This window comes from Streptomyces montanisoli (assembly GCF_017813245.1).
Taxonomy (GTDB): domain Bacteria; phylum Actinomycetota; class Actinomycetes; order Streptomycetales; family Streptomycetaceae; genus Streptomyces; species Streptomyces montanisoli.
Window position 1 is genome coordinate 1 of the sequence record NZ_JAGIQL010000010.1, and the last position, 55,504, is coordinate 55,504.

The following is a 55,504-nucleotide window of genomic DNA, read 5'->3' on the forward strand; positions in this document are numbered from 1 at the left end:
CCCCTCCCCCCGCTGCCCCCGCCCTCCCCGTCCGCCCCCACCCGCCCCGCCCCCCTCCCCTGCTATCACAGGCAGAAGAAAGCTCACGAGGTACATCGGAGACAAGAGTACAGACGTGTGCTGTTCGGACGCGGCGGCGTGCGCGGCGAGTGCCGCGCGCCCGATGGCGCGGGCGATCAGCCGCCGGTCGCCCGTGGCCCGCGCCGCGGTCTCGTCGGCGGCGCGCTCGACGGCGAGCGAGATGTCGCCGCGCAGGGGACGCAGCCCGGGGTGGCAGTGCGCGGACAGCTCGGCCGCCGCGAGGAAGAGGTGGTGGCGGCCGGCGAGGTGCGCGCGTTCGTGGGCCACGAGCGCGGCGCGCTCGTCGGCGTCCAGGCACCTGAGCATGCCCTCGGTGACCACGACACGGCCGCGGCCGCCTTGCCCCGGGAGGGCGTACGCGTCGATCCGCTCGTCGGCCACGACGGTCATGCCGTCCGCCGTCCTCGCGCCGTCGGCCTCGGCGTGCGCGGCCCGCACCGAGCGGCCCTGCCGCACGGCCGAGCGCAGGGCCGTGCGGGCACACAGCGCGAGCCCGGCCGCGGCGGCCGCGGCGAGCGGGAGGAGGACCTCGGCCGGTCCTGTGGCCATCGGCCGGATCAGCTCGCCGAGGCGGGCCACGACCGGCAGCCGCAGCGCGCCGGCGATGACGAGCCCGGCGAGCGAGGCGACGGTGCTCGCCGCGAGGCCGACGGTCGCCGCCGTCAGCGCCCACAGTGCCGCGCCCGGCTCGACGCGCGCGGCGAGCCCGCGGGCGAGCGGCGGCGCCGCGAAGGGCAGCAGGAGCGGGACGAGGAGGAGCAGGAGGATCACTCGGGGTCCTTCCCGCCGGGCAGGTCCGACTCGAGCAGTTCCCTCAGCACCTTCTCGTCCTCGGGCTCCAGCTGGGAGACGAACCGGGCGAGGACGGCCTCGCGGTCGGCGTCCTTGTCCAGCTCGCGGTGCATGCGGCGGGCGGCGAGGCCCTGCCGGTCCTGGGCGGCGGAGTAGGCGTACCCGCGGCCGGCGCGCTCCCTGACGACCGCGCCCTTCTCGTGCAGGCGGGCGAGCAGGGTGGCGACCGTGGTCCGCGCGAGCGGCATCGGCAGGCCGGCCTGCACCTGCCGGGCGACGAGCGGCGTGCCCGCGGCCCAGAGCACGGTGAGGACAGCCGTCTCCAGCTCGCCCGTCGGCCGCCGCTCCGCACTCGTTCCTGACAAGGGGTCCCCCTTCGCTCTGCTGTCTACATTGCTGTAGTCGGCAGGTGTGCCGCAACTCCCGGGGACCCCGTGACGCGCCCCCGCCACGGCCATTATTCGCCCGAACGGGCCAAGGGGCGCCGCGGGGCCGGGGACCGCGGCCCGGCGGCCCCGCGGCAGGGGGCGGTGGCCGCCGGCTGGGTCACATCGTCGTGTCCTCGGCCCGGGTGTGCGCCACGAGCGCGTTCGCGTGCCCGTGCCCGAGGCCGTGCTCGGTCTTGAGCCACGCGACGAGCTCCATGTGCCGCGTCAGCGGCGAGGCGCGGATGAGCTCCTTCCACTCGGCCACCGGGCGGCCGTACGCGCGCTCGATGGAGGGGAAGTAGCTCGCGGGTCCCTTGGCGCTCTCAGCCGTGTTCGGCATGTTCGGTGCTCCTGTCCGTCCTGCGGTCATGTCGGGAGAGGAGACCCGCGCCGCGCGGGAAACTAATCGTGGCGTGCGGCGACTATCTGGTCCACGCCCATCCTGTGGTCCTCGAACGCCAGGCCGCTGCCGACGAGGTAGAGCCGCCACACACGCGCCATCTCCTCGCCCACCAGGCCGGCCACCTGGCCCCAGCGCTCCTCCAGCGTCCTGTGCCACGCGGCGATGGTGCGCACGTAGTGCTCGCGGAGCGACTCGACGCCCGTGACCTCGAGCCCCGCGCCCTCCAGCAGCGTCACGGTCTCGCCCAGCGGCCGCATGTGCATGTCGGGGGCGATGAACGACTCGATGAACGCGCCGCCGCCGGGGGCGATGCGGCCGCGCGACATCTGCTGGACCATGACCCGGCCGCCCGGGCGCACCTTCCCGTGCAGGATGCCCGCGAAGGCCGGGTACGCGTCGTCGCCGACATGCTCGCCCATCTCGACGGTGGCGACGGCGTCGTAGTGCCCGTCCGCGATGTCGCGGTAGTCGGACAGCCGCACCTCGACGCGGTCGTCGAGGCCGCGCTCCGCGACGCGCGCGCGTACGAACTCGGCCTGGCGGGCGGCGAGCGTGACGGCGGTCACCCGCGCGCCGTGGTGCTCGGCGGCGTGCAGCGTGAGCGAACCCCAGCCGCAGCCGATGTCGAGCAGCCGGTCGCCGGGGCGCAGGCCCAGTTTGCGGCAGATCAGATCGAGCTTGTCGCGCTGGGCGTCGGCGGCGCCGTAGCCGGGACGGTCGTCGAGCCAGTAGCCGCTCGAGTACGCCATGGTCTCGTCGAGCACCAGCTCGTAGAAGGCGTTGGAGAGGTCGTAGTGGTGGCTGATCGCGGCGCGGTCGCGTGCCTTGCTGTGCAGGGCGCCGCGCAGCACCGCCTGGCTCCTCGGCGCCTTGGGCCGCGGGCCGAGCGCCCCGAGCCCCGCCACCGTCGCCAGGGCGCGCGCGAGGTCGCCGGCGCCCGGGCGTATGCCGCCCGCCCGTGCGGCGTCCCGCCGTACGGCCCGCAGCGCCTCCCCGAGATCGCCCTCCACGTCGAGTTCCCCCGTGACGTAGGCCTGGGCGAGGCCTAGTTCGCCGGGGCTCCACAGCAGCCGCCGCAGCGCGCGGCGCGAACGGAGCACGACCACGGGCGCTCCCGCGGGCCCCGCCGTACTGCCGTCCCAGGCGCGCAGCCGCACCGGCAGCACTCCTCCGCACGCCTGCTCCACCACGGGCAGGAGCCGAGCGGCCGCCCCGGTGGGCCGTGCCGCCCGTGTCACTCGTGTGCGGGGGTTCCCCAGCCGTTCTTCCACCATCGCGGGTCGCTGCCTCCTTCGTCGGTGCCGGCCGTCGTGCGCGCCGGTCTTCCCGTCCTTCGGAGCGGTGACCACCGAGGATTGCCCGGAGAGCGTGCACAGGGCAGGCATCCGAACGGGCGAATCCCAACTCGCCCGCCCCGCAGGGGTGTACGTGTCCCTGCCAACTCTGATAGGAAAGCTTCCTAACAGATGCCCCCACCCCCCACGGAGGCCCCAGTGCACCCCCACAAGAGCACGCTCCGCCTCGTCCCGGCCGCGCTCCTCGGCCTGGCGCTCGCCGCCGTGCCGACGGCCGCGGGCGCGCAGACCGTGCCGCCCGCCGCGCACGCGGCCGGTACGGCCACGAGCGCCAGGCCCGCCGCGGCGACGGGACTCGACGATCCGGCGAAGAAGGAGATCGCGATGGAGCTCGTCTCCAGCGCGGAGAACTCCTCGCTGGACTGGAAGGCCCAGTACAAGTACATCGAGGACATCGGCGACGGCCGCGGCTACACGGCCGGAATCATCGGCTTCTGCTCGGGCACCGGCGACATGCTGCAGGTCGTGCGCCTGTACACCGACCGGGAGCCGGGCAACCCGCTCGCCCGCTTCCTCCCCGCACTGGAGGCCGTCGACGGCACCGACTCGCACGACGGCCTCGGCACGGCGTTCACCTCCGCCTGGCAGCAGGCCGCGTCCGACCCGGTGTTCCGGTCCGCGCAGAACGACGAGCGCGACCGGGTGTACTTCGACCCCGCGGTCGCCCAGGCGAAGCAGGACGGCCTCGGCACGCTCGGCCAGTTCATCTACTACGACGCGATCGTGATGCACGGCCCGGGCGACGACGGCACCAGCTTCGGCGGCATCCGCGCGCGTGCGCTGTCGCACGCCGAGCCGCCGTCCAGGGGCGGCGACGAGACCGCGTACCTGAACGCGTTCCTGGACGCGCGGGTCTGGGCCATGAAGCAGGAGGCGGCCCACGAGGACACCAGCCGGGTGGACACCGAGCAGCGCGTCTTCCTCCAGCAGGGCAACCTCGACCTCGATCCGCCGCTCGACTGGAAGGTCTACGGCGACAGTTACCACATCGGCGGCTGACCGGTGCCCGGGGTGCGGCAGCCACTCGGCGGCCTCACCCCGGGCCCGCGGCCTCACGCCGCGGCCTCACGCCGCGGCGGCGAAGGCTGTGCGCGCGTGCCTGCCGTTGACGAGGAGCACCACCCCGAGCAGCAGCACCCCGCAGACGCCCTGATCGATCTTCATCCACAGCGGGAAGGTCCCCGGAAGGGCGATGATCACGGCGATCGCCACGACCATGACCGCCGAGACGGCCCGCAGCCTGCGGTAGGCGCCGCGGTCGCCGCGCGCCGCACGCACGGCGCACAGCAAGGTCACCACGGCGCTGGCCACCACGACGCAGCCCCTGACCCACACGGCGTCGTTCACCGCGGCGCTGTCGTCGCGCAGCAGCGCGATGGCCGCCAGCGTGGCGACGCTCACCGCGAGGTAGCACCCCGTCAGCAGTTTCGCGCGGCGGAACGCGGCCGCGGCGCGCGACGCGGATACGCCGCCGGCGGTCGTGCGGGTGTCCGGACTCCCGGTGTCCATGACGGTCCTTCCCTCTGGAGACTCGGCTCCGTCCCATCGTCCCGGCGGCGTCGCGCCACAACCTCGGCCCCGTGGACGAGAACGGCCGCTCGCGCCGTGCGGGGCGTCTTGGGGCCTTCCCGTAAGGGCGCACGCGCGCGAACCCTGAGGACAGGGCGGGGGCCCGGGTGTTTGCGTGCGGGAAGGGGCGGTTAGGCGACTTGGTGCAAGGCAGCACATGCACCACTGCCGGGAGGTAGACATGAGCAAGCTGGGTGACATGGCGAACAAGGCCAAGGCGATGGCGAAGGGCCACCCCGACCAGGCCGACAAGGGCGTGGACCGCGCCGAGAAACTCGTCGACGAGCGCACGGACAACCGCTACGACTCCCAGACGGACAAGGCGGCGGAAGCGGTGCGCCGCTCGTACGAGGACGGTCAGCACTGACCCCGTGACCACGCACCCCGCAGGGCAGGGGGCCGGCACCCCGTTCCCGGGTCCGGCCCCCGTGCCGTGCGTCGCGCACGGCGGGGCGCCGCCCGTTCGTACGATCCCGGGTGGGTCCCGCCGCCCCCGTCCCGCTCCCCGGGTACGGGCCACGACGGCGGGGCCGGGAACACGAGACAAGGAGAAGACCGTGTCGAATCCACCGCTTCCCGAGGACGCAGTCGCCATGCTGCGCAAGGCGAACCCGGCCGTCGTCACCACGCTGAGGTCCGACGGCCAGCCCGTGTCGACCGCCACCTGGTACCTGTGGGAGGACGACGGCCGCGTCCTGCTCAACATGGACGAGGGCCGCGTGCGCCTGCGCCACCTGCGCGACGATCCGCGGGTCACCCTCACCGTGCTGGACGAGGGGAACTGGTACACGCACGTCAGCGTCATCGGGCGCGTCGGCGAGATGCGCGACGACGCCGGCCTGACCGACATCGACCGGCTGTCGCGCCACTACGGGGGCAACGACTACCCGAACCGGGAACGCGCCAGGGTCAGCGCCTGGATCGACGTCGAACGCTGGCACGGCTGGGGCGCCCTCAAGGACAGCGGCCAGTCCGGCTGACGCGAGGAAAGACAGCCGGACGGCCGGACGAAGGGCTCCCGCGGGCGCGATGCCCGCGGGAGCCCTTCCCGCGCTCCGGCGCGCGGGTGACCTGGTCAGTGCGGCCCCGAGGTGTCGGCACGCCCACCGCCTCCCGCTGCGGGAGGATCCGGCCATGCCTGCTTCGTCCCGTACCTCCCGTTCCGCCACCCTCACTCTCGCCGTCGCCATCGCGCTCGCCGGCGCCATGTTCGCTCTCTTCACCGCCTTCGGCGGAGGCGACGGCACCACCGACTCGAAACCGCCCCGTCCGCACGTCTCTCCCGCGGCGGTCACCTCTCCTCCCCCCGCTGCCCCCACGCCCACGCCTTCGGCCACGGCCGGCTGCGACATCTTCGACGCCGAATGCCAGGCGGAGGAGCACCCGTCGGCAGGCACGCACGACAGGCGGCTGCCCGACCCGCCGCGCGGAACCGCCGCGACCGGTGGCGGCGGCGTGTTCGACGGGACGGAGTGACCGGCGCCCTCCGCGTAAAATCTCCGGCCGGGCCCGGGCCTCTCGTGAAGCCGGCGGTTATCCACCGTCGACAGCGCGCCGCGTGCTACATCAGGCGCAAGCTCCCATCTCGGGCCGCGTTCTTTCCGGTTGGCGAACGTCAACGCCTCCGAAACACCTCGTGCGGGAATTTGGAAGTGACACGGGCCACTTGACTGCCTTGACGCCCCGTCATTCACTTTTGCGACGGTCGGCGGCCTGGCGCCAGGCCGCCGGCCGGAGCCCAGCACATCCCGTCACTTGGAGGTCGTCATGAAGTTCGTTCGCCTCATGAAGAAGGTCAGGAGCGAGAAGAGCCTCAAGGCCTACGCGTGGTACGGCTGGATCTGATCGGCCCGTTCACGCAGAGGGAGGGTGACGGGGCGCCGGGCGCGTCCCGTCACCCGCCGTTCGCCCCCGGAGGTTGCTCCATGCCCGAACGACCGGCCACCGCACGCGCGGGGCGGCCCGTGCGCTTCGCACCGCGGATCGACGCGCTGCTCGCACGCCACACCGGCGCCGACCTCTTCAGGCTGGAACCCGACACGGTCGGTGTCGCCGGCGCGGACCTGATGGACGCGCTGCTGCGCAGCAGGCCGGCGAACGCCGAGGAGCGGCCGACGTTCAAGCCCGTTCGGTCGAGGTCCGTCAGCCGCACCGACGCCTCCACCTACATGCAGGCCGTGTCCTCGGACGTGCGCAGGGCGCTGCAGCGCCCCCTCGAGGACGCCGTCGACCTGACCGGCCCGTGGCCCCAGGTACCGCACGCCTACCTGCGCGACCTGGTCTTCGGCCGGGAGCGCCTGCGCTTTCGCGTACTGGTCGACCGCAGGCTGGAACTCACCCCGAAGCTCACCTGGTCGGCCGTCACCTCGGGCGCCGCGCTGCTGCGGGCGCCCGGGCGCGAGGCGCCGCTGTCGAAGCTCGCGTCGCTCGTACTCGACTCCGCGACGTACCAGGACCGCCGTTACGCGATGTACCTGTACCGGCGGGTCGCGGCGCCCGTGTGCTTCACGGTCGCGGCCCTCGTCACCAACGCGCTGTGGCTCGGCGCGCCGTTCGGCGACTCCACGCCGAACCGGCACATCGTCCACGAGGCCCTGCGCCTGCTGCCCGTGTCGTGGAACATCCTGCGGATGGCGTCGCCCGGGTTCACCGCGGTGGACCGGCGGATCGGCCCGTGCGACGACGTGCTGCTGCTCCCGTTGCTGAGCCACCGCGACCCGAAGCTGTGGGACGAGCCCGACGCGTTCCTGCCCGAGCGGTGGGACGGGCTCGACCCGGACACCCACCCCGGCTACCTGCCGTTCGGCCACACCAACGAGCGGTGCTGGGGCCGCCACATGGTGATGCCCCTGGCGGAGCGGCTGCTCGACCTGGTGCGGCGCGACGGCCTGACGGTGAGCCAGGGTCAGACGGTGGGCCGGGTCGAGCTCGACGGCCTGATGGAGGTGGCCGAGGTCCGCGTGGTGCGCGGCTGACCCCACAAGGCGCCGGGGACGGTGCAGGATGGCATGCATGAGCGAAACGCGCAGCGTGCCCCTGGCGGACATCCTCGGCGTCACGGCGCCCGGCCGGCTCCCCCGGGGCCGCGAGGGCGGCCGTACCGCTCTGCTCCACTGGATGACCGGCACCCGTCTCGAGCCCTGGCAGCGCCAGCGCGCCGTCGACCAGTGCGCTCCCGAGCTGCTGCGCCAGCACCCGGCCCTGTGCGACCTGGCCCCGCCGCCCGCGGCGAGCGACGCCCGGCTGTCCGCGTGGCTCGGCGCGGCGGAACGGGAGATCGGCTCCACGCTTCCCGTGGCGCCGCTCGCGCACTGGGCGGGCCACGATCCGGCGCTCGCCCACGCCGGGCGCGCGGCCGCCGGCCCCACCGGCTGAGGCCGTGGGCTGCCCCCACACATAGCTGTGGAATATTCAACTACCTGCTCAGGTTGTCACGGCTGTCAGTCAGCAGCCGGCCCGTGAGGAGGGTCCTGTGGGAGAGCACAACGTTTCGGCGTACTACGAGTACGGCACGCCGGCCGAGCGGTGGGACCGCGCGCGGATGTTCTTCGACGCCAAGGAGTACGTGAGCGCCGCGCGGATCCTCGGCGGCCTCGTCGCCGAGGAGCCGGGGCAGGTCGCCCCGCGCCTGCTGCTGGCCCGCGCCTACTACCACTCGGCGCGCCTGCGCAAGGCCGAGGACGAGCTGCGCGCCGTGCTGGAGCTCGACCCCGTCGAGGCCTACGCCCGCCTGATGCTCGGCAGGACGCTCGAGCGCCAGGGCAAGGCCGAGGAGGCGGCCACCCAGCTGCGGATCGCCGCCGCGTTCAGCGGCGAGCCGTACGCGGAGAGCGGCCCTGGCGGCCGTGTGACCGTCTCATCGCAGTGACCTGAGACGGCGCCTCGCGGGGCCGAGCCCCCTGCCCCTGGCCGGCATGTCCGACCAGGGGTCCGTCCTTGCCTGGTCGAGGACCGTGCCGACGCTCCAGCGCCTGGCGTGCAGGCCGGGGTCGTCGAGCTGGTCCCAGCTGATGGGCGTCGCGACGGGTGCGCCGTCCTTGGCGCGCACCGAGTAGGGCGCGACCGACGTCTGGGCGTACGCGTTGCGCTGGATGTCCAGGTAGAGGCGCCCGCCACGCGCCTGCGTGCGCACCTCGGTCGTGAGGTGGCCGGGATCGCGGGCGGCCAGCGCCGCGGCCACCTCGCCCGCGAACTCACGCACCTCGTCGAATCCCGCCCTGCGGTCCAGGGGGACGATCACGTGCAGGCCGCGCGATCCCGTGGTCATCAGCGCGCCGGGCAGTTCGATCTCGCCCAGCAGCTCGCCGAGCAGCCGGGCGGCCGACCGCACCTGCTCGAAGTCGTCGCCCGCCGGGTCGAGGTCGAAGACGAGGCGGTCCGGGTTGTCCGGCCGGTCCGCGCGCGCCTGCCAGCGGTGGAAGGTCAGGCAGGCCTGGTCGGCCAGGTAGAGCAGGGTGGCCGTGTCGTCGCACACGGCATGGATGACCGTGCCGCCCTGCTTCTCCAGCTCGGCTCGGCGGATCCAATCGGGGTACGACTCCGGCGTGTTCTTCTGCATGAAGCGCGGCCCCGCGAGGCCGTCGGGGTGGCGCTCCAGCATGAGCGGCCTGCCCCTCAGCTCGGGCACGATGTACGGGGCCAGGTCGTGGTAGTGCGCGACCAGGCCGGCCTTGGTCAGCTCGCGGTCCGGGAAGAGGACCTTGTCCGGCCGGTGCACCTCGATCGTCCTGCGCCCCGCCCGCACCGTCCGTGTGCCGCCGTTCGCGCTGCCGCTCATCGCCGCGCGCACCTCCCTGCCGATGTCATCGTCCGCGTCCTGTCCTGACCCGTGCCGTCCTGCCGTGCGCCGGCGCCGGCCGTCAGCCCTGCCACGTCCACTCCGCGACCTCGGGCAGGTCCGTGCCGTGCTCGCGGATCCACGCGTGGTGGCGTGCGCGCGCGTCGTCCATGGCCTGACGCACCGCGACCGCACGCACGCCGAGTCCTGGCACCCGGTCGATCACGTCCATGACGAGCCGGTACCTGTCCAGATCGTTCTTGACCACCATGTCGAAGGGCGTGGTGGTGGTGCCCTCCTCCTTGTACCCGCGCACGTGCAGGTTCGTGTGGCCCGCGCGCCGGTACGCGAGCCGGTGGATCAGCCACGGGTAGCCGTGGTAGGCGAAGATCACCGGCTTGTCCCGGGTGAACAGCGCGTCGTACTCGGACTCCCGCATGCCGTGCGGGTGTTCCTCGTGCGGGAGCAGACGTGCCATGTCGACGACGTTGACCACGCGCAGGGCGAGCTCTGGGAGGTGGCGCCGCAGCAGGTCGGCCGCCGCGAGCGTCTCCTGCGTCGGCACGTCGCCGGCGCAGGCGAGTACGACGTCGGGCTCCCGCGTGCCGTCCTCCGTGCCGGCCCAGCCCCACACGCCGAGGCCCCTGGTGCAGTGCGCGATCGCCTCGTCCATCGTGAGCCAGTCGAACGTGGGCTGCTTGCCCGCGACGATCACGTTGACGTAGTCGCGGCTGCGCAGCGCGTGGTCGGCCACCGAGAGCAGCGTGTTGGTGTCGGGCGGCAGGTAGACGCGCACCACCTCGGGGCTCTTGTTGAGCACGTGGTCGACGAAGCCCGGGTCCTGGTGCGAGAAGCCGTTGTGGTCCTGGCGCCACACGTGCGAGGTGAGCAGGTAGTTGAGGGAGGCGATGGGGCGGCGCCATGGCAGCCTGCGCGAGGTGCGCAGCCACTTGATGTGCTGGTTGACCATCGAGTCCACGATGTGCGCGAACGCCTCGTAGCTGGAGAACAGGCCGTGGCGGCCCGTCAGGAGGTAGCCCTCCAGCCAGCCCTGGCAGACGTGCTCGGAGAGGATCTCCATCACGCGGCCGCCGCGTGCCAGGTGCTCGTCGGTGGGGAGCGTGAGCGCGTCCCAGGCCTTGTCCGTGGCCTCGTAGAGCGCGCCGAGGCGGTTGGACGCGGTCTCGTCGGGCCCGACGACGCGGAAGTCGCGGCGCTCGGCGGTCGCCGCCATCACGTCCTCGAGCAGCGCGCCGAGGATCTTGGTGGGCTCGTGCAGCACGGTGCCCGGGCGTTCGACGGGGACGGCGTGTTCCGTCAGCGGCGGAAGCGGCAGTTCGCGCAGCATGAGCCCGCCGTTCGCGTACGGTGTGGCGCCCAGCCTGCGGGTTCCCTCCGGCACGAAGCGCAGCAGTTCGGGCCGCGGTGCGCCGCTCTCGTCGAACAGCTCGTCGGGACGGTACGAGCGGAGCCAGGCCTCCAGCTGGCGCAGGTGTCCTGGGTTGGTGCGCACACCGCTCAGCGGGACCTGGTGGGCGCGCCAGGTCCCCTCGACGGGCTGCCCGTCGACCTCGCGCGGTCCCGTCCAGCCCTTCGGTGTGCGCAGCACGATGACGGGCCACCGCGGGCGCTGGGTGGCGCCGTCCTCGCGGGCGGCGCGCTGGACGGCGCCAATGGTGTCGAGCGCCTCGTCCATCGCCGCCGCCATGGCGCGGTGCACGGCGAGCGGCTCGTCGCCGGTGACGTGGATGGGCTCGTGGCCGTATCCGCGCAGCAGTGCGTCGAGTTCGTCCTCGGGCAGCCGGGCGAGGACCGCGGGGTTGGCGATCTTGTACCCGTTGAGGTGCAGGATCGGCAGGACGGCGCCGTCGTGGGCCGGGTCGAGGAACTTGTTCGCGTGCCAGGAGGCGGCCAGGGGGCCCGTCTCCGCCTCGCCGTCCCCGATCACGCACGCGACCAGGAGTTCCGGGTTGTCGAGCGCCGCGCCGTAGGCGTGGGCGAGCGAGTAGCCGAGCTCGCCGCCCTCGTGGATGGAGCCGGGTGTCTCGGGCGCGACGTGGCTGGGCACCCCGCCGGGGAAGGAGAACTGCTTGAACAGCCGTTCCATGCCGGCGCGGTCGCGGCCGACGTCCGGGTAGGTCTCCCCGTACGTGCCCTCGATCCAGGAGTTGGCGAGGACGGCGGGCCCGCCGTGTCCCGGCCCCCACACGCACAGCGCGTCGAGGTCGCGGTCCTTGATCACCCGGTTCAGGTGGGTGTGGACGAGGTTGAGCCCCGGGGAGGTCCCCCAGTGCCCGAGCAGCCTCGGCTTGATGTGCTCGGCGGCGAGCGGTTCGCGCAGCAGGGGGTTGGCCATCAGGTAGATCTGGCCCACCGCGAGGTAGTTGGCGGCGCGCCAGTGCGCGTCGAGCGCCGCCAGGTCGGCGTCGGTGAGCCGCTCCGCGGGGGTCTTCGCCTGGTGCATGTGGTTCTCCCTGCTCGTTTCCCTGGGCGGTGGCACCCGGTGCCGGGGCGGCGGGCGGCGCGGCGGTCAGTCCTGGGCGCCGTGCCACACGGTGGTGATGTTGCAGAACTCCCTGATGCCGTGACCCGCGAGCTCGCGCCCGTAGCCGGAGCGCTTGACGCCGCCGAACGGGAACGCGGGGTGCGACGCGGTCATGCCGTTGATGTACACGCCGCCCGCCTCCAGGTCGCGGACGAACCGCTCGATGTCGTCCTCGTCGCGCGTCCACACGTTGGAGCTGAGGCCGAACGGTGTGTCGTTGGCGACGGCCACGGCCTCGTCGAGGCTCGCGACCCGGTAGAGCGTGGCGACGGGCCCGAACGTCTCCTCCCGGTGGACGCGCATCTCCGGGGTGATGCCGGCGAGCACCGTCGGCTCGTAGAACCAGCCCGCGCCCGCGCCGTCGGGCCGCCCGCCTCCGCACAGGACCTGCGCGCCGCGGCTGACGGCGTCGTCTACGAGCTCCTCCAGGTCGCTGCGGCCCTGCTCGCTGGAGAGCGGGCCTACGTCGGTGTCCTCGTCCATCGGGTCGCCGACGGTCAACGCGCGCATGGCGGAGGTGAACCGCTCGGTGAAGGCGTCGTACACGTCGGTGTGCACGATGAACCGCTTGGCCGCGATGCACGACTGCCCGGTGTTCTGCACCCGGGCGGTGACGGCGGTCTTCGCGGCGTTCACGATGTCGGCGGAGTCCATCACGACGAACGGGTCGCTGCCGCCGAGTTCCAGCACCGTCTTCTTGACCTCGTCGCCGGCGATCGACGCGACGGAGCGGCCGGCCGGCTCGCTGCCGGTGAGGGTCGCGGCGGCGACGCGCGGGTCGCGCAGGACGGACTCGATGGCGCCGGAACCGATCAGCAGGGTCTGGAAGCAGCCCTCGGGGAAGCCCGCCCTGCGGAAGAGGTCCTCCAGGTAGAGGGCCGTCTGCGGGACGTTGGACGAGTGCTTGAGCAGCCCGACGTTCCCGGCCATCAGGGCCGGGGCGGCGAACCGCACCACCTGCCAGAGGGGGAAGTTCCACGGCATCACGGCGAGCACCACGCCGAGCGGACGGAACACGACGCGCGCGGAGGAGGCGCCGGAGTCCTTCACGTCCGCCTCCGAGGGGTGCTCGTCGGCGAGCAGCTCCCCGGCGTGCTCGGCGTACCAGCGCATCGCCTTGGCGCACTTGGCCGCCTCGGCGCGCGCCTGCGCGACCGGCTTGCCCATCTCGGTGGTGATGGTGCGGCCGATGTCCGGGGCGTCCTGATCGAGGAGGTCGGCGGCGCGGCCGAGGAGGCGGGCGCGCTCCTCGAACGACGTGGTGCGGTAGGCCCTGGACGTGTCGTACGCCGTGGCGAGCCTGCGCTCGATCTCCTCCGGTCCCAGCGGGTCGAACGTCTTGAGCGTCTCCCCCGTGGCGGGGTTCACCGTCGCGATCGGCATGACCGGTTCCTCCTGGAGTGGTTTGGTTACGAGCCTGGTGCGGTGCTTGGGGCGGCGCAACACGGACTCCGCCGCCCACCGGTGGTGCCGGGGGCGGCGGAGCGGGGGCTCACTGCCGAACCCTCCCGGGAGGGGCTCGCCGACGCACCCGCAGGGGACGGGTAACCAATCGGGAGGGTTCATGCACGGTTCCACGGCGCGCGGCGCCGCCGCGGTCAGCGGATGATCTTCTCGGTGAGCAGCCGCACGCCGGCCGCGATCGACTCGGCGTCGATGCCGGCGGCGCGGCGCTGCTCCTCGCCGGTTCCTGAGCCGGGCATGTTGGTGACGGCCAGCCTGACCAGGCGGCGCGGCGCGGGCCTGGCGTCGCCGAACGCCTCGGCCACCGCGTCGCCGAGGCCGCCCTGCGGGTGGTGGTCCTCGACCGTGATCAGGCACTCCGTGTCCTCGGCGGCGGCCATCAGCGCCTGCTCGTCGACGGGCTTGAGGCTGTACATGTCGATGACGCGCACGGGGATGCCGTCCCTCGCCAGGGCGTCGGCCGCGGTCAGGCACTCGTGCACGGTGACGCCGGTGCCGAGCAGGGTGACGTGGTCGGCGTCCGACCGGCGCAGCACCTTGCTGCCCCCTACGGGGAACTCCTCTGCGGGCCCGTAGATCACCGGGGTGCCGCTGCGCATCGTGCGCAGGTAGCGCACGCCCTCCAGTTCGTGCATGGCGGCGACCAGGCGGGCGGCCTGGTTCGCGTCGCACGGCTGGAGCACGGTCGAGCCGTGGATCGCGCGGAACATCGCGATGTCCTCGACGCCCATCTGGGAGGGGCCGTCCTCGCCGATGGACACGCCCGCGTGGGAGCCGACGATGTTCAGCGAGGCGCGGCTGACGGCGGCCATGCGCAGGAAGTCGTGGGCGCGCGTGAGGAACGCCGCGAAGGAGGCCGCGTACGGGACCCGCCCGACGGCCTGCATGCCGACCGCGGCCGCCACCATCTGCTGCTCCGCGATGTAGCACTCGAAGTACCTGTCGGGGTGCTCCTTGGCGAAGTACTCCGCGCGCGTGGAGTCGCCGACCTCGCCGTCGAGCACGACGACGTCCTCGTAGGCGTGGCCGAGCGCGGTCAGCGCCTCGCCGAACGCGTCGCGGGTGGGCACGGTGTCGCCGAGCTCGTACCGCGGCAGCCGCAGCTCGCGTTGGCGGGGCGCGGCCTCCCCCGCCGGCTCGGCGGGCCGCTGCACGTCCACCCGGATCGAGCGCCTGCCGCCGAGTTCCTCCACGGCGGCCTCGGCGTCCTTGACGGGCTTGCCGTGCATGCCCTCGCGGTCCTCGACGGCGCGCACACCGCGGCCCTTGCGGGTGCCGGCGATGATCGCGGTGGGGCGCCCCGCGGTCGACTCGGCCTCGCTCATGGCCCGCTCGACGGCGTCGATGTCGTGGCCGTCGATCTCGATGGTGTGCCAGTCGAAGGCGCGCAGCCGCCTGCCGTAGGCGGCCAGGTCGCGCTGGTGTCGCGTGGGACCGCGCTGCCCGAGCCGGTTGACGTCGATGATCAGGGTGAGCGCGTCGAGGTGCTGGTCGCCGGCGTGCTCGGCGGCCTCCCACACCGATCCCTCGGCCATCTCGCTGTCGCCCGACAGCACCCACACCCGGTGCGGCGTGTGTTCGAGGCGCTGGTTGGCGAGCGCCATGCCGACGCCGACCGGCAGCCCCTGGCCGAGGGAGCCGGTGGCCACGTCCACCCACGGCAGGCGGGGCGTGGGGTGGCCCTCGAGACGGCTGCCGAGGGTGCGGTAGGTGAGGAACTCCTCCTCGTCGACGGCGCCCGCGGCCAGGTACATCGAGTACAGCAGGGGCGACGCGTGCCCCTTGGAGAAGATCAGCCGGTCGTTTCCGGGGTGGCCGGGGTCGCCGAAGTCGTAGCGGAGGTGGCCCGCGAGCAGCACGGCCATCAGGTCGGCCGCCGACATGGAGGATGTCGGGTGGCCGGAGCCCGCGCGGTCGGCCACGCGTACCGAGTCGACCCTCAGCTGCTGTGCGAGTTCTGCCATTTCACGGGTGTCCATGTCACTCCTTCGCTTTCGCTGCGATGGCCCTGCCGATTTCGGGTGCCGCCGACTCGAGCGGCACCGCGCCCGAACGCACCAGGCCGAGCTGCACGGTCTGACGCGGCATCGCGGCGTCGAGGAGCCAGTCCGCGGCCACGCGTACGCGGTTGGCGGGCATCGCGGCCAGGTGGTAGGCGCGGGTGACGGCCCCCGCGAGTGGCCCGGCGAGCGGTACGCCGAACGGGTTGGCGGCGGCCTGGGCGCCGCCGAGGTCCACCACGAACCCGAGGTCGTCGTGGCGGTAGTGCCTGCGCTCCCCGTACCCGAGGGACGCGGCGACATTGCGGGCCGCCGCCTTGCCCTGGCGCGAGGCGTGCTGGGCGGTCATCGGGGTGTACTCGCCCGGCTTCGTCAGGTCGGGCACGGCCGCGGCGTCGCCGCACGCGAACACCTCGGGCCTGCCCGGTACGTTGAGCATCGCGTCGACCACGAGCCTGCCGCGTTCCACGGGCAGGCCGACGGCGGAGACGAGCGGGTCGGGCCGCACGCCCACGCACCACACGAGGGTGTGCGTGTCGACGCGCTCGCCGTTGTCGAGCGTGACGCCGCGCGCCGTCGCCTCGCTGACGGACGTGCCGGGCATGACCTCGACGCCCCGCTGCCTCAGCACCCGGTCGGCGGTGTCCGACAGGCGCCGGTCCAGCTCGGGCAGCACCCGGGGGGCCACGTCGAGCAGCAGCCAGCGCGAGGGCCCGCAGCGCCGCCAGTGGCGCTGCCGGCGCACGATCCCGTCGGCGAACACCTTGCCCTGCGCGGCGACCTCGGTGCCGGTGTACCCGGCGCCGACGACCACGAAGGTGGACCTGGCGGCGCACTCGGCAGGGTCGTCGGCCGCCGCGGCGAGCTCGATCTGCCGGGTCACGTGATCGCGCAGGTAGAGCGCCTCGGGCAGGCCACGGAACCCGTGGGCGTGCTCGGCGACTCCCGGCACGGGCAGCAGCTTGTTGACGCTGCCCACGCTGAGGACGAGCCGGTCGTAGGCGATCCGGCCCCGGTTGCCCTCCGGGTCGGTGTAACCGACCCGTCCGGCGTCCAGGTCGACCTCGTCGGCCTCCCCGAGCACGAGCCGCACGTGCGGCAGGGTGTCCGGCAGGGACACGGCGACCCGTCTGGCCTCCAGGACGCCCACCGCCACCTGCGGCAGCAGGGGCAGGTAGAGGAAGTAGTCGGTCGGGTTCAGCAGGACGATCTCCGCCCGGCCCCGCAAACGCTGGGACAGGGCGCGGGCGGTCTGGTATCCGGCGAATCCCGCTCCGACGATGACGATGCGCTTCTGGCTCACGCTCGACTCCGGTCGATGGCTTCGATGGCTTCTCGCGTCGATGGCTTTTCTCGTCCGCGGACGAGAACACCGCGTGCCCCTGGTGGGCCGTGGCAAACACGCCGCGCCCGCCACCTGGGGTTTGAGCGGCGCGGAGTTTGGTGGCAGCGTTGTATGTGGGCCGTCCGAGGCCGGCGTGGATAGCGCGGGCCGCGCCGGGTAGCCGGGGTCGAACGCAATCGGACTCGACGAGGTGATCCACGTGACCGGAGAGAACACCGATCCCATGGCCGACGACGTCTACCAGCCCGACGCGGACGCCGAGGTGCGGGAGGACGAGGGCATCCTCGACCCGGAGGACAGCCTCAGCGACCGCGCGGCCGACCCGTACGACGAGGGCTGGTCCCCGCCGGAGCGCCCGCTGGGCGTCGAGGGCGAGGGCACCACGGCCGAGGAGCAGAACGAGGGCGAGACCCTGGACGAGCGGCTGGCCGAGGAGATCCCCGACCCGCCCGTCCCGGCGGGCGACGGCATCGGTGACCTGCCGCAGGGCGACGGTGAGGTCCGCGACGACGAGGTCGGGGACATGCGGTCGGGGCGGCTGGTGGCGCCCGACGAGGGCGCGCACGCGGACGCGGAGAAGGACATGGTCGCGGAGGACGTGGGCATCGACGGCGCGGCCGCGTCGGCCGAGGAGGCCGCGGTGCACACCGTCGACGAGGACGAGTACACGCCCTGAGGGGCGCCGATCACGGGCAGCCGACTGCCCCGCGTCCCGTGTGGCGGGTGCGGGGCAGTCGTCGTGCGGTGCGGGCGCCGTGCGGGGCGCCGGCGGCTCAGGCGGGTGCGGGAACCCGCAACCGTGATGCCGCGTCCGCCGTGGCCGTGTCGGCGACGGCCACGGGGACCGGGCCGGCAGGATCCGGGTGGCGCAGCGCGGCGTCGACGAGCGTGAGGGGGACGAACGGCACGCGCGGCACGGACAGCGGGGCCTCGACGCTGCGCGTGAACCAGACGACTTTGCCGCCGGTCGTGGCGCAGGTGCCCCAGCTGTCGCTGAGCGCGGCGATACGGGCGAGTCCACCGCCCGCGATCAGCATGCGCGGCATGCGCGGCCCGTCGTCCTCGACGGAAGCCGTCAGGCGCCGCCCGGACCAGCGGATCTCGAGCAGGCAGCGGCTCTCGTCGCCGACGTGGCGGTGGACGTTGGTCAGCAGTTCGTCGATACCCCTGCAGACGGCCCGCACGTGCAGGTCGAGTTTCCAGTGCCGGAGGTGGGCGCCGACAATGCGCCGGATCTGCGGTACGCGCTCCTCGGAGGCGTGCAATTCCAGCTCGTAGTGACGGTCGAGTGGAACTGTCATGATTCAGGCTCCTCACAGAGAGGCCCACATGCTTCACATCGCGTGAACGACCCCCGAGCACGAAGCGTGAGCAACAGCCACTTCTGGGTCACCCAAAGCCTCACCCGACTGGGCCGAACGCGCAACACGATCATCCGCGCACCGTGCGTGAGCAGGGATCACGTCACCTGCTCGCGAGCCGCAGCTGCACTTCCTGCTCCTGGTCGCCCGACGAGGTGCCCACGACGTTCACCGCGAACGCCGACGACAGCGTCACGCGCAGCCCGTCGACGGCCTGGTAGCCGCCCTGCAGCACCGCCGTGACGGGCGCGCCGAGCGCCACGGGGCCGGGCTGCTCGCGTACGTCGGTGGTGTCGAAGGCCGCCGTCCACACCGTCGTCCCGCCTCCACCGTCCGGTTCCCGCGGCACGTCGTCGGGGGAACGGTCGGACGCGTAGGCGGTGTGCAGGACACCGAAGACGGCGTGGGCGTCCGCCGGCGCGGAGCCGCTCAGCTCCACCACCACCGTCGCCGCCGCGTGCGCGGACTGCTCCGCACTGGTCATGGCTGTCTCCTCATCGTCTGGTGCACGGGGTGCCTCCCCGGCTGCGGGGCGGGTACCCGTGGCCCCCGGCGGCAACCGTGTGCGGGGCGGCCGTGCGGGTACAAGCGCCGCATGACCGTCGTGAAGACCACCGTGCTCGTACTGGACGCCGCGGAGCCCGCGGAACTGGCCGACTTCTACGCCGCTCTCCTCGACGCCGAGACGCGGCAGGGCGACGATCCCGACTTCCTGGAGATCGTCGGTGACGCGGGTGTGCGCCTGGCGATACGCCGGGACCGCGGCTACGCGCCGCCGAGCTGGCCGAGGCCGGAGACCTCGCAACAGGCCCATCTGCGCATCCTGGTGGAGCGCGGCGAGATGGACGCGGCGGAGCGCGAGCTGATCGAGCTGGGCGCGCGGCCTCTGGACACGAAGGACAACGGGGGCCCGCGGGACACCCGTATCTACTCGGACCCCGCGGGCCATTCCTTCACGCTGGCCGTCCGCATGTGATGCGCGGCCCGGCGGCGTGAGGGCCCCTCAGCCGCCGAACTGCGTGATGAAGGCCTCGCAGAACGCCTTGAGGTCGTCCGGTTTGCGGCTCGTGATCAGCGGGCTCGGGGCGCTCGTGCAGACCTTGACCTGCTCGTCCACCCAGGTGCCGCCCGCGTTGCGGATGTCCGTCCGCAGGCTGGGCCAGGAGGTGAGCGTCCTGCCGCGCACCTGGTCGGCCTCGATCAGCGTCCACGGCGCGTGGCAGATCGCCGCGACCGGCTTGCCCGCGTCGAAGAAGGCGCTGACGAACGCGACGGCATCCTTGTCGGTGCGCAGCTGGTCCGGGTTGGCGACGCCGCCGGGCAGTACGAGCCCGTCGTAGTCGCCGACGGACGCCTCGCCGACCGTGCGGTCCACGGGGAAGGTGTCCGCCTTGTCCAGGTGGTCGAACGCCTGGATCCGGCCGGACGCGGTCGAGATCAGGTGGCGCTCACCGCCCGCGTCACCGACGGCCTTCCACGGTTCGGTCAGCTCTACCTGTTCCACGCCTTCGGGAGCCACGAGAAAAGCGACTCGCATGTGATTCACGTCCTTTCCGCTCGCACGGGGTGTGGTCGTGCAGCCCCGACCCTCCCGTGTGCCCAGCGGCGCTCCGCTCACACGGGAGCGGCGGATCGCACGGGAGCGGCGGACCGGCTCACAGCGAGCGGCGGGGCCCGACCAGCTGGATTCTCCCGGCTGCGCGGCACTCGCGCGCGCCGAGCGGCGCGGGCACGGGGACGTCGGCGGGCGCGGGGCCACGAGCTGCGGGTCGACGGTCAGGGTGGTGACGCCCAGCGGCACGGTGAGCGCCCGCAGAGCGGGCTCGGCGAGCCTGAGGTAGGGCTGGCCCGCGCCGAGTGTGGCGGCGAGCAGCCGCACGGAGGTGAACGCGACCGCGGTGCGTGCGCCGAGCGGCGTGCGGAAGAGGCGCACGCGGTGGCCTTCGCCCTCCGGCCTGACCGGGACGAACACGGTCCCGGCCGGGACGCGGGCGCGCGGCCCCGCGTCGCGTGCGCTGGGGAGCTCCGGCATGGTGTCACTCCTGAGGACGGACGGCGGCGGCCCGCGGGCGCGGGCGGAAGGCGCTACGACAACGATAGGCCCCCCGCGCGGCACTCGATGCCACCCCCGCCCGCCGCTCAGGTCCGCCGGGCGCCCGGACGCGTTGCGGAGTCGTGGAGCAGCACGCCCAGTTCGGTGCGGGAGCGCACGCCGGCCTTGCGGTAGACGCGGGTGAGGTGCGCCTCCACGGTCTTGACCGCGAGGAACAGGCTCGTGGCGATCTCCCGGTTGGTCGCACCCGCCGCGGCCATGGTGGCCACCTGGTGCTCCGTGCCGCTGAGCGCGTGCACCAGCGAGCCGTCCGTGCCCGCTCCGTCGTCGCCGGGTTCCAGCCGGGCGAGCTCGGCCGTCGCCTGATCCAGCCAGGTACGCGCCCCGCACTCCCGGAACACCGCGGCGGCTCGCTGCCATGCGGCACCCGCCGCGCCCGGCCGGCGGCGGCGCCACTCGACGCCGCCCAGGGCGAGCAGATCGCGGCCGTGCTCCAGGCGCAGGCCGTGCCCCTGGTGGCAGTCGGCGGCCCGGTGCAGCGCGGCGACCGCCTGACTGATGCCGTCCCTGTCCGTGCAGGCGGCCGCGCGAAGCGCCTGGGCGCGGCGCAGGGAGGCGGCGACCCCGGCGCGGTCGAGGCGTTCTGCCGTGCCGAGCGCGGCGGCCGTGAGGGCCTCGGCCCTGGTGTGCTCGCCGGCGGCGACCAGCGCCTCGGCCAGGTCGACGGCCCACGGGACCGCAAGCGGGTCGACGATGCCGCGCCGTTCGGCGATGCCGCGTGCACGCTCCAGGCTCGCCACGGCGGCCGCCGTGTCCCGCGAGCGGAGCTGGACGTGGCCCAGGGTGCACAGGGCGAGCGGCAGGAAGATCTGGTCGTGCCGCGACAGGGAGGTCTGCACCCCTTCGCGCGCCAGCGCGGCCGCCCGTGCCAGGTCGCCGCCGGCCGCCTCGGCGAGTGCGACGCTGTGCAGCACCGGGCCGTGGCACACGCCGATCTCCCGGCTGAGCCGGGTGACCTCGTCCGCCGATGCCAGGGCCCGCGCTCCGCGTCCTGCCCGCACGTCCACGTCGATCGACGCGCAGAGCAGGAAGATCACGTCCTCCACCGTCCCGCTGTCCCTGGCCCGCCGGAGAAGGGACGCGAGCTCCGCCGCGGCCTCCTCGTGCCGGTCGGCGAACAGGTCGAGCCTGGCCTTGATGGCGCGCGGGCCGTTGTGCCCGCCGGCCGGCCCGCTGTCCTGCGGCCTCGACAGCGCCCGCGCCAGCGGCTGCCCGGCGTCGGCCCGGCCGAGTACGGCCGCGGTGAACGCCTGCAGCGACAGCGCCATCAACTCGGTCGTACGGTCGCGTGCCCGGCCCGCGAGCTCCGCCGCGCGCGCCGCTTCCAGGCGGGCCAGCGCGGTCCTGCCGTCGGTGATGTGGGCGCGCAGCGCGCGTGCGTAGTGGAGTTGCGCGTGCAGCCCCAGGTCGTCGCCGACGCTCACGAGCATCTCGGCGAAGACCTCCGACGTGTCGCCCAGGGCCTGGTTGGAGGCGTGGATCACGAGGACGCACGCCTGGACGCGCTGGGTGGGTGTCGCGCAGCCGGAGATCACACGGTGCGCCAGCTCCCGGGTCAGTTCGTAGTCGGCCGCGTCGTAGGCCAGTTGCGCACCGGTCAGGGCGCGCTCGGCGACCAGTGCCCCACGGTCGGCGGGGGTGCGTTCGAGAGCCAGCCTGCCAAGACGCGCGGCCGTTTCGGTCGCGCCGCGGCGGCGCGCCTGCTCCGCGCCGGCCGCGAGCGCCGCCGCGAGCGGCTCGTGCGGCCCTGTGGCGGCCAGCGCCAGATGGCGGATGCGCTCCACCGGGTCGTTGGCCGCCCGGGCCAGCAGGGTGTGGGCCTCGCGGCGGTCGGCGGCGGGGCAGTCCATGAGGGCGGCCGCGAGCATCGGGTGGGTCAGGCTCAGCGAGTCGCCCGTGACGGAGAGCAGTCCAGCCCGGCAGGCCGAGGCGACGGCGCCGTCGATGTCCGTCTCGTCCAGGCCGCCGTGTCCCCGCCCGTCGGGGCACCCGGCGCCGGCGGCCAGGCGCGGGCGCCGTGGCGTGGGCCGGGAGGCGAGGGCGATCAGCAGCAGCACCCGCCGCACGGCCGGGTCGAGGCCGTCGAGCGGCCCGGCCACGAGGGCGCGCAGCCGTCCGGTAAGCGGCAGCGGTTCGTCCCTGGCCGGGGGCTCGGGAAGCGTCGCCACCGCGCGGGTCAGTTCCAGGGCGAACAGCGGGTTGCCCGCGCTGGTCTCGTACACCTTGCGCAGCAGCCAGTGCGGCAGTTCCGAGTGGCCCGGCAGCGCCGACACCTCGGGGAACGAGAGGGGCGGCAGGACGACTTCGCGTGCGGCCGGCGGGCAGAGGGCGGGGCCGGCGGACGGTGCGGCGCCCGGGGTGGTCGTCTCGGTCACGAGTGTCCGCACGCGCGCCGTGTCGAGTCGCCGGGCGGCGAACGCCAGGAGCTGGGCGCTCGCCGGGTCCACGTGGTGCGCCGCGTCGATGACCAGCAGCACGGGGCGGTCGCGGCCGAGCGCGGCCAGCAGGGACAGCAAGGCGAGGCGGAGGGCCACGGGTTCCGGGCCGCCCGGCGGTGCCGGTTCCCGGCGCAGCGCCTGGCGCAGGGCCGAGCGCTGGGGTCCTGGCAGGGCGTGCAGCCGGTCGTCGGTGACCGTGCGGAAGAGGTCGGCGAGTGCGGAATGCTCCAGCTCCAGCTCGGCTTCCCCGGGTTCGGCGGACAGCACCGTATCGCCGCGGTCGCCGCGCCGGGCGGCCAGCGCGCGGGCGACGAAGGTCTTGCCGATGCCGGCGGGGCCGTGCAGCAGGACGCCGCCGTGTTCCACGAGTGCGGCGTCGAGCCGCTCCAGCGTCTCGCGGCGCTCTCCCCGCACGGCGTTGAGCATGCGCGACCCCCGGCCCCGGCGGGGGCGGTCCCTGCCGGGCGTGGTGCATCGTGGCCCGCTCCTCACCGGCAGTCAAGGGGTGCGGCGCGGCGGGGCGGCCGCCGCGCCCCGGTCAGCGGGTAACCCCTTGTTCTCCGCCGTGAGGGGTCCGGTGCGGGGTGCGGCGCTCCTATGGTCCTGGCGTCTCGCTCACCTCCCACCTCCACCCCCACAAAGGAGTGACGATGGCTCTGCGTAAACGCGGCAACCCGCCCGGCCCGGCCGCCGCGGCCCCGGTCTCCGCGCCGCCGGTCTCCGCGGCCCCCGTCTCCGCCCGCCGCGGCGGGAAGCTGCTGCTCGCGGCCGCCGCGGCCGTCGGGCTGGTCATACCGTGCGCCGCGTCCGCCACGGCGGCCGGGCACGGCTCGTCCTACGCCGCGCCCGCCGGTCAGCTGAACTTCACCGAACAGGTCCAGACGCAGGACGAGTGGTGCTGGGACGCCACGGCCCTGTCCATCGCCCAGTTCCTCGGCTACGGCGGCAACGTCAACCAGAACACGTTCTGCGACTACGCCCGCGGACTGCCGGCCGGCTACCCGTGCCCCGATCGGCCCGGCCAGCTCAGCGACGCCCAGCGGGGCTGGCAGGGCACCGGCATGCGCGATGTCGGGCAGGTCACGGGCCCGGTGTCGTTCAGCACCGTCGCGCGCTCGATCGACGCGGGCTCCCCCGTCGAGGTCGGCATCTACTGGACCTCGGGCGGCGGGCACGCCAACGTGTTGTACGGGTACGACGCGAACAGCCAGACGCTGATGTACGCGGACCCGTGGCCGAGCAACCCGCGCTACGGCGAGATGAACTACAACTCCTATGTCAGTAACTACCAGTTCCGGTGGGGCCAGTCCCTCTACGGGGAGAGCTGAGGCGCGCGATGAACCGCAACGAAACCCGCACCCGCGTGCGCACCCGCTCGCTGCTCGCCGCCTCGTTCACGACGGCGGCCCTGGCCCTGTGCTCGTCCACCGCCTTCGCTGCCGGTCCCGCCGCCGTCCAGGGGCCGTCGAAGGCCGACCTGGCACGTGCCGCGCAGGCAGCCTCCACCGGGCAGTCGGTCAGCGGCCTGTCCGCGTTCTTCTCCCACCTCGACGCGCGTGCCGCCGGGCACACCGGCCTGGTGGCGCACGCGGAGAAGGCACCGGCGGCGGCCGCGGAACACCCCCGTGTCGACGGGTCGGCCCAGGCCGTCTACGTGCTCAACCCGGCCTTCGTGAAGGGGGATTCGGCGTCCGCTCCGGTGGCGCGGTTCGCCTTCGCGGCCGTCGGGGCGACCTCGGCCGAGGGCAGGACCGCGAGCGTCTGGCTGGGCAAGGACCAGCACACCGGGCGCTGGTCGGTGATCAACAGGATCTCCGGCTCCGACGAGGTCTCCTACCCGCGGCAGGGCAGGGGTGACCTGGTGTTCTCCGAACCGCAGACCGACGCGTGGTACCGCGTGCACGGGGGCAGGGTCCTGCCGCTGAACGGCTCGGCACGCCAGGAGGTGGGTGCGCGGGGCGTCTCGCAGGCCGCGTACCAGAAGCTCGTGCACGGCCGCTACGCCGACAAGATGGCGGGCTCCGCCTACCAGAAGGCGGGCGAGCTGGGCGGCTTCCCGACGGGGACGCGGGCCGCCGCCTCCGGTCACCGCACCGCGAGCGGCACGCCGGCCGAACTCGCCGCCGGTGGGGGCCTCGCGGCTGCCCTCGCCTGCGGCGGCGTGTGGCTGCTGCGCCGCAGGCGCGGCGCGGCGGCCTGACACGCGCACGTCCGCCCGGGTTCGGCCGGCGCCCAAGGGCGCCGGCCGAACCCGGGCGGGTTCTTGCCGCCTACTTCACGAACTCGTCGGTGTACGTCTTCTTCAGGTCGACGTCGTAGTTCTGCAGGTTCGGGTCGAAGGTGGACAGGACGCGCTTGACGGTGGCGGGACCGTCGGACGGCATGACGCCGTCCTTGGTGAACATCGGCAGCGTGTTCTTGATGGCCTGCGCGTACAGGGCGGAACCGCCGCCCTGCTGGTAGTCGGAGGGCATCTTCGCGGCGATCTGCTCGGGGGTGTGCGTCGCCATCCAGTGCAGTGTCTTGACGAACGCCTTGGACAGCTTGCGCACGGTGTCCTTGTGCGCGTCGACCCAGGAGGTCTGCATGTAGAGGCTGGAGGACGGGTAGAGGCCGCCGAGCGCGGCACGCGAGCCGTCCGGGGTGCGCATGTCGACGAGGACGGAACCCGCCTTCTTGGCCAGCATGGTGGAGACCGTCGGCTCGGTGGTCATCCCGCCCTGGATGGAGCCCTGCTGGAGGGCGGAGATGAAGGTCTGCCCGGCGCCCACCGCCACGGGGGTGAACTGGCTCGTCTTCACGCCGTTGTGGACCGCGAGGTACTTGGTGAGGAAGTCGGTGGACGACCCGAGGCCCGTCACGCCCAGCTTCTTGCCCTTGAAGTCCTTGGGCCCCTTGAGGGACGCGGTGGCCTTCGTCGAGACGACCTCCACCTCGCCGGGCGCCTGGGCGAACTGGACGACGGACTCGACCTGCTTGCCCTTCGCCTGGAGGTCGAGGGTGTGGTCGTAGAAGCCGACCGTGCCCTGGACGTCGCCGGAGACGAGGGCCGTCTCGGCCTGGACGCCCGCCGACTCCGTCAGCAACTGGACGTTGACACCCTCGTCCTTGAAGTAGCCGAGCTGCTGGGTGAGCATCGCGGGCAGGTAGATGACCTTGTCGAGGCCGCCGACCATGATCTTGACCTTGCCGTCCTTCGAGCCGCCGGCACCGCCCGAGGAGCCGTGCGAGTTGCCGCAGGCGGTGAGGGCGGAGAGGGCGAGCACACCGGTGAGGGCGACGGCGGCCTTCGCCACGCGGTGGGTGGGGCGGAGGGAACTGCGCATGGAAGTCACGTCCTTGTGAAATGGGGCGCGGAAAACGGGGACGGGCAGAGAAGATGCGGCCGGGCGAGGGGTCAACGCCCGTCGCCGGATTCGGTGGGCTTCCACCGGAACAGGCGCCGTTCGAGGAAGGTCAGTACCCCTTCAGCCAGCAGGGCGACGACCGCGAGGATCACCATGGCCGCGTACACGCCGGCGGCGTTGAAACTGCCCTGTGACGCCGAGACCAGCAGGCCGAGGCCCTTGGTGGCGCCGATGTACTCGCCGACGATCGCGCCGATCAGCGCGAAGCCGAAGCTGACGTGCAGGCTGGTGAAGATCCACGACGTCGCGGACGGGATGACGACCTGGTAGGTGATCTGGCGGTTGCTCGCGCCGAGGATCCTCGCCCCGTCGACGAGCCGCCGGTCCACCTCGCGCGCCCCCTGGAACGCGTTGAAGAAGACGGGGAAGAACACCAGGACGACCGCGGAGGCCACCTTGGACGCGGGGCCGAGACCGAACCAGATCAGGAAGATCGGCGCGAGCACGATGCGCGGCAGCGCGTTCAGCACCTTGATGTACGGGCCGAGCACGTCGGCGAGGAAGCGGACCCGGCCGAGCGCGATACCGAGGATCACACCGGCGAACACACCGAGGACCCACCCGAGCAGCGCCTCGTACAGCGTGGCCCATACCTGGACCCACAGGGGCCCCTGGGCGGTACCGTTCGATGCCCAGGTCCAGATCTGGTGCCAGATCCTGGACGGCATGGAGAAGTTGAAGGGATCGATGATCCCGGCGCGTGAGAACCACTCCCACAGGCCGAGCACCCCGACGAGCACCAGCACCCTGGCGCCCTGTACCAGGTAGTTGCGGCGGCGCGCGGCGCGCTGCCTGCTGAGCGTGCGCTCCTGGCCGGCCGCGGCCGGGGCCTTGTCGAGGACGGCTCCCGCCCCCGCCGTGTCAGGCCGCATGTCCCGCTCCCCTCTCCCTCGTGATGCGGACCTCTTCGCCGAGCGACGACCAGATCTCCCGGTAGATGTCGGTGAACTCCGTCTGGAGCCGCACCTGTTCGACCTTGCGGGGCCGCGGCAGGTCGATCTCGAAGACCTCCTTGACGGTGGCGGGCCCCGCCGTCATGACGACGACCTTGTCGGCGAGTGCGATGGACTCCTCCAGGTCGTGGGTGACGAACACGACGGACGCGCCGGTGCCCGACCACAGGTCGAGGAGCTCGTCCGACATCAGCGCCCTGGTCTGCACATCGAGCGCGGAGAACGGCTCGTCCATCAAAAGGATCTTCGGGTCGTTGACGAAGGTCGCGGCGAGCGAGACGCGCTTGCGCTGCCCGCCGGAGAGCTGGTGCGGGTAGCGGTCCTCGAAGGCTTCGAGGCCTACCCTGGTGAGCCACTGCCTGGCGCGCTCCCTCGCCTCCTGCTTGGGGACGCCGCGAAAGCGCGGCCCGGCCATCACGTTCGACAGGACCGTGCGCCACGGGAAGACGGCGTCCTGCTGGAAGACGAACCCGACGTCGTCCGCGATGCCGCTGACCGGCTCCCCGCCCACCAGGACGTCGCCCTCCGTGGGTTCCTCGAGGCCGCTGACGAGGGTCAGCGTGGTCGACTTCCCGCACCCCGTCGGGCCGACGACGGCGACGAACTCGCCTCGTTCGACGGTCAGGTCCAGGTCTCGTACGGCGGTGTGCGGTGCCCCGGAGGGCGTCCTGAACACCTTGCTCGCCCCCCGCAGCTCGATGGCGGGGCTCGTCCGACTGTTCATGACCGGTGAAGCTAGGCGCGCCGGGGGCGGCCCGGGAGTCTTGTTCCCACAACCGGCGTTCTGCGCGCAACGCGGCGTTCTGCTCGTTCTGCTCACCGCCCGCGGGGGAAAAACACCGCCGGGGCTGGGCAGCACGCCCGTCCACGGTCTACGGTGCGGCGACGCGGGTGGCGGGAGGGCCGCCGCGGCGGCGACAGCGCCGATGAGCAGCAAGAACGGAGGGGATCGCATGCGGATCCGCTGGCCCCGCCGTGTCTTCGCGCAGGTGCTCCTCGTGCAGGTGGCCACCACCGCGGGGGTGCTGATGCTGGTGACGGGCCTGTTCATGGCGCCGCTCAGCTCGCAGCTCGACCACGAGTCCATGCGGCAGGCGCTGGCCATCGCGCAGACCACGGCGGAGGAGCCCGGGCTCCCGCGCGAGCTGGCGTCCACGAAGCCGAGCCCGTCCGGGCCCATCCAGGCGGAGGCCGACCGGATCAGGCAGTCCACCGGCGCGCTGTACATCGTCGTGATGAACCGGCGCGGGGTGCGCTGGTCGCACACCGACACCGCGCGCATCGGCGAGCACGTGTCGACGGACCCGAGCCGCGCGCTGTCGGGCAAGGACGTGATGGACATCGATCGCGGCACGCTCGGCCTGTCGGCCCGGGGCAAGGTGCCCGTGCGGGACTCGGCGGGGCACGTCGTCGGCGCGGTGTCCGTCGGCATCGCGTACGACAGCGTGCGGGCGCGGCTGATGTCCACCATGCGCGGCCTGCTGCTGTACGCGGGGGCGGCGCTCGCCGCCGGTTCGCTCGTCGCGTACGGGATGTCCCGCCGACTCCAGCGGCGCACGCACGGTCTGGCGTTCGCGGACATCTCCGCGCTCCTCGACGAGCGCGAGGCCATGCTGCACGGCATACGGGAGGGGGTCGTGGCGCTGGACGGCTGCGGCCGCGTCCGGCTCGTCAACGACGAGGCGCAGCGCCTGCTGGGCCTCGGCCCAGACGCGGCGGGGCAGTCCCTCGACGCGGTGCTGCCACCGGGGCGCACGACGGACGTGCTGACGGGCCGGGTCGCCGGCGCCGACCTGCTGACGGTGAGCGGCGGCCGGGTGCTGGTCGCCAACCGGATGCCGACGGACGACGGCGGCGCGGTGGCGACCCTGCGCGACCGCACCGAGCTCGAGCTGCTGGGACGCGAGCTGGACAGCACGCACGGTCTGCTCGACGCCCTGCGTGCGCAGGACCACGAGCACGCGAACCGGCTGCACACGCTGCTCGGGCTGCTTGAGCTCGGTCTTTACGAGGAGGCGGCGCAGTTCGTCGCCGAGGTGTCGCAGGAGCACCGGGCGTCGGCCGAGCAGGTCGCGGAGCGTGTGCACGATCCGCTGCTCGCGGCGCTCCTGGTCGGCAAGTCGGCGATCGCTGCCGAGCGCGGCGCCGCGCTGCGCATCTCCCCCGCCACACTGCTCCAGGAGCGGGTGGTGGACCCGCGTGACCTGGTGACGGTGCTGGGCAACCTGATCGACAACGCGCTCGACGTGTCGAGGACGGTCGGGGTGGAGCTGCGCGCCGAGGGCAGTACGGCGGTGGTGCGGGTGAGCGACGACGGTCCCGGCGTGCCCCCTGAGCAGCGCGAGCAGATCTTCGCGGAGGGCTGGACCACGAAGCGCTCCCCCGCTCACCGTGGCCGCGGGCTCGGCCTCGCGCTGGTGCGCAGGCTCGCCGAGCGGTACGGCGGCAAGGCCAGGGTGACGGCGCGGGCGGGCGGGGGCGCCGTGTTCACCGTCGTCCTGCCCGAGGCGCTCGCACCGGCGGCGGACAGCGAGCGGCACGAGGCCGGCGGCGGGATACGGCAGGGGGCCGCGCGGTGATCGAGGTACTGGTCGTGGACGACGACTTCAGAGTGGCGGAGATCAACGCCGCCTATGTGGGACGGGTGCCGGGCTTCCGGGTCGCCGCCCGCGCGCACACGGCCGCGCAGGCACTGGCCACCCTGGAGCAGCACCGCATCGACCTTGTCCTGCTCGACCACTACCTGCCCGACGAGCCGGGCCTGGCTCTGATCCGCCGGATGCGCCAGGCGGGCCACCACGCCGACGTGATCATGGTGACGGCGGCGCGCGACGTGGCGACGGTGCGTTCCGCGATGCGGCACGGCGCCCTGCAGTACCTGGTCAAGCCGTTCAGCTTCGCCGGGCTGCGCGCGAAGCTGGAGGGCTATGCGGCGCTGCGCCGTACGGTCAACGCGGTGGGCGGGCGCGGGGAGGCCGGCCAGGAGCAGGTGGACCGCATCTTCGGCGCGCTTCGCCCCGCGGGGGAGCCGGCGCGGACGCTGCCCAAGGGCCACTCCGCGCCCACCGCCGACCTGGTGCGCCGGGTGCTCGGCGAGGCGTCGGCGCCGCTGTCCGCCCACGAGGTCGCGGAGCGTGCGGGTGTCAGCCGCTCGACGGCTCAGCGCTACCTGAAGGTGCTGGAGCGGGCCGGCCGGGTCGCGCTGACCCTCAAGTACGGCGACACGGGGCGCCCCGAGCACCGCTACAGCTGGGCGGCACGCGGCTGAGCGCGCGGGCCCTGGCCGCGCGCCGGGTCCGTCCGTCCCGCCACCCGGACGACGGCCGCCGGCGCCGGCGCCGGCGCCGGCGGCGCATGCTGGTCCTCCGCGCGGCGCGGGTCACGCGCCGCGGGTGACAGGGGAAGGCGGGCAGAGCGCAGATGGCACAGTCGTACGGCTCCTACCAGGAGGAGATCTACCTGCGGGCGCTCGGCGGGGTGCTGCCGGAGTTCCCGATGGAGCACGGAGAGCTTGAGGAGCGGGCGCGCGCGGCGCTGCCCCCGTCCGTGTGGTCGTACGTGGCGGGAGGCGCGGGCGACGAGCAGACGCAGCGCGCCAACGTGGACGCCTTCGGCCGGTGGGGGCTCATGCCCCGCATGTTCGTCGGGGCGAAGGAGCGTGACCTGCCGGTCGAGCTGTTCGGCATGCGGCTGCCCTCGCCGCTGCTCATGGCGCCGATCGGGGTGATCGGCCTCTGCGCGCAGGACGGGCACGGCGATCTGGCGACCGCACGGGCCGCCGCCCGCACCGGCGTGCCGATGATCGCCTCGACGCTGTCCGCCGACCCGATGGAGGACGTGGCGGCCGCCCTCGGGGACACGCCGGGGTTCTTCCAGCTCTACACGCCGACCGACCGGGACCTCGCGGCGCACTTCGTGCAGCGGGCGAAGCGCGCGGGTTTCCGCGGGATCGTCGTCACCCTGGACACCTGGGTGACGGGGTGGCGCCCGCGCGATCTGTCCACCGGGAACTTCCCGCAGCTGCGCGGGCACTGCCTGGCCAACTACTTCGGCGACCCGGTCTTCCGCGCCGGGCTCGAACGGGCGCCCGAGGAGGATCTCGGCGCCGCGGTCCTGCGCTGGACGCAGGTCTTCGGCGCCCCGCTGACCTGGGACGACCTGCCGTGGCTGCGCTCGCTCACGGACCTGCCGCTGATCGTGAAGGGGCTGTGCCACCCGGAGGACGTGCGGCGCGCGCGGGACGGCGGGGTGGACGGCGTGTACTGCTCCAACCACGGCGGCCGGCAGGCGAACGGCGGCCTGCCCGCGCTCGACGTCCTGCCGGGTGTGGTGGAGGCGGCCGGCGGGCTGCCGGTCCTGTTCGACTCCGGGGTGCGCAGTGGGGCCGACGCCGTGAAGGCGCTCGCGCTCGGCGCGAGCGCCGTCGGGATCGGCAGGCCGTACGCGTACGGCCTGGCGCTCGGCGGCACGGACGGCGCGGTGCACGTCCTGCGCACGCTCCTCGCGGAGGCCGACCTGATCATGGCCGTCGACGGCTACCCGACCCTGGCGGACCTGGTCCCCGAGGCCCTGCGCCGAGTGGGCTGAGCCCTGCGGCGGCGCGGCCCGGGCGCGGCGGGCCCCGGTCCACCGCCCCGGCGGCTCTGAGCTGCCGGCGTCACGGCGGCGCCCCGCCGCGGGCAGCGCGCGAAGGCCGCGAACGCCGGTACGGCCGCGCACGACGGCCCGTCGCGGCAACCGGCCTCAAGCGGCCGTCGCACACACCCGGCAACGGTCCGGGGTCAGCCGGCTGAGCCCGGGCCGTTGCCGGGCTGGAAGGGGCCGACGTGCGCCGCTGCGGCGCTGTTCGGCTTCTTGGTGACGGGGCCGCCCTTCCACGCCACCTTCAGGTACGCCTTCTCGTCGGGCGGGGTGATCTCGACGGCCTTCGGGGTGGCCGTCGCGCCGCCCACCATGCCCGGGTTGGGGAAGCTGAGCGCGGCCCAGGCGCTGTGCCCGGGGGCGAGGTGGACGACCGTCTTCGTGCCGCCCCCGCGCTGCGGGTCGGCCGCGACGGAGTTGCCCGATCCGTCGACGAACGCGAACCCCGGGTAGCCGTAGACCGTGCAGGCGCTGCCCGACGTGTTGGTCAGCACCAGCGCGTAGTTCTCCTGGCCCGCGCCCGGGTCGTTCGAACCCACCGACGCCTTGAGCTCCGAGGTGTGGCAGCGGGTGCTGCCCGCGCTGGTGGTGTCACCGCCGCTCGACTTGCCGCCCGACGTCTTCGTCTTCTTCGGCGACGGAGCCTTGGAGGTGTCCTGGCCGCCGGTGGACGCGGAGCCGCTGCCCGGTGTGTCCCGCGGCGACGCGCTCGCGTCGGCGCCGGCGGAGTTCGCCGGGCTCGCGCCGTCCGTCGCCGGGCCCGCCGTGCCGCTGACGTTCTGCGGGGTCGCCGGGGAGCCGCCGCCGCAGCCCGCGAGCGCGATGCCCGAGGCCGCCACCAGCGCCAGCGTGCTCGCCGCGAGGCGGATCCGTGAGGCACGTCCGCCTCGTACCGCCGCCGCGCGCCCGTGGATCCGGTTCTTCGCCATGCCGTGCCACCCCGTCTCATCCGTGTCTCGGTCTGTCCCTGCACCAGGTTCGATGGCGGGTCCGGCGGAAAAGTTCACGGCGATTTCCACGGGCCCGCGGCCGCCCCCTGCCGGCCGCCCCCTGCCGGCCGCTTTCTGCCGGGTGCCCCGGCGGAGGGCTCCGTACCCGTGTCAGGCCGTGACGTGGAGGCTGCGCAGGATGCGGTCAGTCGTGGCGGTGCCGCCGGTGCCGGAACCGTATCGGACCTGCACGTACGCCTCGGGCGCCTGCCCGCCCGCAGGCGCGAGCGCGACCTCGTCCAGCGAGTTGCCTGACGCCCCGCAGGCGCGCCAGGTGCGCACGGTGCCGTGCCAGGAGCCGTCGGAGAACGCGCGGCTGCCCGCGTACGTGCATGTGGCGTGGTGCGCGGCGGCCGCCTTCGCCGCGAGGTCCTTCGCCGCCCCCGCGTAGGCGCCGACGAAGACACCGCTGACGCCGCTGCCCAGGTCGCGCCAGTCGCGCACGTTCCCGGCCACCGTGAGCCCCGGCTCGTGGCCCCCCTTCAGACCGAGGTCGGCGGGCGACCAGCCGGAGTCGACGACCTGGCGCGCCCACGCCCGCGGCACCTCGACGCTGACCTGCCCGGTCCTGTCGGCGACGCGCTCGGTACGCGGTTCGCCGTCCTGACGCAGCAGGGCGGCGGCGGCCGAACCGCCGCCGAGCGCCACGACGAGGGCGGCCACGCTGATCACGACCGTGCGGCGGCGCACCCTGATGGCGGGGCGCCGGCGGACGCGGCCCCCGGCGGCCTGGGTGGCCAGCCGGTCGAGTTCGTCGGCGAAGGCCGCGGCGGTCGGCCAGCGGCGTTCGCGGTCCGGCTCCATGGCGCGCTGAACGGCACGCTGCACCGCCTTCGGCACGCCGGGGCGCACCTTGGCCGGCGGCAGGACCTTGCCGGGCGGGCCCGGTACGACGCCCGTGACCAGGTGGTAGAGCACCGCGCCGAGGCTGTAGACGTCGGCGCGGGCGTCGATGCCGTCGAACGGCTCGGCCTGCTCGGGCGCCATGTACCCGGCGGAGCCCGCCACGACCGTGAGACCGGACGCCTGGGCGAGGTTCTTGGCGAGGCCGAGGTCGGCGAGCAGGACACGCTCCTGTCCCTCGCCTCCCTCGCCGCCGCCCGCGAGCAGCACGTTGGACGGCTTGATGTCGCGGTGCACGATGCCCGCCTCGTGCAGGTCGCCGGCGCCCCGCGCGGCGCCGGCGACGAGGGAGAGCGACTCGGCGAGGCCGGGGACGCCGGCGGTCAGCCGGTCCTCCAGCGTGCCCCGATCCGCGTACTCCATGACGAAATAGGGGCGTTCGTCGGGCAGTTCCCCGACGTCGAACACCTTCACCACCCCGGAGGACATGCCTTTGCGCAGCAGGCGCGCCTCGGCGAGGAAGCGCTCGCGCACGTCCATCCGGTACGCCCAGTTGTCGGCCATCACCTTGACGGCTACGGGGGCGTCGAGGCGGTCGTCGTGGGCCAGCCACACCACACCGAAGGCGCCGGTGCCAAGGCGTCGTTCGATGCGATAACGGCCGATCAGCTCTGGTGGGGACATGTGGTTATCATGCCCGGGTGATGCAGCGACCCGTGCAAGCGCCATGACAGACACCCGTGATACCGAGGCCCTCGCGGCCCGTGCCGCCGCCGGCGACGAGGAGGCACTCGACCGCCTGCTGCGGGAGATCCGCCCCGAGATCGTCAGGCGCTGCGGCCGGTTCCTGCCGTTTCGTGAGGACGCGGAGGAGGCCGCGCAGGACGTGCTGCTCCAGGTGTCGAGGAACATCACGCGCTTCGAGGGCCGCAGCAGGTTCAGCACCTGGCTCTATACGATCGTTACGAACTGCGCGCGGCAGAAGTACCGCGAGCTGAAGCGCCGGGCCGCCGAGCGACCCCTCCTCGACACCGAGGCGGCCGGTCCCGATCCCCGCACGACGAGCGTGATCGCGGGGTCGCGGCTCGACCTGCTTGACGCCCTGGAGAACCTGGAGCGCGACAGCCCGCACCTGGTGGCGCCGCTCGTCTACCGCGACATCTGCGAGATGGAGTACGCGGAGATCGCGGAGCGCACGGGGATACCGGTCGGCACGGTGAAGTCCCGGCTGCACCACGCGCGCAAGCAGATCAGGCCCTGGCTGCTCGGCGAGCGCCGCTAGCGGTCGGCGCAGGCCACGCCGGTCACGCGCCCATAGGTGCGGCCCTATGCCCGCGGGCATATCCAGCCTCCCGGTACGGTTGGCAAGAGGTGCACGGAGAGATCCGGGAACCGACAAGGGAGACGAGCAGAGATGACGCGACCGACCGAGCGCGCAGTCCTCGCGGGAGGCTGCTTCTGGGGCATGCAGGACCTGATCCGGCGCCTGCCCGGGGTGGTCTCGACCCGCGTCGGCTATTCGGGCGGCGACACCCCGAACGCGACGTACCGCAACCACGGCACCCACGCCGAGGCCATCGAGATCACCTTCGATCCGGAGGGGACCTCCTACCGCGACCTGCTGGAGTTCTTCTTCCAGATCCACGATCCGAGCACCCGCGACCGCCAGGGCAACGACATCGGCAAGAGCTACCGCTCGGCGATCTTCTACGCGGGTGAGGAGCAGCGGCGCATCGCCGAGGACACCATCGCGGACGTCGACGCGTCCGGCCTGTGGCCGGGCAGGGTCGTCACCGAGGTGGAGCCCGTCGGCGACTTCTGGGAGGCGGAGCCCGAGCACCAGGACTACCTGGAGCGCTACCCCGACGGGTACACGTGCCACTTCCCCCGCCCGAACTGGAAGCTCCCGCGCCGCCAGACCGCGGCCTGACGCCCGCGGGCCCGCGGGCGGCGTCCGCCCGCGGGCACGACGTCACACGGCGAGGACGGCCAGCAGGTCGCGTACCGTCGCGGACACCGCCTCGCGCGCAGGCGCGAGGTACTTGCGCGGGTCGGTCAGCGTCGCGTCACCGTCCAGCACGCGCCGGGCCGCGCCCGTGAACGCGATGTTCAGCGCCGTGCCGATGTTGATCTTTCGCATGCCCGAGCGCACCGCCTCGCGCAGTTCCTCGTCGGGGACGCCGGACGAGCCGTGCAGGACCAGCGGCACCGGCACGGCCTCGGCCAGCCGGCGGACGAGGCCGTGGTCGAGCGCCGCGGACCGCTCGGTCATGGCGTGCGAGCTGCCGACGGCCACGGCGAGGGCGTCGACCCCGGTGCGCCGCACGTAGTCGGCGGCCTCCACGGGGTCCGTGCGCACGCCGGCGGCGTGGGCGCTCGCGGGCGCGCCCGGCTTGCCCCCCACGTAACCGAGTTCGGCCTCGAGCCACAGGCCCTCGCCGTGCGCCCAGCGCGCGGCGGCGGCCGTCGCGTCGACGTTCTCGGTGAACGGCAGCGCCCCGGCGTCGAACATCGCGGAGGAGAACCCGTGCTCGGTGGCCTGGCGCAGCAGGTCCATCTCCGTGACGTGGTCCAGGTGCAGGGCGACGTCGCCGCGCGAGGACGCGGCCACCGAACGCGCCGCGGCCGCCAGCGGCCCCAGGCGCCCTCCGTGGTAGCGGACGGCGTTCTCGCTGATCTGGAGGATCACCGGCCGGCCGGCCGCCTCGGCGCCCTCCGCGATGCCCTCCGCGTGCTCAAGCGTGATCACGTTGAAGGCCGCGACGCACCCGCTCCCGGCTGCGGCACGGGACAGGAGCTCTCCGGTGGGGACCAGTGACATGTCGGCTTCCTCGTTCGCTGTTCTCGATCATGGTGCTTGCTGTCACTTCTGACGAAGCGACGACGCGCACCCGGATTCGGTTCGGGGCGTCCTGCGTTCAGGACGGCACCTTGGCGGCCAGTTCCGGCTCGGCGGCGTCCTCGCCCCGCTTCTCGTCGCTGTAGACCATCAGCGTCGACCCGGCCAGGGCGAGCACGATGCCGATCGCCGCCCAGATCGTGGGCAGCGTCTGGTACACGATCAGCGAGAGGACGATCGTGAGCACGGGCGCCAGCGCGTTGGTCAGCGGGGCGACGACGGCGGCCTTGCCGCGGCTGAGCGCCATGACGAGGAAGAGGGCACCCACCGCGTTGAGCACCTGCGTCCCGGCGGTGAGCGCCGGGGCCTGCCAGGGCGCGCCCGAGGGGAAGGAGCCCATCATCAGGTAGGCGACCGGGATCAGCAGGAGACCGCTGATCGTCATCCAGCCGAAGGTGGTCGCGTCGTTGACGCCCACCACCGCGGCCTTGCGCATGAAGAACGCCTGCGCTCCCCACGCCACGCAGACGACCGCGGCGAGCACCATCCATGGCCCGGACGAGTGTCCGCCGCCCCCGCCGCCGGGGATGCTGAGCAGCAGGATCGCGACGAGCGCCGCGACGACGCCCACGACGGCGAGCCGGTTGATGCGCTCCCGCAGCAGCGCCACGGCCATCAGCACCGTGATCACCGGGGAGAGCGAGACGACCGGGAAGATCAGGTAGGCCGGCCCGTCGGACAGGGCCTGGAAGAGCACCAACTGGCCGCCGGCGCCGGTGAGTCCGGCGAGCAGGCCGTAGAGTGCGGCCACCGGGCGCCGGTCGAAGCGCTCCCGCCGCAGCGCCGCGGCCGCGGGCAGGATCATGGTCAGGGACCAGATGATGTAGACCATCTCTTCCGGATAGCCGTACAGGTCCGTCGGCTTGCTGGAGAAGGCCCCCCACACGCCCCAGAACAGGACCAGGAGGCCGGCGGGGATCATCCAGCCGCGGTTGAGTGACTTCATTGTTACTCCAGGGGACGGGTGACCTCGGTCGAGCGCAACGCGTCGAGCGCGGTCGGGTCGAGCGGTGTGCCCGCGAGCCGGGCCGCGTGGAGCGCGGCTCCGATCACGGGCTCGAAGAGGGGGGTTCGCAGGTCGTAGCCGTCTTCACGGCCGCGCAGGTGACGGGCGAAGGTGTCCAGCACGGTGGCGGAACCGAAGACGCCGCCTGAGTAGGAGACCGGCACGGTCTCGCCCGGCTCGAAGCCGAGGCCGCGGCGCGCGCTGTCGACCAGGAGCGCGAGCTCGTGGCCCGCGTCCGTGAGGATCGCCGCGGCGTGCTCGTCGCCGAGCTCCGCCGCCTCCGCGACCTGGGGGCTCAGGGCGGCGATCTCGCCGCGCCGGCCGCCCCAGCGGTTGTGCACGACGTCCACCAGGTCGAGGTCGGTGGCGAGTTCGAGGTGCCGGCGCAATACGCCGGCGAGCGGGCCTCCGGGGAGCCGGCCGTCGCTCATGCGGGAGAAGACGTTCAGGGCGCGGACCGCGATCCAGTACGCGGAGCCCTCGTCGCCGAAGAACTCGCCCCAGCCGCCGGTGCGCCGGCCCTTTCCCGCACGCTCCCCGTACGTCATCGAGCCGGTGCCGCTGATGACGTTGATGCCGTCGGCGCCGCCGAGCGACCCGGCCCAGCCGCAGACCATGTCGTTGTCGCAGGCGTACCTGTCGTGCCCGAGCACCTCGCGCGGGGCCGCGTCCAGGGCGGGGACGTCCCCGGCGGCCTCCCCGTACCCGGGCAGGCCGAAGAACGCGTGGGTGATCCCCGCGGGCTCGATCCCGGCGTCGGCACAGACGGCGGTGACGCCTTCGGCGAGTACGCGCGCGACGTGCGCGACGCCGTCGCCCGCGTTGTCCGAGAAGTAGTAGGCGCCGGCGCCGAGCGCCCTCGCACGCACCGACCCCGACGGGTCGATGAGACAGAAGGCGGTCTTGGTGCCCCCGCCGTCCACACCCAGGAACATCGTGTTTCTCCTGCCTGTCAGTTGCCGGGGTACGGGTGCACGTTCACGCCCCGCACCACCCGGTTGACCTCGCCCGAAGGGAACGGGTTGTCGGGCCGCACGCCTCGGGCCAGCGAGGCGCCGAGGGCGACGAGCTGGGCGCAGACCACCGCGGGCAGGGCGAACGCGGCGTCTTCCGTGCCGGCGGGCACGGGGACCAGCCAGACGCCGTCCTCGGGCAGCCCGTCCGGGCGTGCGGACACCGCGACGACGGCGCCATCGGGCAGGGCCGCGCGCAGTTCGGCGACGATGTCCAGGTCGTACTGGCGCGTGTACGCGTCCTCGGACACGAACACGATCACGGCGGTGCGGTCGTCGAGTATGGCCTTGGGCCCGTGCCGGAAGCCGAGCGTGGAGTCCGCGTGGGCGACGACCCTGCCGCCCGTCAGTTCGAGCAGTTTGAGCGCGGATTCGCCGGCGAGGCCGCGCAGGGGGCCACTGCCGAGGTAGACGAGCCGCTCGGGCTCTCGGGCGAGCAGCTTCTCGACGGGCGCGTCGAGCGCTCCCGTGGTGATGCGCTCGGCCGCGTCCGCGAGGGCGCCGACGGCGGAGCGGGCGGAGGAGGGGCCGAGGGCGAGGAGCGCGGCCAGCAGCATGCACGTGAAGCTGGAGGTCATCGCGAAGCCCTGGTCGTTCGACGCGGCGGGCATCAGCAGCACGTGGGACGCGGACTGCCCGCCGTGCGCGCGGGCGAGGGCGCCCTCGGCGTTGCAGGTGATCACCAGGTGGTGCGTCCGCGACAGGCAGCCGTCCGCGAGTGCGGTGGCGGCCGTGGACTCGGGACTGTCGCCCGACCTGGCGAAGGACACGAGGAGGGTGGGCACGTCCTCGGCGAAGCAGCCGCGCGGGTCGGCGACGATGTCGGTGGTGTGCACGGCGTCGACGCGCCGGCCGAGGTGGCGGGCGAGCGCGGTGCGCAGCACGTCGCCGGCGAAGCCGGACGTGCCGGCACCGGTCAGCACGACCCTGAGGTCCTCGGCGGCGAGTACGGGCGCCAGGAAGGCGTCGAGTGCCGTGCGCTGACCGGCGACGATGCGGCCCACCTCCCGCCACAGGGCGGGCTGCTGCGCGATCTCGGCGACCGTGTGCTCGGCGCCGGCGCCCTGCGGCGGGGTGAGGACGGGGGTGTTCACGGGGGCTCCTTTGTCGTCGTCCGCGAGCGGTGCGCGCGCCGGAACGGAACGGGCGGGTCGTGACGGGCGGGTCGTGACGGAGGGGTCGTGCGCCTCGCCGGCGCCCGGACGGGCATCGCCCCGCGCTGCTGCGATTTGTTCCGGAATGGGCTGATCGCCCGAACCTGATCGGAACCCTACTGGTCTGGAAACTGGACGTCAATGGCCTCTTTCTGGTATGAAACTGGTATGCCCACCGCGCACGAGAGCCACCTTCCCCGCGGACTGCTGAGCGACGACGCGCTCCCGCTGTACCTGCGGATCGCCGCACGTCTCGCCGACGACATCGCCGGCGGCGGCGCGCGCGACGGCGACCGCCTCCCCTCCGAGCGCGCGCTGGCCGCCCGCTACGCCGTCTCCAGGGTCACGATGCGCTCCGCGCTCGGCGAGCTGGCCGCCCGCGGCATGATCGAGCCGTCGGCCGCCCGCGGCTGGTTCCTCGCGGCGACGGGCGCGACGGACGGCGAGGCCCCCAGCGCCTTCGCGGCCGACCCCGCGCAGGGCCACACGGTCCGGGGTTTCGCGGACTACGCGCGCGAGCACCGCCTGCCGACCCACGCCAAGGTCCTGTACTCGAAGGTCAGGCCTGCCACCGTCCAGGAGGCCGAGAGGCTGCGCGTCGGCCCGGGCGCCGCGCTGTTCGAAATGCGCAGACTGCGCTACCTGGACGGCCTGGTGGTGGTCGTCGAGCACAACCGGCTGCCGCTCGCGCTGTGCCCCCTGCTCAGCGAGACCGACTTCACGACCGATTCGCTCTTCGCCACGCTCCGGCGCGCCACACCGCCCCAACTGCCCAGGGTGGCGGCGTACTCGGTGGAGGCACGGCAGCCCGACGGCGAGGAGCGCGAGCTCCTGGAGATCGACGACGGCACCCCCGTGCTCGTCGCGACGCAGCTCGCCTTCAACCAGGACTCGCGCCCCCTGGAGCTCACCGTGGCGACCTACCGGGGCGACCGGTACCGCTTCCAGGGATCCATCACGGACTGACGGCGCCGCGCGGCGGAACGCTGCACGCCACTTGACGGTCGCATGACCCGGACTGCGAGAATTCGTTCGCTCACGAAACTTTTCGTTTGGTCCTGGTCGTTTCTGTTGCGCCGGCGGGGGTGGCCTCGCGCCCGTCCTCCGGCACGAAGTGGAGGATCGCGTGGCTGTCAATCGGAGATCGTTCCTGGTCGCGGGGGCGGCGGGCCCGCTCGCCGGCATGGCGCTCGCGGGCAGCGCCCCTGCGGCCGAGGCCGCGCCCGCCTCGCACGCGCCGGCCGGGCGCACCATCGAACTGGCCGACGGCTGGCGGTTCGCGCTCGTCAACCCGGCCGCCGCGACGGATCCCACGGGCGCCTACGCCGACGCGGCGCGGCCGGACTTCGACGACTCCGGGTGGCGCGCGGTCTCCGTGCCGCACGACTGGTCCATCGAGCTCACGCCGACCGAGAAGGACGGCACCACCTCGGGCACGGGATTCCTGCCGGGCGGCCTCGGCTGGTACCGCACCACGTTCACCCTGCCGCGCGGGCTCGCGGGCAAGCGCGTCTGCGTCGAGTTCGACGGCGTCTACATGGACTCGTACGTCTACTGCAACGGCGCCCTGGTCGGCCACCACCCGTACGGGTACACCGGGTTCGCCTTCGACCTCACCGAGCACCTGCACACCGACCCCACGACACCGAACGTCATCGCCGTCAAGGTGCAGAACCAGCTGCCCAGTTCGCGCTGGTACTCGGGCAGCGGCATCTACCGGCACGCCCGGCTCGTGGTGACCGGCCCCGTGCACGTCGACCGCTGGGGCACCGTCGTCACCACGCCGGGCCTCGACGCGGCATCGGCCGCCGGCCACGCCGTCGTGCGTGCGCGCACCGACGTCGTCGACGCCACCGGGGGCGGCACGCGCGTCACCGTCGTCTCCACGGTGCGCGACCCGCGGGGCCACGTGGTGGCGCGGACGGAGTCGGCGCTGACCACCGGGGCGTCCACGACCAGCGCGACGCACGAGATGACCGTGCGGCGCCCGGCGCTGTGGTCGTGCGACACGCCCCACCTGTACCGGCTCGACACCGAGCTGCGCGCCGGCGGGAAGAAGGTGGACTCGTACCGGACGACGTTCGGCTTCCGGTACGCCACCATCGACCCGGAGCGCGGGCTGACGCTCAACGGCGAGCCCATGAAGCTCCAGGGCGTCGACCTCCACCACGACCAGGGCGCCCTGGGCAGCGCGATCAACGAGGACGCGCTGCTGCGCCAGATGATTGTGATGAAGTCGATGGGCGTCAACGCCTTCAGGACCTCGCACAACCCGCCGTCGCCGGAGATGATCGCCGTCTGCGAGCGGCTCGGCATCCTGATGATGGTCGAGGCGTTCGACTGCTGGCACACCGGCAAGAACCGCTACGACTACGGGCGCTTCTTCGACGAGTGGAGCGAGCGCGACATCGCCGAGATGGTCAGGGCTGCACGCAACTCCCCCGCCGTGCTGATGTGGTCCATCGGCAACGAGATACCCGACTCGACCAGCGAGGCCGGGCTCGCCATGGCTCAGCGGCTGATCGACGGCGTGCGCGCGCACGACACCACCCGGCCGGTCGTGATCGGCTCCGACAAGTACCGTTCGCTGCCGGCGGCCGGTTCGCCCGCCGATCGGATGCTGGCCAAGCTCGACGGCCTCGGGCTCAACTACAACACCGCCGCGTCGGTGGACGCCCTGCACGCGCGCTACCCGCACCTCTTCCTGTTCGAGTCGGAGTCCTCGTCCGAGACGTCCACGCGCGGCGCCTACCAGGCCCCCGAGCACCTCAACACCGGCGAGAACCACAGCCCGGGCAGGCGCGAGACGTCCTCGTACGACAACAACCTGGCGTCCTGGACCATCAGCGGCGAGTACTCGCTCAAGAAGGACCGCGACCGGCGGTTCTTCGTGGGGCAGTTCCTCTGGGCCGGCATGGACTACATCGGCGAGCCGACGCCGTACGACGTCTTCCCGGTCAAGGCCTCGTTCTTCGGCGCGGTCGACACGGCCGGCTTCCCCAAGGACGCGTACCACCTCTTCCGCAGCCAGTGGACCGACGAGCCCATGGTGCACCTGGTCCCGATGGACTGGACGAGCCACCGGCACGGCGAGACCGTCGAGGTGTGGGCGTACGCGAACGTCGACACGGTGGAGCTGCTGCTGAACGGCGAGTCGCTCGGCGTGCGGCGCTTCGACCGCAAGAAGACGGCGGACGGGCGGGCCTACCTGGAGACGACCGAGCCGACCGGCGACGACAAGACCGTCACCTCGGGCCCCTACCCGGGCAGTTACACGAGCCCGACGGGCAGCGCGGGCAAGCTCCACCTGACCTGGCGCGTGCCGTTCGCGCCCGGGGAGCTGCGGGCGGTGGCGCGGCGCGGCCACCGGCAGGTGGCGACGGACGTGCTGCGCACGGCAGGCGCGCCGCACGCCGTGCGCCTGTCCACCGACCGGCGCGAGGTCGGCGCGGACGGCAGGTCGCTGGTCTACGTGACGGCCGACGTCGTCGACGCGCACGGCGTCCTCGTGCCGTACGCGCAGAACGTGCTGTCGTTCAGCGTCACCGGCGGGCGGCTGGCCGGCGTGGACAACGGGCAGCAGGAGAGCGCGGAGCGCTACCAGGCGTCGACGAGGACGGCCTTCCACGGCAAGGCGCTCGCCGTGGTGCGGGCCGGCACCGAGCCCGGCGTGCTCACGGTCAGGGCCGAGTCCCAGGGCCTGCGGGGCGACGCGGCGTCGGTGCGCGTCGCGAGGGCCGAGGTGCTCACGCGGACGCCACCGCCGGCGATGCGCCCCGACCCCGGGCGGGGCGAGCCCGGCCACCCGCTCGCGGACGCGAGCTATTCGGGCTCGCCCGGCACACTGCCGGCCGCGATGCTCGACGGCGACCCGTCGACGGGCTGGTCGAACGCCTTCACCAAGAGCGCCACGGCGCTGCTGCCCGCCTTCAGCGGCGCGCGCGCCGGGGACTGGGTGTCGGTCGCCTGGCGGGAGCCGCGTACCGTCGCGACGATGTCGGCGGCGTTCACCGTGGACGACCGGCACTCGCTGCCCGCGTCGGTGGCCGTGTCGTACTGGGACGGCGAGCGCTACGTGCCCGCGCGCCACGCCCACGTCGCCTGGCCGAAGGCCCCGGGCGACGCGACGGTCGTCTCGTTCGACCGCCTCACCACCGCGCGGCTGCGGCTGGAGATGAGGAGCGCGGCCCCCGGCACGGCCGCGGGCGCCCAGCGGATCACCGCGCTGGAGGTCCCTGACGCCTGAGTCCGGCCGGCGCGGACACTGATCGCAAACAGTTCTTCGCAAAGAAGCCTTTGCGAAGAACTGTTTGCGGTCGCTAGGCTGCCGTCATGACCGAGACCGGTGACGAGACCGTCGTCCTCGACGCGCGCGGGCTGCGCGCGCTCGCGCACCCCGTCCGGGTGCGGCTGATCGGTCTGCTGCGCAAGCACGGGCCGTCCACCGCGACGCGCCTGGCCGAGCGGCTCGGCGTCAACTCGGGCACGGCGAGCTACCACCTGCGCCGGCTCGCCGCCGCCGGGTTCGTGGCCGAGGACACCGGCCGGGGCAACGCGCGGGAACGCTGGTGGCGCTCGGTGCACCGGCTGACGCGGTACGACGGCGGGGAGCTGACCGAGTGCGAGCCCGAGGCCGCGCTCGCCTTCCTCGGTTCCGTGGCCGCCACCTACACGCTGCGCGTCCAGCAGGCGCTCGACGAGATGGCCACCGCGCCGCGCCCGTGGCGTGACGTCTTCGAGATGAGCGACCGGCTGCTGCGGCTCACCCCCGAGGAGGCGGCGGAACTCGGCGAGGAGCTGCGGGCCGTCGTCGAGCGCTACCGGCAGGACACGCCGGAGGCCGTGGACGGCGCCCCGGCGGGGGCGTCGCGCGTCTCGGTGATCACGTACGTCCTGCCGGAGCCGGACGACGCCGGCGGGGGGACGGCGTGAGGCGCCGGGCCCCGAGGTCCGGCGCGGGGAGCGTGCCCGGCGGCATATCCCTGCCGGCGGGCGGCTTCGGGCGCATGCGCCCGCTGGTCGGCGTGCTCACGGCGACGCTGGTGTCGCTGACCGGCACCCGCGTCTCGGCCATCGCGCTCCCGTGGTTCGTGCTCGCGACCACCGGCAGCGCCACGAGGACCGGCCTGGTCGCCTTCTGCGAGATGGCGCCGTACGTCGTGGTCAAGGCGTTGACGGGCCCGCTCGTCGACCGGGTGGGGCCGCGTGTCGTCTCGTGGACGACGGACCTCGTCAGCGCGGCCGCGGCAGCCGTGATCCCGCTGCTGCACGTCCGCGGTCTGCTCACGCTCCCGCTGCTGCTGTGCCTGGTCGCGCTGATCGGGTCGGTACGCGGCCCGGGCGACCTGGCCAAGGAGATCATGGTGCCGGAGGCGGCGGACCGCGCCCGGGTGCCGCTGGAGCGCGCGACCGGCCTCGCGGGTGTCACGGAGCGCCTCGCGTCCACCGTGGGGCCCGCGGTCGGCGGCTCCGTGGTCGCGCTGCTCGGGCCCATGACGGCTCTCGCCGCCAACGCGGGTTGCTTCGCGCTCGGCTCGCTCATCGTCGCCGCCGCTCTGCCGCGCTCCATGGGCAGGGCCGTTCAGGAGCCGCCACGCGACGTCAGCGACGCGGACCAGAACGCCGGGGACGGGCCGCCGGCCGGCTACTGGCGACGGTTCGGCGAGGGGTTCGCGTTCCTGCGCGGCGAGCCGCTGCTGCTGACGATCATCGTGATGGTCGGCGTCACGAACCTGCTGGACGCCGGGTTCTCGACGGTGCTGGTCCCCGTGTGGGCGAAGGACACCGGCGGCGGTCCCGCCGCGATCGGTCTTACCGGCACGGTCATGAGCTGCGCGGCGATCGGGGGCAGCCTGATCGCCGCCGCGCTCGCGCCCCGGATGCGCCGCAGGCCGGTGTTCTTCGCCGGCTTCCTGCTCGCCGGGGCGCCGCGCTTCCTCGTCCTCGCCTCGGGCGCTCCGCTGTGGGCGGTGCTCGCGGTGTTCGCGGTCGGCGGTTTCGGCGCCGGGTTCCTCAACCCGATACTCGGCGCGCTCTCGTTCGAGCGGGTGCCGCGCAACCTGCTCGGCCGCGTCAACGCGCTCGGCAACGCCACCGCCTGGGTGGGGGTGCCACTCGGCGGCCTGGTCGCGGGCGCCGCGGTCGCGTCGTTCGGTCTCGTCCCGGTGCTGCTGGCGGGTGGCGTCGCCTACTTCCTGACCACGAACCTCGCGGGGCTGCGGCCGGAGTGGCGCCAGATGGACCGGCTGCGCGGACGGGCAGCGCCGGGCCGCGGCGGGCATTCAGAACCTGTACGCGTCGACCTCGGCTAGGTACGCCTTGCGCAGGTCCTCGTCGTCGTCGAGGAACGCCGCGAGGAAGGAGTTGCGCGCCAGTTCGCGCAGCTGGTCGTCGGTGAGGCCGAGCGCCTCGCGCACGGCGTGGAAGTTGTCGTCCGCGTAGCCGCCGAAGTAGGCCGGGTCGTCGGAGTTGACGGTGGCCATGAGACCGGCCTCCAGCATGGCGCGCAGCGGGTGGTCGGCCAGGACGTCGACGGTGCGCAGCCGCACGTTCGACAGCGGGCAGAGCGTGAGCGGCACCCGGTCGCGCACGAGGCGTGCCACGAGGTCCGGGTCCTCGACGCTGCGCAGCCCGTGGTCCACCCGCTCCACGCCGAGGACGTCGAGGGCCTCGGTGATGTAGGCGGGCGGGCCCTCCTCCCCGGCGTGCGCGACGCGGCGCAGCCCGAGGTTCGCGGCCTTCTCGTACACCTCGCGGAACTTCGACGGCGGGTGGCCGACCTCGGCGGAGTCGAGGCCGACGCCGGTGATGTGGTCCAGGTGGGGGCGCGCGGCGTCCAGCGTGGCGGCGGCCGACTCGGCGGACTCGTCGCGCAGGAAGCACATGATCAGGCGTGTCGAGACGCCGTGGCGTTCGGGGGCGCCCTCCAGAGCCCTGGCCAGCCCGTCCACCACGGTCGCCATCTCCACGCCCCTGGCGAGGTGCGCCTGGGGGTCGAAGAAGACCTCCGCGTGCCGGACGCCCTGCGCCGCGGCGCGCGTCAGGTAGGCCTCGGCGAGGTCGGCGAAGTCGTCCTCCGTGCGCAGGACGGCCATCAGTTCGTAGTACAGGTCGAGAAACGACTGAAGGTCGCTGAAGCGGTACTTGTGGCGCAGCTCCTCCGCGTCGGCGTACGGCAGTGCGATGCCGTTGCGCGCGGCGAGGGCGAAGGCGAGCTCCGGCTCGAGAGTGCCTTCGATGTGGAGGTGGAGTTCGGCCTTGGGGAGGGGCACGGTTCTGCCGGTTCCGTAGGGGGCGTGGGACGGTCGATTCTAGACCCCGCGCAGGTCAGCGCCGGTTCCGGGGGCGGCGGTCACGCCGGTGGTGACGGGAAGGGTGCCGTGGTGATCGTCATCGGGTTCGCCGTGACGGCGATCAGGTGGAGGGGCGCGTGCGGTCCCCGGGGCACGGCACGGAAGCCGCCGTGCGGGCTCACCTCGTACGTGGCGGACGCGTGGGGTGCCAGCGAGGCGGGCCCGGCCTTGATCGTCCACCAGCGGGAGGCGCCCTGGCCCGTGCGGCTCGCGAAGTGCGGCGTGAGAGTCTCGCCGGTCCTGTTGACCACGTGCACCGTCGCGGCGGTGATGCCGTGGCGCGGTGTGTCGGTGAGCCGTGGTGTGACGGCGCCCATGGCCAGCGGTGGCGGGCTGGCGGCGGCCACGCCCGCGCACAGCAGGGCCGGCGCCACGACGCCCGCCGCGAGCGCCGCCTTCACCCTCCGTCCACCGCGGCGGCTGATGGGCGGCCGCCACGCCGCGGACTGCGTCGAGGACGGGACGGTGGCGGCGGCGGCCAGCCACAGCGGCGTCATCAGCAGGAAGTAGCCGTCCTGCGAGCGGGTCGCCAGGTAGAAGGGCAGCCAGGGAAGAACGGTGAGCGCGGGACCGAGCCGCCGGGGGAAGAGGAAGAGCGCGCCGAGGAGGCCGGCGAGCAGCAGCAGCGCCGCGTAGGAGTAGAAGTCCAGCCGGCTGCTGCCGGCCGTGAAGTAGTACGAGATGCCCATGAGCCCCTGGCCGTGCAGGATGGCGCCCTGGGTGATCGGCAGGAGCGTGCCGTCGAGCCAGTCGCGCGGGCCCTGGGCGATGAAGTAGGCGTTGATCGACAGCCAGACCAGGCCGGCGGTGGAGGCGTAGCGGGCCGTGACCGCGAGGGCCGCGCGGCCGCCGAGTTCGCCGCGGCGCACGGCGTACAGGCCCACCAGCAGGAACGGCGCGAGGAACCAGGCCAGTTGCTGGGCCGCGCACGCCGCGCCGAGGCAGCAGGCACGCGCCACCCCGCGGCGACCGAGCCGTCCCCCGACTCCGGTCTCGGGCCAGCGCACCACCGCCGGGACGAGCAGGGCGAGCGCGACGACCGCCGGGTAGCCGAGCCGCGCGTAGCCGGGCAGCATGCCGAAGCCGAGGCAGACGGCGGTCGCCGCCGAGCGCCAGGCGGGCGGCACCGTCCACCACAGCGCGACGGTGCCCGCGATGAGCGCGCCCGTGGTGACGAGCGTCGCCGCGGCCGTGGAGTGCAGGACGGCGTGGACGGGGGCGGCGAGGAGCGCGGTGAGCGGCGGATAGCCGTACGTGTAGTCGCCGCCTCCCGCCATGGTCTTGGTGACGCCGACCCGTGGCGTGCCGAACAGCCAGGGCCAGGGCTGCCCGTAGACGGGGCGGCCGCTGAGGATCTCGTGGGCCGCCTGCGCGGTCAGCACCCCCTCGTCGCTGCCGGCGTGGTCGAGCCAGTAGCGGCACACCACCAGGGCGATCCCGATCGCGAGGACGCCGAGGTCCACGGACGCGAGTGCGCGCCTGCCGCGGACGGACAGGGCGAGCACGCCGCAGACGAGGATGCCCGCGTAGCAGGCGGAGATGACGGCGGCGACGGGCGTGTCGCTCGACATCGCGTGCGTCCATGCGGAGCGGGTGCCGATGAACAGGCTGATGGTGGCGAGCAGCGTGATGCCGCGGTGCCATTGCGCCGGAACGTCCGGGGCCGGGCGGGCGCGGCGCCCCGCCCCGGGCGTCGCGCCGGGCGCACGGGCCGTCTGGTGGTCCGTGCGTCCGGCGAGCACGATGTCGTCCACGGCGCTTTCCTCCCTGGAGCGAGCAGCCGATGATTCCTACTACATCATGTAGATAGAAATGTGGCATCGGGCGTTCCACCGGAAGGGGGCCTGATCGAGCGCGCGTATCGAGCATGCGTATCGCGCAGCCGGAGAGGCCATCCGCTTGCCGTATCGGCAAGTACTCGTGCGTGACGCGCATCCCCTGCCTACGGTGACGGCATGACCCACACCCCGCACCACCATGGCCACGCAGGCGCCCAGGACGTCCAGGCCGAGGTCCTCGACCTGGACGCCGAGATCCTCGCCGGCCACATCGCGTCCCTCACCGCCTGGCTGCCCCTGTCCTCGAATCCGCGCCAGGTCGTCGACCTGGGCTGCGGAACCGGCGCCGGCACCTTCGCCCTGCTGGAACGCTGGCCCGAGGCGCACATCACCGCCGTGGACGCCTCGGCGGGCCATCTGCAGCGCCTGCGGGAGAAGGCGTGCGCCCTGGGCGTCGACGCTCGCGTGCGCACCGTGCAGGCGGACCTCGACGCGTCGTGGCCCGACCTCGGCACGCCCGACCTGGTGTGGGCTTCGGCGTCCATGCACCACATGGCCGACCCCGACCGCACCCTGCGCCGGGTGCGCGACACGCTCGCGCCCGGCGGGCTGCTCGCCGTCGTCGAGCTCGCCGGCTTTCCCCGGTTCCTGCCTGAGGACGGCCCGGAAGAGCGGCCGGGCCTGGAGGAGCGCTGCCACGCGGCGAGCGAGCGGTACCACGCCGAGCACGTTCCGCACCGCGGCGCCGACTGGGGCCCCAAGCTGACCGCGGCCGGATTCTCCGTCGAGAAGGAGCGCACGATCACCGTGCACATCGACGGATCCCGCTCCCCGGCGATCGGCCGCTACGCGCTCATCAGCCTGGAGAGCATGCGCGCCACCGTCGAAGGTGCGCTGCCGCCCGAGGACCTCGCCGCGCTCGACAGGCTCCTCGACGCCGACGGCCCCGGCAGCGTCCTGCACCGCGACGACCTCGCCGTACGCACCGAGCGCTCCGTGTGGGCCGCGCGCCGCCCATGACCTGCGCGCCCGTTCCGTTCCCACCGTCGACCGGCCTCTACAACCGGTAGTACTTTATTGGGAAGCCACGGCCGGGGCATACGATCGCGGAAGACGGAGGTACGCGGTTTGGCTGAGGACGAGGTTCCACCGCACGGCAGGCGGGCGCGTGGGCAACTGGAGGGCGAGGTGCTCGCCGCGCTGTGGGCGGCGGGCGGGCCGGTGTCGGCCGCCGCGGTGCGCGAGCAGATAACCGGCGACCCGGCGTACACCACCGTGCTGACCATCCTGTCCAGGCTGTTCGACAAGGGCCTGGTCACCCGCGAACGCGTCGGCAGGGGCTACCACTACACGCCGGTGCGGGACGAGGCGGGGCACACCGCGGCCGGCATGCGGGCCCTGCTGGAGACCGGCGGGGACCGGGCGGCGGTGCTGGCCCGGTTCGTCTCGGAGCTCCCGCCGCAGGACGAACGACTGCTGGAACAACTGCTGCGCGGACACGCAGAGGACTGACACCTTGCGCATCGCCCTCTTCACGCCCTTCGCCGTCAGTGCCGTGCTGGCCCTCATGGCTCCGTCGGCGGCACGCAAACTCCGTCCGTTCCTCGCGTCGTGGCTGCTCGCCGTGGCCGCGGTCGTCGCGGGCGCGGGCTGGGCCGCGGCGCTCGGGATGCTCGGCTTCACGCTCATCGACAGGTTCCCCGACCTCGCCGCCGAGGGCGGCTGGTCGTCGGGCGAGCTGGCCGAGCACACGCCGGTCGGCTGGCCCGTGGCCGCCGTCTGCGCCCTGATCCTCGTCGCCTGCGCCGGCGCGCTGGCCGTCGCCGTGTACCGCAGGGGACGCCTGCTGCTCGTGGCCCGGCGGCACAGCCGGGGGCTTGAGCCCGGCCGGGAGATCGAGATCGTGGACGACGCCGAACCCGACGCGTACGCGCTGCCCGGCTCGCCCGGCCGGATCGTCGTGACGTCGGGGATGCTGCGGGCGCTGAACAGCAAGGAGCGCGGCGCCCTGATCGCGCACGAGCGGACGCACCTGCGCCACCGCCACCACGTCTTCCTGCTGGTGTTCCACCTGGCGGGCGCGGTCAACCCGCTGCTGCGCCCCGTCGAGCGGGCGGGCGCCTTCGCGCTGGAGCGCTGGGCCGACGAGGAGGCCGCGGTCGCCGTCGGCGACAGGCCGCTCGTGGCCAGGGCCGTCGCCAAAGCGGCGCTCGCGGCGGGCCGCCGGCCGCGGCTGGGCCTCGCCGTGACCGGGGGCCCCGTGCCGCAGCGCGTCCAGGCACTGCTCGCCCCGCCCCCGCCGTCCCGCCGGTACCTCGTGGTCGCCCACGCGGCGCTGATGGCCGTCTGCGGCATCAGCCTGATCCTGTCCGCCCAGGACATGGACCACCTCTTCGACATGGCGACGCCCGGGCACCTGTCGGTCTCCACCCGCCACCACGTCACCGACCCGGACGGGCACCGCGTCACGGACGGCGGCCGCCACGTCACGGCCGCCGCGGGCCACCCGGCCCGCGGCTGACCGCGTCCTTCCGGCCCCGTCCCGCCGACGCCGGCCGGCTCAGCCGCCTGAGCGTCCCCCACACCGCCACGCGCCACACCGCCTCCGCCACGATGGCCCGGTTCATCTTGGACGTGCCGATCTCACGCTCGACGAACGTGATGGGCACCTCGACGATCGACGCCTCGCGCGCCGACGCCCGGCGCAGCAGGTCGATCTGGAAGCAGTAGCCCTGCGACCTGATCGCGTCGAGCCCGAGACCCGCCACCACGCGGGTCCTGAGCGCCCGGTAGCCGCCCGTCACGTCGCGGTGGGGCAGGCCGAGCAGCCACCGGGAGTAGGCGCTGCCGCCGCGCGAGAGCCACTGCCTCGACCTGGGCCAGTTCACGACGCTCCCGCCCTCGACCCAGCGCGAGCCGAGGGCGACGTCGGCGCCCGCGTCCAGGGCGGCGAGCAGGCGGGGCAGCTCCTCCGGCCGGTGGGAGCCGTCGGCGTCCATCTCGACCAGCACGTCGTAGCCCCGCTCGATGCCCCACCGGAACCCGGCGACGTACGCGGCTCCGAGCCCGCGCTTGCCGGGACGGTGCAGCACGTGCACGCGCTCGTCCGACTCGGCGAGCTCGTCGGCGATCCTGCCCGTCCCGTCGGGACTGTCGTCGTCCGCGATCAGGACGTCGGCCCCGGGCACCGCCGCCCGCAGCCGGGTGGTGACGGAGGTGATGTTCCCGGCCTCGTTGTACGTCGGGACCACGACCAGGATCCGGTCGCCTCCCGCCTCCTCCGAGTGCGTCTGCATGACTTCTCCTCGTACGGTCTCGGCACGCGGTCACCCGCTTCATTCTACGAGATGTAGTAGTTGACGGGGCCGTTCCCACCGGCGGGAACCTCACGTCGGCGGGTGCCCGCGCGCCGGGGCGGGAGGAGAGGAGGAGTGCGCCGGCGGCCAGGCCGGCCAGGGCGCCGGGCGGCACGAACACGTGGGCCGATGGCGACCGCCCTTAAGGCATGGCTTACCTTACCGACTATGACTTGGGCTGACGCGTTCCCCAATCTGCTGATCGGATTGCGGGAGGGACTCGAAGCGGGGCTGGTGGTCAGCATCCTGCTGGCCGCTCTGCGCCGCACCGCGGGCGAGGGCGAGCGGGTCTCCACCGCGCCGGTGTGGCTGGGCGTCGTCGGCGCCGTGGCCGTCGCGGCGAGCTTCGCGACGGTCCTGACCTTCTCCACCGACGTGCTCTCCAGCGCGGGCCAGGAGATCGTGGGCGGCACGCTCAGCGTCCTCGCCGTGGTGCTCGTGACGCTGATGGTCTTCTGGATGCGCAAGACCGCCGCGAGCCTGTCGGGGGATCTGCGCTCCAAGGTGGCTGCCGCGTCCCAGGTCGGGGCAGGCGCCCTCGCTGCCACGGCCTTCCTCGCCGTGGGCCGCGAGGGTCTCGAGACGACGCTGTTCCTGTGGACGGCGGCCAGGGCCTCCGGCGAGACGGTGTCCCCGCTGATCGGCGCGGGCCTCGGGCTCGCCCTCGCCTGCCTGGCGTGCTGGCTGCTGTTCCGCCGGGCGATCCGCATCAACCTGGGGGCGTTCTTCTCCCGCACGGCGTTCGCGCTGCTGGTGATCACCGCGGGCGTGCTGGCGTACGGGCTCGGCGAACTGCAGAACGCCGGGCTGCTCCCCGGCCACACGTGGACGGCGTTCGACGTCAGCGGGAGCGTCCCGACGAGCTCCTGGTGGGTCACGCTCATCACCGGCGTCACCGAACTGACGCCCCGCATGACGGTGCTCCAGGTCGTCGCGTGGGCGGTCTACCTGGGCGTCACGCTCACCCTGTTCGTCCGCGCGACGCGGCCCGCCGCCGCACGACGCCCCTCCCCCGGGCCCAGCACGAAGGAGGCGGCACCTGCGGCCTCGTCCGCGGCGGAGGCCGGGCCGGTCCCGTCCGCCGCGGCGGACGCTTCGGCGACGGACGCTTCGGCGACGGACGGTGCCCGCGCCCCCGGCGGGCCCGGCTTCCTCGCCGGGCGCAGCCCGTGGACGGTGGGCGCCGTGCTCGTCCTCGCTCCCGCCCTGGCCGCGACCGGCGTCGTCGTCTTCCTGCCCTCCGGCGGCAACACGTCCAAGGGCACCAAGGTCACCGTCACCGCCTCCGGCTGCGCGAGCGACTGGACCTCGGCCCGCGCGGGGACGCAGACGTTCCAGGTGGTCAACAAGTCCGGGCGGGCTGGCGAGATCAACCTGGACAACGCCTCGGGTGCCATCGTCGGCGAGATAGAGACGCTCGGCCCGGCCACCACGGGCACGATGACCGCCACGCTCGACGCCGGCGCCTACACGTTCAAGTGCCTCATGTCGGGGAAGGGCACGACGAGTTCCCGTACCGTCACGGCGAGCGCAGAGTCCGGCTCGTCCGGCTCGGGCTCCGGTTCGTCCGGCTCGGCACCCGTCGCCGTGAAGCAGGTGTCCGTGGCCGACCTGAAGCCCGCGGCCGCGAAGTACCGCGCCTACGTCCGCCCGCAGCTCGCCACCCTCGCGGGGCAGGTGGCGGCCGTCCGTGACGACATCGCCCACCACCACCTGGACACGGCACGCAAGGACTGGCTGCCCGCCCAGCTCACCTGGGACCGGATCGGGGCCGCCTACGGCAGCTTCGGCGACCTCGGGGACGCCGTGGACGGACTGCCGCAGGGTCTGCCTGGCGGCGTCCACGACAAGGACTTCACCGGCCTGCACCGCCTCGAGTACGGGCTGTGGCACGGCGAGAGCGCCGCGGGCCTGCTCCCGGTCGCCGACCGGCTGGGCAAGGACGTCGCGACGCTGCGCGAGAAGCTGCCGAAGCTCACGGTCGATCCGACGGACCTGCCCCTGCGGGCGCACGAGATCCTGGAGGACGCCCTGCGCGACCGCCTGACCGGCGCCGCCGACCAGGGCTCGGGCGCCATGTACGCGGAGACCGAGGCCGACATCAAGGGGACGCGCGTCGTCCTCGGCGAACTCGCCCCGCTGCTGAGGCCCCGCTCCCCCGAGCTGCTGCCCACCGCGAGCAAGCAACTCGACGCGCTGGACAAGGCGCTCGGGGCCACGCGGCAGCACGGCGTCTGGCGGCCGTTCGACGACGTACCGCTCGCGCAGCGCCAGCAGGTGGACGCCCGTATCGGCAGCGCGCTCGAAACCCTGGCCGACGTTCCCGACCTGCTGGAAGTGCCACTCGCCCGCTGACCGGGCCACAACCGCCGGCCGCGGCGGACCCTCACAACGCCACAAGCCCACCCCCCGACTTCGACCCTCACGATCCGACCAAGGAGACCTGCCATGGGCGTCAGCCGACGCGCGTTCCTCCAAGGCGGTGCGGCCGGCGCGGCCGGCACCGCACTGACCGGCGGGCTACTCGCCGCGGGCGCCCACGCCGACGACTCGGGCACGGCGAGCGGCGACCACACCCCGTCGTCCTACCCGTTCCACGGCGCGCACCAGGCAGGCGTCCTCACCCCGGCGCCGCCGCACCAGCAGCGCTCGTCCATGTTCGCGGCGTTCAACGTGACGGCGGCGGGCCGCGCGGATCTGGTCGACCTCATGCACACCCTCACGGAGCGCGCCCGCTTCCTGACCTCGGGCGGGACGCCGCCGAACCTCGGCATCGGTCACCCGCCGTCCGACAGCGACGTGCTGGGGCCCACCGTCCCCGCCGACGGGCTCACCATGACCCTGTCGGTCGGGGCCGGGCTCTTCGACGACCGCTTCGGGCTGTCCGCCGCGAAGCCACTGCACCTCACCCCGATGCGGACCTTCCCCAACGACGCGCTCGAAACGCGCTGGACCCACGGCGACCTGCTGCTCCAGCTGTGCGCCAACAACGCCGACACCCTCCACCACGCGATCCGCGACCTCACCAAGCACACGCGCGGCGGAATGCAGCTGCGGTGGAAGATCGAGGGCTACGGCTCGCCACCGCGCCCCTCGGGCACCCCGCGCAACCTGCTCGGCTTCAAGGACGGCACGGCCAACCCCACCCGCACCACCGCAGAGGACCTGGTGTGGGTGGACGACCCGGCCGAGCCGGCCTGGGCGCAGGGCGGCTCCTACCAGGTGGTCCGGCTGATCCGGATGCTGGTGGAGTTCTGGGACCGTGTCTCGATCAACGAGCAGGAGCGGATGTTCGGCCGCCGCCGCGACAGCGGTGCCCCGCTCGACGGCAACGTGGAGACGGACACCCCCGACTACGCCAAGGACCCCCACGGCAAGGTCATCCCGCTGGACTCCCACATCCGGCTGGCCAACCCGCGCACCCACCGCACGAACAACCAGC

General features: G+C 73.5%; 52 protein-coding genes and 1 pseudogene (1 of these 53 cut by a window edge). 26 read left to right on the plus strand and 27 right to left on the minus strand.

From position 1 onward, the window contains the following. The 4 genes from JFN87_RS04490 to JFN87_RS04505 form a co-directional block, all read right to left on the minus strand. Positions 1-852 (minus strand): M56 family metallopeptidase (locus tag JFN87_RS04490; protein WP_209338547.1); only part of this gene is annotated, 852 nt, incomplete at its 3' end. Then, positions 849-1,238 carry a BlaI/MecI/CopY family transcriptional regulator gene (locus tag JFN87_RS04495; protein WP_245178738.1) on the minus strand — a complete coding sequence of 130 codons (390 nt, stop codon included), beginning with the start codon at positions 1,236-1,238 and terminating at the stop codon, positions 849-851. The genes JFN87_RS04495 and JFN87_RS04490, both read right to left, overlap by 4 nt. A gap of 181 nt (positions 1,239-1,419) precedes the next feature. Beyond that, positions 1,420-1,641, minus strand: coding sequence for a DUF4287 domain-containing protein (locus JFN87_RS04500; protein WP_245178739.1), 222 nt, complete (start codon positions 1,639-1,641; stop codon positions 1,420-1,422). A gap of 62 nt (positions 1,642-1,703) precedes the next feature. Beyond that, the gene (locus JFN87_RS04505; RefSeq protein ID WP_209338550.1) at positions 1,704-2,978 is read right to left on the minus strand and encodes an SAM-dependent methyltransferase; all 1,275 of its coding nucleotides are present in this window, start codon (positions 2,976-2,978) and stop codon (positions 1,704-1,706) included. A 192-nt stretch (positions 2,979-3,170) separates the two neighbouring features. On the opposite strand from JFN87_RS04505, the gene JFN87_RS04510 reads away from it, so the two are divergent. Continuing rightward, complete coding sequence (locus JFN87_RS04510) at positions 3,171-4,058, plus strand: chitosanase (protein WP_209338551.1); 888 nt, start codon at positions 3,171-3,173, stop codon at positions 4,056-4,058. 66 nt (positions 4,059-4,124) lie between these two features. Here the strand turns inward: JFN87_RS04510 and JFN87_RS04515 are convergent, their stop codons facing one another. Beyond that, entirely contained in the window at positions 4,125-4,568 is a 444-nt protein-coding gene (locus JFN87_RS04515; RefSeq protein ID WP_209338552.1) for a hypothetical protein, read from the minus strand. 241 nt (positions 4,569-4,809) lie between these two features. Here JFN87_RS04515 and JFN87_RS04520 point away from each other — a divergent pair, with 241 nt between their 5' ends. The 7 genes from JFN87_RS04520 (at position 4,810) to JFN87_RS04545 (ending at position 8,496) form a co-directional block, all read left to right on the plus strand. Continuing rightward, positions 4,810-4,995, plus strand: coding sequence for an antitoxin (locus tag JFN87_RS04520; RefSeq protein ID WP_209338553.1), 186 nt, complete (start codon positions 4,810-4,812; stop codon positions 4,993-4,995). A 190-nt stretch (positions 4,996-5,185) separates the two neighbouring features. Next, positions 5,186-5,608 (plus strand): PPOX class F420-dependent oxidoreductase, encoded by a 423-nt coding sequence (locus tag JFN87_RS04525; RefSeq protein WP_209338554.1) that lies wholly within the window; start codon positions 5,186-5,188, stop codon positions 5,606-5,608. 154 nt (positions 5,609-5,762) lie between these two features. Continuing rightward, entirely contained in the window at positions 5,763-6,104 is a 342-nt protein-coding gene (locus tag JFN87_RS04530; RefSeq protein ID WP_209338555.1) for a hypothetical protein, read from the plus strand. 279 nt (positions 6,105-6,383) lie between these two features. Then, positions 6,384-6,473, plus strand: coding sequence for a tryptorubin family RiPP precursor (locus JFN87_RS33460; RefSeq protein ID WP_245178740.1), 90 nt, complete (start codon positions 6,384-6,386; stop codon positions 6,471-6,473). Between the two features lie 80 nt (positions 6,474-6,553). Next, complete coding sequence (locus tag JFN87_RS04535; RefSeq protein ID WP_209338556.1) at positions 6,554-7,603, plus strand: cytochrome P450; 1,050 nt, start codon at positions 6,554-6,556, stop codon at positions 7,601-7,603. Positions 7,604-7,640: 37 nt separating this feature from the next. Next, the gene (locus tag JFN87_RS04540) at positions 7,641-8,003 is read left to right on the plus strand and encodes a DUF7736 domain-containing protein (protein ID WP_209338557.1); all 363 of its coding nucleotides are present in this window, start codon (positions 7,641-7,643) and stop codon (positions 8,001-8,003) included. 166 nt (positions 8,004-8,169) lie between these two features. Further along, on the plus strand, positions 8,170-8,496 hold the full coding sequence (locus tag JFN87_RS04545) for a tetratricopeptide repeat protein (RefSeq protein WP_209338610.1): 327 nt from the start codon (positions 8,170-8,172) through the stop codon (positions 8,494-8,496). On the opposite strand, the gene ligD is transcribed toward JFN87_RS04545, so the two are convergent. From ligD to JFN87_RS33465, 5 genes are all read right to left on the minus strand, one after another. Next, positions 8,485-9,405, minus strand: coding sequence for a non-homologous end-joining DNA ligase (gene ligD, locus JFN87_RS04550; protein ID WP_209338558.1), 921 nt, complete (start codon positions 9,403-9,405; stop codon positions 8,485-8,487). The two genes, JFN87_RS04545 and ligD, sit on opposite strands and share 12 nt — an antisense overlap. 82 nt (positions 9,406-9,487) lie before the next feature. Then, a complete protein-coding gene (locus tag JFN87_RS04555) occupies positions 9,488-11,869 on the minus strand; it encodes a phosphoketolase family protein (protein ID WP_209338559.1) in 2,382 nt (793 codons plus the stop codon). Between the two features lie 66 nt (positions 11,870-11,935). Beyond that, positions 11,936-13,333, minus strand: a complete 1,398-nt coding sequence (locus tag JFN87_RS04560; RefSeq protein ID WP_209338560.1) for an NADP-dependent succinic semialdehyde dehydrogenase — start codon at positions 13,331-13,333, stop codon at positions 11,936-11,938. Positions 13,334-13,548: 215 nt separating this feature from the next. Beyond that, complete coding sequence (locus JFN87_RS04565; RefSeq protein WP_245178741.1) at positions 13,549-15,393, minus strand: transketolase; 1,845 nt, start codon at positions 15,391-15,393, stop codon at positions 13,549-13,551. A 1-nt stretch (position 15,394) separates the two neighbouring features. Beyond that, on the minus strand, positions 15,395-16,717 hold the full coding sequence (locus JFN87_RS33465) for an NAD(P)/FAD-dependent oxidoreductase (RefSeq protein WP_307865300.1): 1,323 nt from the start codon (positions 16,715-16,717) through the stop codon (positions 15,395-15,397). Between the two features lie 265 nt (positions 16,718-16,982). Between JFN87_RS33465 and JFN87_RS04570 the strand changes: the two genes are divergently transcribed. Next, on the plus strand, positions 16,983-17,435 hold the full coding sequence (locus JFN87_RS04570; protein WP_209338611.1) for a DUF5709 domain-containing protein: 453 nt from the start codon (positions 16,983-16,985) through the stop codon (positions 17,433-17,435). Between the two features lie 97 nt (positions 17,436-17,532). Here the strand turns inward: JFN87_RS04570 and JFN87_RS04575 are convergent, their stop codons facing one another. Beyond that, positions 17,533-18,060 carry an ATP-binding protein gene (locus JFN87_RS04575; RefSeq protein ID WP_245178742.1) on the minus strand — a complete coding sequence of 176 codons (528 nt, stop codon included), beginning with the start codon at positions 18,058-18,060 and terminating at the stop codon, positions 17,533-17,535. 163 nt (positions 18,061-18,223) lie between these two features. After that, a complete protein-coding gene (locus tag JFN87_RS04580) occupies positions 18,224-18,604 on the minus strand; it encodes a hypothetical protein (RefSeq protein ID WP_209338562.1) in 381 nt (126 codons plus the stop codon). A gap of 111 nt (positions 18,605-18,715) precedes the next feature. Between JFN87_RS04580 and JFN87_RS04585 the strand changes: the two genes are divergently transcribed. Continuing rightward, on the plus strand, positions 18,716-19,096 hold the full coding sequence (locus JFN87_RS04585) for a VOC family protein (protein WP_209338563.1): 381 nt from the start codon (positions 18,716-18,718) through the stop codon (positions 19,094-19,096). Positions 19,097-19,123: 27 nt separating this feature from the next. On the opposite strand, the gene JFN87_RS04590 is transcribed toward JFN87_RS04585, so the two are convergent. The 3 genes and pseudogenes from JFN87_RS04590 to JFN87_RS04595 form a co-directional block, all read right to left on the minus strand. Beyond that, entirely contained in the window at positions 19,124-19,657 is a 534-nt protein-coding gene (locus JFN87_RS04590) for a type 1 glutamine amidotransferase domain-containing protein (RefSeq protein WP_209338612.1), read from the minus strand. A gap of 234 nt (positions 19,658-19,891) precedes the next feature. Further along, a pseudogene (locus JFN87_RS34265) lies at positions 19,892-20,152 on the minus strand (SAV_915 family protein); the annotation flags it as partial. Between the two features lie 107 nt (positions 20,153-20,259). Next, positions 20,260-23,085, minus strand: coding sequence for a helix-turn-helix transcriptional regulator (locus tag JFN87_RS04595; protein ID WP_307865301.1), 2,826 nt, complete (start codon positions 23,083-23,085; stop codon positions 20,260-20,262). Between the two features lie 236 nt (positions 23,086-23,321). Here JFN87_RS04595 and JFN87_RS04600 point away from each other — a divergent pair, with 236 nt between their 5' ends. Then, positions 23,322-23,999: a papain-like cysteine protease family protein gene (locus JFN87_RS04600; protein ID WP_209338565.1), complete on the plus strand. Its 678-nt coding sequence runs from the start codon at positions 23,322-23,324 to the stop codon at positions 23,997-23,999. A gap of 8 nt (positions 24,000-24,007) precedes the next feature. After that, positions 24,008-24,871: a hypothetical protein gene (locus tag JFN87_RS04605; RefSeq protein WP_209338566.1), complete on the plus strand. Its 864-nt coding sequence runs from the start codon at positions 24,008-24,010 to the stop codon at positions 24,869-24,871. A gap of 70 nt (positions 24,872-24,941) precedes the next feature. On the opposite strand, the gene JFN87_RS04610 is transcribed toward JFN87_RS04605, so the two are convergent. The 3 genes from JFN87_RS04610 to JFN87_RS04620 all read right to left on the minus strand — a co-directional run bounded on the left by JFN87_RS04610 (position 24,942) and on the right by JFN87_RS04620 (position 27,755). Beyond that, a complete protein-coding gene (locus JFN87_RS04610) occupies positions 24,942-25,997 on the minus strand; it encodes an ABC transporter substrate-binding protein (RefSeq protein WP_209338567.1) in 1,056 nt (351 codons plus the stop codon). 71 nt (positions 25,998-26,068) lie between these two features. Next, on the minus strand, positions 26,069-26,950 hold the full coding sequence (locus tag JFN87_RS04615) for an ABC transporter permease (RefSeq protein ID WP_209338568.1): 882 nt from the start codon (positions 26,948-26,950) through the stop codon (positions 26,069-26,071). Continuing rightward, entirely contained in the window at positions 26,940-27,755 is an 816-nt protein-coding gene (locus tag JFN87_RS04620) for an ABC transporter ATP-binding protein (protein ID WP_209338569.1), read from the minus strand. The genes JFN87_RS04615 and JFN87_RS04620 overlap by 11 nt, the downstream gene beginning before the upstream one ends. A gap of 229 nt (positions 27,756-27,984) precedes the next feature. Here JFN87_RS04620 and JFN87_RS04625 point away from each other — a divergent pair, with 229 nt between their 5' ends. The 3 genes from JFN87_RS04625 (at position 27,985) to JFN87_RS04635 (ending at position 31,618) form a co-directional block, all read left to right on the plus strand. Continuing rightward, on the plus strand, positions 27,985-29,610 hold the full coding sequence (locus JFN87_RS04625; protein WP_209338570.1) for an ATP-binding protein: 1,626 nt from the start codon (positions 27,985-27,987) through the stop codon (positions 29,608-29,610). After that, entirely contained in the window at positions 29,607-30,299 is a 693-nt protein-coding gene (locus JFN87_RS04630; protein ID WP_209338571.1) for a response regulator, read from the plus strand. The genes JFN87_RS04625 and JFN87_RS04630 overlap by 4 nt, the downstream gene beginning before the upstream one ends. Before the next feature lie 152 nt (positions 30,300-30,451). Further along, a complete protein-coding gene (locus tag JFN87_RS04635) occupies positions 30,452-31,618 on the plus strand; it encodes an alpha-hydroxy-acid oxidizing protein (protein WP_209338572.1) in 1,167 nt (388 codons plus the stop codon). 194 nt (positions 31,619-31,812) lie between these two features. On the opposite strand, the gene JFN87_RS04640 is transcribed toward JFN87_RS04635, so the two are convergent. After that, positions 31,813-32,601 (minus strand): DUF4232 domain-containing protein, encoded by a 789-nt coding sequence (locus JFN87_RS04640; protein WP_209338573.1) that lies wholly within the window; start codon positions 32,599-32,601, stop codon positions 31,813-31,815. Between the two features lie 171 nt (positions 32,602-32,772). Then, a complete protein-coding gene (locus JFN87_RS04645; protein WP_209338574.1) occupies positions 32,773-34,188 on the minus strand; it encodes a serine/threonine-protein kinase in 1,416 nt (471 codons plus the stop codon). Positions 34,189-34,231: 43 nt separating this feature from the next. Here JFN87_RS04645 and JFN87_RS04650 point away from each other — a divergent pair, with 43 nt between their 5' ends. Beyond that, positions 34,232-34,786, plus strand: coding sequence for an RNA polymerase sigma factor (locus JFN87_RS04650; RefSeq protein ID WP_209338575.1), 555 nt, complete (start codon positions 34,232-34,234; stop codon positions 34,784-34,786). Positions 34,787-34,918: 132 nt separating this feature from the next. Continuing rightward, positions 34,919-35,434 carry a peptide-methionine (S)-S-oxide reductase MsrA gene (msrA, locus tag JFN87_RS04655; RefSeq protein ID WP_209338576.1) on the plus strand — a complete coding sequence of 172 codons (516 nt, stop codon included), beginning with the start codon at positions 34,919-34,921 and terminating at the stop codon, positions 35,432-35,434. Between the two features lie 42 nt (positions 35,435-35,476). Here the strand turns inward: msrA and JFN87_RS04660 are convergent, their stop codons facing one another. From JFN87_RS04660 to JFN87_RS04675, 4 genes are all read right to left on the minus strand, one after another. Further along, positions 35,477-36,325, minus strand: coding sequence for a class II fructose-bisphosphate aldolase (locus tag JFN87_RS04660; protein WP_209338577.1), 849 nt, complete (start codon positions 36,323-36,325; stop codon positions 35,477-35,479). A gap of 97 nt (positions 36,326-36,422) precedes the next feature. After that, positions 36,423-37,349: a DMT family transporter gene (locus JFN87_RS04665; RefSeq protein ID WP_209338578.1), complete on the minus strand. Its 927-nt coding sequence runs from the start codon at positions 37,347-37,349 to the stop codon at positions 36,423-36,425. 2 nt (positions 37,350-37,351) lie between these two features. After that, positions 37,352-38,344, minus strand: coding sequence for an N-acetylglucosamine kinase (locus JFN87_RS04670; protein ID WP_209338579.1), 993 nt, complete (start codon positions 38,342-38,344; stop codon positions 37,352-37,354). 17 nt (positions 38,345-38,361) lie between these two features. Next, positions 38,362-39,516, minus strand: coding sequence for an SIS domain-containing protein (locus tag JFN87_RS04675; protein ID WP_209338580.1), 1,155 nt, complete (start codon positions 39,514-39,516; stop codon positions 38,362-38,364). Positions 39,517-39,744: 228 nt separating this feature from the next. On the opposite strand from JFN87_RS04675, the gene JFN87_RS04680 reads away from it, so the two are divergent. The 4 genes from JFN87_RS04680 (at position 39,745) to JFN87_RS04695 (ending at position 45,887) form a co-directional block, all read left to right on the plus strand. Next, the gene (locus tag JFN87_RS04680; protein ID WP_209338581.1) at positions 39,745-40,542 is read left to right on the plus strand and encodes a GntR family transcriptional regulator; all 798 of its coding nucleotides are present in this window, start codon (positions 39,745-39,747) and stop codon (positions 40,540-40,542) included. Positions 40,543-40,702: 160 nt separating this feature from the next. Further along, positions 40,703-43,822, plus strand: coding sequence for a glycoside hydrolase family 2 TIM barrel-domain containing protein (locus JFN87_RS04685; RefSeq protein WP_209338582.1), 3,120 nt, complete (start codon positions 40,703-40,705; stop codon positions 43,820-43,822). Between the two features lie 86 nt (positions 43,823-43,908). Further along, complete coding sequence (locus JFN87_RS04690; protein ID WP_209338583.1) at positions 43,909-44,508, plus strand: ArsR/SmtB family transcription factor; 600 nt, start codon at positions 43,909-43,911, stop codon at positions 44,506-44,508. A 74-nt stretch (positions 44,509-44,582) separates the two neighbouring features. After that, positions 44,583-45,887, plus strand: coding sequence for an MFS transporter (locus JFN87_RS04695; RefSeq protein WP_209338613.1), 1,305 nt, complete (start codon positions 44,583-44,585; stop codon positions 45,885-45,887). Here JFN87_RS04695 and JFN87_RS04700 read toward each other — a convergent pair. Together JFN87_RS04700 and JFN87_RS04705 are read right to left on the minus strand one after the other, a co-directional pair. Next, entirely contained in the window at positions 45,858-46,847 is a 990-nt protein-coding gene (locus tag JFN87_RS04700; protein WP_209338584.1) for an adenosine deaminase, read from the minus strand. The two genes, JFN87_RS04695 and JFN87_RS04700, sit on opposite strands and share 30 nt — an antisense overlap. 80 nt (positions 46,848-46,927) lie before the next feature. Further along, positions 46,928-48,682 (minus strand): hypothetical protein, encoded by a 1,755-nt coding sequence (locus JFN87_RS04705; protein WP_307865302.1) that lies wholly within the window; start codon positions 48,680-48,682, stop codon positions 46,928-46,930. A 201-nt stretch (positions 48,683-48,883) separates the two neighbouring features. Here JFN87_RS04705 and JFN87_RS04710 point away from each other — a divergent pair, with 201 nt between their 5' ends. The 3 genes from JFN87_RS04710 (at position 48,884) to JFN87_RS04720 (ending at position 51,227) form a co-directional block, all read left to right on the plus strand. Continuing rightward, a complete protein-coding gene (locus tag JFN87_RS04710; protein WP_209338585.1) occupies positions 48,884-49,726 on the plus strand; it encodes a class I SAM-dependent methyltransferase in 843 nt (280 codons plus the stop codon). 108 nt (positions 49,727-49,834) lie between these two features. Beyond that, a complete protein-coding gene (locus JFN87_RS04715; protein WP_209338586.1) occupies positions 49,835-50,218 on the plus strand; it encodes a BlaI/MecI/CopY family transcriptional regulator in 384 nt (127 codons plus the stop codon). A 4-nt stretch (positions 50,219-50,222) separates the two neighbouring features. Further along, a complete protein-coding gene (locus JFN87_RS04720; protein WP_245178743.1) occupies positions 50,223-51,227 on the plus strand; it encodes a M56 family metallopeptidase in 1,005 nt (334 codons plus the stop codon). Here JFN87_RS04720 and JFN87_RS04725 read toward each other — a convergent pair. Then, positions 51,193-52,002 carry a polyprenol monophosphomannose synthase gene (locus tag JFN87_RS04725; RefSeq protein WP_209338587.1) on the minus strand — a complete coding sequence of 270 codons (810 nt, stop codon included), beginning with the start codon at positions 52,000-52,002 and terminating at the stop codon, positions 51,193-51,195. The genes JFN87_RS04720 and JFN87_RS04725 overlap by 35 nt on opposite strands. Before the next feature lie 228 nt (positions 52,003-52,230). Here JFN87_RS04725 and efeU point away from each other — a divergent pair, with 228 nt between their 5' ends. Next, positions 52,231-54,417, plus strand: coding sequence for an iron uptake transporter permease EfeU (gene efeU / locus JFN87_RS04730; protein WP_245178744.1), 2,187 nt, complete (start codon positions 52,231-52,233; stop codon positions 54,415-54,417). Between the two features lie 93 nt (positions 54,418-54,510). After that, positions 54,511-55,504 carry the 5' portion of an iron uptake transporter deferrochelatase/peroxidase subunit gene (gene efeB / locus JFN87_RS04735; RefSeq protein ID WP_209338589.1) on the plus strand. The gene runs 239 nt beyond the window's last position, so only the first 994 of its 1,233 coding nucleotides appear in the window; the start codon lies at positions 54,511-54,513; its stop codon lies beyond the right edge, outside the window.

Coding starts and splice junctions, on each gene's coding strand:
- JFN87_RS04600 (WP_209338565.1), top strand. CDS start 23,322: ATGGCTCTGCGTAAACGCGGCAACCCGCCCGGCCCGGCCGCCGCGGCC.
- JFN87_RS04565 (WP_245178741.1), bottom strand. CDS start 15,393: ATGGACACCCGTGAAATGGCAGAACTCGCACAGCAGCTGAGGGTCGAC.
- JFN87_RS04670 (WP_209338579.1), bottom strand. CDS start 38,344: ATGTTCCTGGGTGTGGACGGCGGGGGCACCAAGACCGCCTTCTGTCTC.
- JFN87_RS04505 (WP_209338550.1), bottom strand. CDS start 2,978: ATGGTGGAAGAACGGCTGGGGAACCCCCGCACACGAGTGACACGGGCG.
- JFN87_RS04605 (WP_209338566.1), top strand. CDS start 24,008: ATGAACCGCAACGAAACCCGCACCCGCGTGCGCACCCGCTCGCTGCTC.
- JFN87_RS04680 (WP_209338581.1), top strand. CDS start 39,745: ATGCCCACCGCGCACGAGAGCCACCTTCCCCGCGGACTGCTGAGCGAC.
- JFN87_RS04640 (WP_209338573.1), bottom strand. CDS start 32,601: ATGGCGAAGAACCGGATCCACGGGCGCGCGGCGGCGGTACGAGGCGGA.
- JFN87_RS04625 (WP_209338570.1), top strand. CDS start 27,985: ATGCGGATCCGCTGGCCCCGCCGTGTCTTCGCGCAGGTGCTCCTCGTG.
- JFN87_RS04545 (WP_209338610.1), top strand. CDS start 8,170: ATGTTCTTCGACGCCAAGGAGTACGTGAGCGCCGCGCGGATCCTCGGC.
- JFN87_RS04530 (WP_209338555.1), top strand. CDS start 5,763: ATGCCTGCTTCGTCCCGTACCTCCCGTTCCGCCACCCTCACTCTCGCC.
- JFN87_RS04610 (WP_209338567.1), bottom strand. CDS start 25,997: ATGCGCAGTTCCCTCCGCCCCACCCACCGCGTGGCGAAGGCCGCCGTC.
- JFN87_RS04570 (WP_209338611.1), top strand. CDS start 16,983: ATGGCCGACGACGTCTACCAGCCCGACGCGGACGCCGAGGTGCGGGAG.
- JFN87_RS04555 (WP_209338559.1), bottom strand. CDS start 11,869: ATGCACCAGGCGAAGACCCCCGCGGAGCGGCTCACCGACGCCGACCTG.
- JFN87_RS04510 (WP_209338551.1), top strand. CDS start 3,171: ATGCCCCCACCCCCCACGGAGGCCCCAGTGCACCCCCACAAGAGCACG.
- JFN87_RS04695 (WP_209338613.1), top strand. CDS start 44,583: ATGCGCCCGCTGGTCGGCGTGCTCACGGCGACGCTGGTGTCGCTGACC.
- JFN87_RS04620 (WP_209338569.1), bottom strand. CDS start 27,755: ATGAACAGTCGGACGAGCCCCGCCATCGAGCTGCGGGGGGCGAGCAAG.
- JFN87_RS04665 (WP_209338578.1), bottom strand. CDS start 37,349: ATGAAGTCACTCAACCGCGGCTGGATGATCCCCGCCGGCCTCCTGGTC.
- JFN87_RS04710 (WP_209338585.1), top strand. CDS start 48,884: ATGACCCACACCCCGCACCACCATGGCCACGCAGGCGCCCAGGACGTC.
- JFN87_RS04645 (WP_209338574.1), bottom strand. CDS start 34,188: ATGTCCCCACCAGAGCTGATCGGCCGTTATCGCATCGAACGACGCCTT.
- msrA (WP_209338576.1), top strand. CDS start 34,919: ATGACGCGACCGACCGAGCGCGCAGTCCTCGCGGGAGGCTGCTTCTGG.
- JFN87_RS04535 (WP_209338556.1), top strand. CDS start 6,554: ATGCCCGAACGACCGGCCACCGCACGCGCGGGGCGGCCCGTGCGCTTC.
- efeU (WP_245178744.1), top strand. CDS start 52,231: ATGACTTGGGCTGACGCGTTCCCCAATCTGCTGATCGGATTGCGGGAG.
- JFN87_RS04560 (WP_209338560.1), bottom strand. CDS start 13,333: ATGCCGATCGCGACGGTGAACCCCGCCACGGGGGAGACGCTCAAGACG.
- JFN87_RS04690 (WP_209338583.1), top strand. CDS start 43,909: ATGACCGAGACCGGTGACGAGACCGTCGTCCTCGACGCGCGCGGGCTG.
- JFN87_RS04660 (WP_209338577.1), bottom strand. CDS start 36,325: ATGTCACTGGTCCCCACCGGAGAGCTCCTGTCCCGTGCCGCAGCCGGG.
- JFN87_RS04575 (WP_245178742.1), bottom strand. CDS start 18,060: ATGACAGTTCCACTCGACCGTCACTACGAGCTGGAATTGCACGCCTCC.
- JFN87_RS04590 (WP_209338612.1), bottom strand. CDS start 19,657: ATGCGAGTCGCTTTTCTCGTGGCTCCCGAAGGCGTGGAACAGGTAGAG.
- JFN87_RS04650 (WP_209338575.1), top strand. CDS start 34,232: ATGACAGACACCCGTGATACCGAGGCCCTCGCGGCCCGTGCCGCCGCC.
- JFN87_RS04585 (WP_209338563.1), top strand. CDS start 18,716: ATGACCGTCGTGAAGACCACCGTGCTCGTACTGGACGCCGCGGAGCCC.
- JFN87_RS04515 (WP_209338552.1), bottom strand. CDS start 4,568: ATGGACACCGGGAGTCCGGACACCCGCACGACCGCCGGCGGCGTATCC.
- JFN87_RS04725 (WP_209338587.1), bottom strand. CDS start 52,002: ATGCAGACGCACTCGGAGGAGGCGGGAGGCGACCGGATCCTGGTCGTG.
- ligD (WP_209338558.1), bottom strand. CDS start 9,405: ATGAGCGGCAGCGCGAACGGCGGCACACGGACGGTGCGGGCGGGGCGC.
- JFN87_RS04520 (WP_209338553.1), top strand. CDS start 4,810: ATGAGCAAGCTGGGTGACATGGCGAACAAGGCCAAGGCGATGGCGAAG.
- JFN87_RS04615 (WP_209338568.1), bottom strand. CDS start 26,950: ATGCGGCCTGACACGGCGGGGGCGGGAGCCGTCCTCGACAAGGCCCCG.
- JFN87_RS04580 (WP_209338562.1), bottom strand. CDS start 18,604: ATGACCAGTGCGGAGCAGTCCGCGCACGCGGCGGCGACGGTGGTGGTG.
- JFN87_RS04635 (WP_209338572.1), top strand. CDS start 30,452: ATGGCACAGTCGTACGGCTCCTACCAGGAGGAGATCTACCTGCGGGCG.
- JFN87_RS04500 (WP_245178739.1), bottom strand. CDS start 1,641: ATGCCGAACACGGCTGAGAGCGCCAAGGGACCCGCGAGCTACTTCCCC.
- JFN87_RS04540 (WP_209338557.1), top strand. CDS start 7,641: ATGAGCGAAACGCGCAGCGTGCCCCTGGCGGACATCCTCGGCGTCACG.